The following is a 57,136-nucleotide window of genomic DNA, read 5'->3' on the forward strand; positions in this document are numbered from 1 at the left end:
CTGGCGCAGGCGAGCCAGGGTATTGCCGAAGAGGCCATTGGCCTGCGCCATGGCGTGTTCGCTGATCAACAGGAGCTGCGAAAGGGCTGGCGAGTATTTCTCTTTAGCTTCCGACGGAAGTGCCGATAACAGGTACTCAGTGGGACCCAGTCCGAGCCGGCTCAAGGCTACTTCCAGCGAAACCGCAGGATTCTCCCGGCCAAGCTGGCTTCGGTTGGACTCCCTTAGCAGCACCAGCGACAGGATCGGTGACTGAAGCGCCACCTCGGCAATTTCAGGAACGGTCTTGTTGCCATTGGCCAGAGCCCTGCGGACATCTTCCTTGACTTCCTGGGGTACGGATAAACGTACGCTTTCCAGCCTTTTCAGCCAGGCGTCGAGCGTATTTGGACGAGCGGTAGTAATGGACATAGAGAGCTCGCATGAATGGCTTACAGAAATACCTACAGTCTGGCGCAGATTATCCGATAACTAAATCAGCAGCCTCTTTGTGGGCCCTTGTTTAACTAGAAGTGTTTGAAAATCATGGTCAAGATCATCGGCATTATCGTTGTCATCGGTAGCATACTCGCAGGCTTTGTGCTGTCGGGCGGCAGTATCATGGCTCTCGTGCATCCTTACGAAGTGCTGACGATTGGTGGCGCTTCGTTGGGTGCCTTTTTACAGGCCAACTCGGGCAGCACCTTCAAGATCGTGTTTAAGAAGTCTTTGTCCATGTTTGGTCATCGCTTCACTCATGCGTACTACCTGGACGTGCTCAAGCTACTCTACGAAATCCTCAACAAGAGCCGTCGTGAGGGCATGATGTCCATTGAGGGCGATATTGAAGAGCCTAACGAAAGCCCGATCTTCAGCAAATACCCAGCCATCCTCAAAGATGCACGGATGACAGCCTTCATCACTGATTATCTGCGTCTGATGTCGTCTGGCAATATGGCTCCGCACGAGTTGGAAGGGTTATTCGACATGGAGCTGAATAGCACCAAGGCTGACCTTGAGCACCCTTCTCATGCCGTAGCCAAGATCGCCGACGGTATGCCAGCCATGGGTATTGTGGCAGCGGTACTGGGTATCGTAATTACCATGGGCCTGTTGGCCGAAGGGGACACCATCAAGATTGGTGCGAGCGTAGGTACCGCCCTGGTAGGTACTTTCCTGGGTATTCTGGCGTCCTACGGCTTCTTTGCACCCTTGGCGGCCTCGCTCGAGCATGACGCCAAAGAAGAACTGAACGTTCTCGAGTCCATCAAGGCCACCCTGGTTGCTTCCGCATCGGGCATGCCGCCAACCGTGGCTGTCGAGTTCGGTCGTAAAGTCCTGTATCCCGCCCATCGCCCAAGCTTCATCGAGCTTGAGCAAGCAATGCGCGGCGCGTGAGGTTAAGCCGTCATGGATAACAACCAGCCCATTATCATAAAGCGCGTCAAGAAAGTTGAAGGCGGGCACCATGGCGGCGCCTGGAAGATTGCCTTCGCCGACTTCATGACAGCCCTGATGGCGTTCTTCCTGGTGATGTGGCTGTTGATTTCGACCACTCCCGAGCAGCGGATCGCCATTTCAGGCTACTTTCAGGACCCGATCGGGTTTACGGAAAGCGGAAGTCCTTATGTGATCGACCTTGGCGGTACGCCAACACCGTCTCCCAATCAGACGCTGAACCCGACGATGGAAAATGACCCTAAGACGCCGGATTCACCTGATAGCACTGATGAGGAGCAGATCGACCAGACTACCAAGCCGAGTCCGGCTGATGCGGGCGGCATTGATGCTCAGCAGGCCGAGAACATCGCGGAGAAGATCGACAAGGAGCGCCTGCAACTGCTCCTGCAGGAATTGCAGAACAAGATCAACGAGAACCCGGATCTGCAGCGTTTCAAGGATCAGATCCTGCTCGAGATCACTCAGGACGGCCTGCGTATCCAGATCGTCGATGCGGAAAATCGGCCGATGTTCGACTCGGGCAGTGCTGAACTGAAGATGTACTTCGAGAATATCCTGCTGGCCATGGCGGATACGATCAAGGAAGTTCCAAACAAGATCAGCATCAGCGGTCACACCGATGCCAAGCCGTTCGTAGGGAAGGGATACTACGGCAACTGGGAACTGTCGGCTGCTCGTGCCAATGCGGCCCGTCGAGCGCTGGTGGCAGGTAGTTACCCAGAGAACCAGGTGGCCCGTGTAGTAGGGTATGCCTCGTCGGCACTGTTCGATCGCAAGGACCCGCTCGATCCGGTCAACCGTCGTATCGACATTGTTGTTCTGACCAAGAAGGCTCAGAAGGCCATCGAGGGTGACAATGGCGGCCAAGCCGATACCCCGCCGGCCGCGACTCCGGGCCAGGCTCCGGCAGGCAGCGACACGGGTGCCTCGACCGGTAGCCCCGGTAGCGTGAAGGCTACGAGTAATCTGGCCAACCCGCTCAAGGGCATCGACCTGAAGAAGGAAATCAATGCCTTCGACGACGGTGCGCTGCAAATGAGCCCGCCGCCTAAGCCCTAGCGGTAAAGAGGGTCTGCCCGGACCTAGTACTCAGGTTCGGGCAGGCTGGCGATAATGTGACGGTAACTGGCCATGCGTTGAGGGTGAATTCGTCCCTCTTCCTGCGCCGCTAGAAAAGCACAGCCCGGCTCCCGGTCGTGCTTACAGTCACGGAAGCGGCAATGCCCGATAAGGTCGGCGAACTCGATAAAGCCGGCTTCCACATCCTGACGGCTTACATGACCCAGGCCGAACTCGCGGATACCGGGTGAGTCGATCAGATCGCCACCGCCCGGGAAGTGGAACAGGCGGGCCGTGGTGGTCGTATGCGTTCCTTTGCCGGTTATCTCGGACAAAGCCCCGACACGCGTGTCCACGCCCGGCAGCAAGGCGTTTACCAGCGATGATTTGCCTACACCGGACTGCCCTACGAAAACACTGATGTGTCCATCGAGCGTCTCTTTCAGCTTGTCCAGGCTTAGGCCGTTCAACGCCGATACTTCGAGCAAGGGGTAGCCCAGGTTGTTGTAGATGCCCAGCAGGTTATCCATCCGCTCGGCATTACTTTCATCGATCAGATCAGCCTTGTTCAACAGTAGAATAGGCTGAATGCTGGCATGCTCGGCTGCGACCAGATAGCGGTCGATCAGGTTGCTGTGGGGCTCGGGAATCGGCGCAAATACAATGATCAATCGATCGACGTTGGCCGCAACTGGCTTCAGGACACCCCGCATGTCGGGACGGCACAGCTCCGAAATTCGAGGCAGTTGGGCAACGATAACGCCAATGCCCTGATTACCCGCCCGCCAGACTACCCGGTCTCCCGTCACCAGAGCTGGCAGGTTGGCGCGCAAGTGGCAGCGCTGGAGCTGGCCGTCTTCGCCCTCCACCTCTACCTGTACACCAAAGTGGGCAATGATCCGACCCGTCAACTCCGGGCCCAGGTCGCCACCCTCAAGCTCTTCGATCAACCGGGACTCCCGACGCTCGGCGCGAGCCGCACGTTCGGTCTGAATCTTTTCAATACGCCAGCTTTGCCGGCGAGTGAGGTGGCGTTTGGCCATTAAGTAGCTCGATAAACCTGAAGTAAAGATAAAGTCTAACAGGCGGTTCGTCTGCCGGGGCAGAGATCGTCCAGCGGTCGGATCTTGGCTAGACTGCACAGCATTATCCGCTGTTATGACTTGGCCATATGCTCGACACCTTACGCCGCCGATATCCCGCTATCCTTGCATTACTGGTGCAGGTGCTTGCACTGCTTGTTACCTGGATTGTTCTACAGGTTGGTCTGGTTACGCTCCATTACCGCGCACCGTTGATCGGTGCGGCGTGCCTGCAAGGGGTCCTGGCCGCAGCGCTTGGGCAGTGGATGGGCCTGCACCGTTGGTGGCTCTTCATCAATCTGGCTTTCGTACCAGCCCTGGTTGCCTTCGCCGGTTATGCCATTCCCGGTTGGGTCTTTCTCGCAGGATTTTTCGTTATTCTGCTCTTGAACTGGAACAGCCTGACCGAACGGGTTCCGCTCTATCTGACCGGGCATGAGACACAGCGAAAGCTCAGTGAGCTGATAGCTGAACGATCAGACAAGGAGTCTTTCATCGACCTGGGAAGCGGTCTGGCCGGAACGCTCGTCTATCTGTCGCGTTTACACCCTAAGAGCCATTTTACGGGCGTCGAGACCGCGCCGATGAGTTTTCTGCTCTCCTGGCTGCGCTGCCTACCGCGGCGTAACTGTCGGATTCGTTATCAGAGCCTCTGGAAAGTCGATCTGGCTGAATACGATGTCGTCTACTGTTTTCTCTCGCCCGCCCCTATGCCTGACCTATGGAAAAAAGCGCAGGCCGAAATGCGTCCGGGTGCGCTGTTTATCAGCAACACGTTCGAGATTCCGGGTGTACCTCCCCGGCAGGTCATCGAGCTGAATGACTGGCGGCAGTCGAAAATTCTCATCTGGCAACGCTGACGGCGTGGCGCAAGGCCAGCCGAGCTGTATTTATTCCGCTAAACTGCCTGCATTGCTTAAGGAGTATTGCCATGCAGAATGACCAGAACCTGATCTGGATCGACCTCGAAATGACCGGCCTGGATCCGGATAACGATGTGATCATAGAAATGGCCACCATCGTGACGGACAGTGAGCTGAACACCTTGGCCGAAGGTCCGGTCATCGCGATTCATCAGCCGGACGAGATTCTGAACGGCATGGACGAGTGGAACACACGTCAGCACGGCCAGTCAGGCCTGACCCAGCGGGTCCGCGAAAGCACCATCAGCATGGCGGAGGCCGAGCGCCAGACCCTGGCCTTCCTCGAGCAGTGGGTGCCGGCGCGCAAGTCGCCTATTTGCGGAAACAGCATTTGCCAGGACCGCCGCTTTCTTTATCGGCACATGCCGCAACTGGAAGCCTATTTCCACTATCGCAACCTGGATGTTTCAACTCTGAAAGAGCTGGCGGCGCGATGGGCTCCTCATGTCCGTGATGGCGTAAAGAAGACCGGCAGTCATCTGGCGCTGGACGATATCCGCGACTCCATTGAGGAGCTGCGCTACTACCGCAAGCACTTCATCAAGGTCTAGGCATAGCCGTGACGCCCCAGCGCCCACTCCACATGTTCGCGCACAAGTGGAGATGGGTGTTGCTGGTGCGCCTTCAATGCTTCGACCACCGGAATGCTGGTAGGCGCGTTGCCCAGCGCCACCGCCAGGTTGCGCAGCCAGCGCTCGTAGCCTGCCCGGCGCAAGGGCGAACCCTCCGTACGGCTTAGAAATTCGTCTTCCGTCCAACGAAATAGCGTCACCAGATCACTGTTGTCCAGGTTATGCCGTGGCTGGAAGTCCGGTTGCGCGGTGGGCTTGGCGAATCGGTTCCAGGGGCAGACAATCTGGCAGTCATCGCAGCCAAAGACCCGGTTGCCGATCAACGGGCGCAGTTCCTCGGGAATCGAGCCCTTGAACTCGATCGTCAGGTAGGAAATGCAGCGCCGCGCATCCAGTACATAGGGGGCAACGAACGCCTGTGTCGGACAGATATCCATGCAGGCGCTGCACCGGCCACAGTGATTGCTGGGATGAGGCTCATCGACAGGTAAGGGTAGGTCGGTAAAGAGTTCTCCCAGAAAGAAATAACTGCCTGCCTTGCGGTTGAGCACCAGCGTGTTCTTGCCGATCCAGCCCAGGCCGGCCTTTTCCGCCAGCGCTTTCTCAAGCACAGGGGCGCTGTCGACGAATGCACGGTAGCCGAACGGGCCAATCGTGGCTTGAATACGTTCGGCCAGCTGTTGCAGCCGTTTGCGGATCAGTTTGTGATAATCGCGGCCCAGGGCGTAGCGAGAGATATAGGCGTGTGCAGGGTCCGCCAGTCGCTTCGCCATGTCGGTATCGCCCGGCAGATAATCCATGCGAAGCGAAACGATCCGTAGCGTGCCTGGCACCAGTTCGTCCGGGCGCGAACGTTTTTGTCCGTGTGCGGCCATATAGTCCATCTCGCCGTGATAGCCCGCGGCCAGCCAGCGCTCGAGGTACGCTTCGTGGTCGCCCAGCGCTACACCGGTAATGCCGGTCTGCTGAAAACCCAGCTCGCGACCCCATTCCTTGATGGAGGCTGCTAGCGTATCGAGATCGAGTGCGTAAGAAGACATGACGTGTTTAAGTTACTGACGAGAACCTATTTTGCCAGACCTTGGAGCTTGGTATCGCATGCACGACGAACTGCCGCTTTCCCTCTATAGCGCTGCGCAGGTACGAGCGCTCGACGCGCGTCTGATCGAATCGGGTACTTCCGGTTTCGAACTTATGCACCGTGCCGCGCGAGCCGCCTGGCGGTCCCTGCGTCAACGCTGGCCCGATGCCGGTGCACTGACTGTTTTTGCCGGGGGCGGTAATAATGGCGCAGACGGTTATCTAATCGCCTCGCTTGCTCAGCGGAGTGGCTGGCCGGTAAACGTGTATTACCTGAGCGACCCTGAAAAGCTCGAAGGCGATGCGGCCAAGGCATATATGGAGGCCAAGGGTACCGGTATCAACCCGGAGCCTTGGCGAGCGGGCGTAAAGCTGACAGGCGTTGTAGTGGACGCCATGCTGGGTACCGGCTTTTCCGGCGAGGTACGTGAGCCGTATGCCAAGGCCATCGAGCAGATCAATAGCTGCGACCTTCCGGTCGTGGCCGTCGATATTCCCTCGGGGCTCAACGCTGATACAGGCTTTGTCAGGGATCAAGCCGTCAAAGCCAACCTTACCATTACCTTTATCGGTCTCAAGCTCGGCCTGTTGACAGGCAATGGGCCTGACTACTGCGGCAGTATCGAGTTTGCCGCCCTGGTTGAGGAACCCCAGAATCCTGCCGATGCCATGGCGCAACGCCTGGCGCCCCGTAATCTGCCCAAGCTTAAGCCGCGTAAGCGCAGCTCGCACAAGGGCAACTTCGGCCATGTGTTGGTCATCGGAGGGGACGAAGGCACTGGCGGCGCTGCGCTCATGACCTCCGAGGCAGCGCTCCGCTGCGGTGCAGGCATGATTTCCCTGGCTACGCGGCCTTCGAATGTAGCGCCTGTACTGGCACGTCGACCTGAAGTGATGGTGGCAGGTGTCGAGTCCGCGGGTAAAGTCATTGCCCTGGCAGAAAAAGCCGATGTCCTGGCCGTCGGGCCTGGTCTGGGGCAGGGCGCCTGGAGCCGCAGTGTGATCAGCGTGGCGGCGTCCCGAGAAGTACCTCAGGTATGGGATGCCGATGCGCTAAACCTGCTGGCCAGCCAGGCGGTCACCAAGCCCAGGGGCGAGTGGATCATGACCCCTCACCCAGGTGAGGCTGCGCGCCTGTTGCGCAGCGATATTGCCACGATTCAGAGTCGACGCCCGGCCGCAGCCCGAAAGCTGGCGGAGCACTATGGTGCAGTGGTGCTGCTCAAAGGCCTCGGGACCCTTATTGCTGCACCGGATGGCCGCATGGCGCTCTGCGGGCGTGGTCACCCGGCGATGTCTACCGGTGGCGCAGGCGATGTGCTCACAGGCATTATTGCCGCCTTACTGGCACAACACCTCTCAGCATTCGAGGCTGCCTGCCTGGGTGCCTGGCTACATGGCCGGGCGGGAGAGCTGCTGGGGCAGCATGGCCGAGGACTGGCTGCCAGTGATTTACCTGATACCGTTCGTCAGCTTTTAGAGAGTTACAATCCATGTCTGCAGTAACGCCTTCGTGCGAGACGATAACCCTGTTCGCGCCTGACGAGGACGCCATGACAGCCCTGGGCAACACGATAGCCCTGGCCAGCGGCGGCCGTGGAACGCTTTATCTTCACGGAGACCTCGGAGCCGGCAAGACGACCTTGTCACGCGGCATCGTGCGGGGTCTAGGCCATACAGGTGCGGTCAAGAGCCCTACCTTTACGCTGGTCGAGCCGTACGAGATCGGTGAGATCCGGGTCTACCATTTCGATCTGTATCGTCTGGCTGATCCGGAAGAACTCGAGTTCATGGGAATCCGGGATTACTTCACCGGTGATGCCCTTTGTCTGATCGAATGGCCTGAGCGGGGCATGGGGCTTTTGCCAAAGCCAGACCTGGACATTACCATTACGCCGCATACGGGCGGCCGTAACGTGCAGTTGGTTTTTCAAGGCTCACATGGTGATGCCTGGCGTGCCGCCCTATCCACAGGAGTTTGATGCAAATGGGGTGGGGGAAGCGTGTACGCCTGGGATGGGCAACGTTGGGAGTCATTTTGTGTTGTCTGGCCAGCCAGGTGTTGGCGGCGTCAGATATCAAGGATATGCGTGTCTGGCGTGCGCCGGACAATACGCGCCTGGTATTCGATTTGTCAGGGCCGGTCAAAGCCAATGTCTTTACTCTGACGTCGCCCAACCGGATCGTCATTGATGTCAGCGGAGCCAAACTGGCGACCAAGCTCAACGAGGCTCGCCTGAAGGGTACACCGATTACCGGACTGCGCTCGGCCCAACGCTCAGCCGACGAGCTGCGCATGGTGCTCGATGTGTCCCAGCAGGTTACGCCCAAGAGCTTTACGCTTGCGCCTAATCAGCAGTACGGAAATCGTCTGGTAGTCGATCTGTTCGATCAGGGCGCGGACCTGTCATCTGATATTCCCGCGACGCCTACGCCGGGTGAGCCATCTGCGCCGGTAACCCCTGCGCAGCCCAAGGTCACCGTGCCGGCTGGTCCCTCTGGCAAGCGCGACATCATTGTAGTGATCGACCCTGGTCATGGCGGTGAAGACCCTGGTGCAATTGCCAAGGGTGGCGGCCTTTATGAAAAGAACATCACGTTGGCCATCGGGCGAAAACTGCAAGCCCAGATCAACAGCATGAAGGGCTTCAAGGCCGAGCTGACCCGTACGGGTGACTATTACATCCCCTTGCGCAAGCGTACCGAGATAGCGCGTAAGAAAGGGGCTGATCTGTTTGTGTCCATTCATGCCGACGCAGCGCCCAACCGAACCGCCTCGGGTGTATCGGTATTTGCGCTTTCTCAGCGGGGCGCCACGTCTGAAACAGCGCGCTGGCTGGCAGATACTGAAAACAGCTCGGACCTTGTAGGCGGGGTGGGCAGTGCTCTGGACAACAAGGATCAGATGCTTGCCGGTGTTTTGCTGGATCTGTCCATGACCTCTACCATGTCCGCAAGTCTGGATGTCGGGCAGAAGGTTCTGGCCAACATCGGGCAACAGACCAAGCTCCTGCATAATCGCGTGGAGCAGGCTGCCTTCGTGGTGTTGAAATCGCCGGATATTCCTTCGATCCTGGTTGAAACCGGGTTCATCTCGAACCCGACCGAGTCCGTCAAGCTTGCAACGGCCTCACATCAGGAATTGCTGGCACGGCAGATCCGCAGCGGTATTTCCACGTACTTCCAGAAGAGTCCGCCGCCAGGTACATACCTGGCCTGGCTGCGTGACCAAAAAGCACAGCAAGTGGCAACCGGCTCGCGCTAAAATAGCGAGATGCCTACGCCATAGCGGTTCGAATCGGCCGGCTGCCACTGCCTCGGGCAGCGCGGCCGGTTTCGTTTTGGCACTGCTTTCCATTCGACTCTCAGACCAGCCTGGCTAATTCCATGACTGAACTTCGTCGTATTCAACTGCTCAGCCCACGTCTGGCCAACCAGATTGCCGCCGGCGAGGTGGTTGAGCGCCCGGCCTCGGTAGCCAAGGAACTGTTGGAAAACAGTCTGGATGCCGGGGCACGCCGTATCGACATCGATGTCGAGCAGGGCGGTGTCAAGCTGCTGCGAATCAGGGACGATGGTAGCGGTATTCCTTCTGACGACCTGCCTCTGGCGCTGGAGCGCCATGCGACCAGCAAGATTTATAACCTGGATGAACTTGAGCATGTCATTAGCCTGGGCTTTCGAGGAGAAGCGCTTGCCTCGATCAGCTCGGTCTCGCGCCTGACCCTTACATCACGCCACCAGGATGCCGATCAGGCGTGGCAGGTCGAGACCGAAGGGCGAGAAATGCACTCATCAGTCAAACCGGCCGCGCATCCGCAAGGCACCACGGTCGAAGTGCGCGACCTTTTCTTCAATACACCGGCGCGTCGTAAATTCTTGCGTTCGGAAAAAACCGAATTCGACCATCTGCAGGAGGTTATCAAGCGCCTGGCCCTGGCCCGCTTCGATGTAGGGTTCAATCTTCGCCACAACGGCAAGAGCATTCTAGCCCTGCGTGAGGCTACGGATGACCTTACCCAGGCCCGCCGTGTCGCGGCGGTCTGTGGACCGAATTTTCTGGAGCAGGCCCTGCCTATTCAGAATGAGCGCGGCGAGCTGCGCCTGTGGGGCTGGGTCGGCATGCCGACCTTCTCTCGCAGCCAGGCGGACCTGCAGTATTTCTACGTGAATGGTCGCATGGTGCGCGACAAGCTGGTTGCGCATGCTATCCGTCAGGCCTATCGCGATGTCCTCTATAACGGGCGGCACCCTGCATTCGTGTTGTTTCTCGAACTCGACCCAGGCGTGGTGGATGTGAACGTACATCCCACCAAGCATGAAGTTCGGTTCCGGGATACGCGGATGGTGCATGATTTCCTTTACGGCACCTTGCACCGTGCGCTGGCCGATGTGCGTCCGGACGATCAGGTGACGGCACCGGCATCGGCTGTTACCGTGCCGCCTCGCGCCACAGGCTCCGCTGCAGGAGAATTTGGTCCCCAAGGTGAGATGAGTCTGGCGGCGCATGCACTGGAAAGTAGCCAGCCTGCGCCTGCATCGTATCGCATCGAACCGGCCATGCCGGAAACATCGCCACGGCCAGTTGCTGGCGGTGGTTCTGGTGGAAGCTACGGCGGCTCCGGCAGCTATTCGGCCAAGCCGGCATACCCTACCCAGAGTGTGGCCGAGCTGCAGGGAGCCTACCAGACCTTTTTTGCTCCGTTGCCTTCTGCGGCCAGTAGTACAGGAGCTATGCCGGCTGCCTTGCCGGAAAGCCAGGGGGATATTCCTCCGTTGGGCTATGCCCTGGCTCAGCTCAAGGGCATTTATATCCTGGCGGAAAACGCTCACGGTCTAGTGCTGGTCGACATGCACGCTGCTCATGAGCGTATTACCTATGAGCGTCTGAAGGTTGCCATGGCCAGTGAAGGCTTGCGTGGGCAGCCACTTCTGGTGCCTGAGTCATTGGCGGTCAGCGAGCGAGAGGCCGATTGTGCAGAAGAACATGCCCAATGGTTTTCCAAGCTGGGTTTTGAGCTGCAGCGGCTAGGGCCGGAAACCCTGGCTATCCGACAAATACCTGCGCTGCTGAAACAAGCCGAAGCGGGTGATCTGGTTCGAGATGTTCTGGCAGATCTTCTGGAGTACGGCACGAGTGATCGTATCCAGGCGCATATCAACGAACTGCTGGGCACCATGGCCTGTCACGGCTCCGTCAGAGCCAACCGGCGTTTGACAGTGCCTGAAATGAACGCTTTGCTACGGGATATGGAGATCACCGAGCGAAGCGGCCAATGCAATCATGGTCGACCCACATGGACGCAGATGGGCCTTGATGATCTCGATAAATTATTCCTGCGTGGCAGGTAATCGAAGTTGCATGACGCGGCGTCGACTTTCATGAGAGTTTCCATGTCTTTTCCACCTGCCATTTTTCTGATGGGCCCTACAGCCTCCGGCAAGACCGATCTAGCCCTTGAGCTTGCCAAGGTTCTGCCATGCGACTTGATCAGTGTCGACTCGGCGCTGGTGTATCGTGAGATGGATATCGGTACGGCCAAGCCCTCGAAAGCACTTCTGGAGGCTTTTCCCCATCGTCTGATCGACATCCGCGAGCCCAGCGAGACCTATTCGGCAGCTGATTTCTGTGCCGATGCCCGTCAGGCAATGGCAGACATCACGGCGGCAGGGCGTATTCCTCTGCTGGTAGGCGGCACCATGCTGTATTTCAAGGCGCTCCTTGAGGGGTTAGCGGACATGCCCAGCGCCGATCCAACCATTCGTGCCGAAATCGAAACCGTTGCGGCAGAGCAGGGGTGGGGTGAGGTTCATCGGCAACTGGCAGAGGTCGATCCTGAGTCAGCGGCGCGCATCCATCCCAATGACCCCCAGCGCCTGACCCGTGCACTGGAAGTCCATCGCGTCAGTGGAATGACGATGACCGAGCATCGGGAGCGTCAAAGACAAGGAAATGCAGATTCCGACGCGCCGTTTGTCGCACATTTCCCGTATACTGCCGTTCATCTGGCTATTGCTCCTCAAGAGCGTGCGCTGTTGCATGCGCGAATAGCCCAGCGTTTCCGCCACATGCTGGAACAGGGCTTTGTCGATGAGGTCTCACGTCTACGGGCGAGAGGTGATTTGCAGCCTGAACTACCCTCCATGCGTGCCGTAGGCTACCGTCAAGTATGGGAGTATCTGGACGGCGGAATGAGTTACGACGAAATGACAGAGCGCGGCATTATCGCCACGCGTCAGCTGGCTAAACGGCAGCTTACCTGGCTACGCAGCTGGGGCCAGCTACAGTGGTTGGACAGTATGGCCCGTGACAATGTGTCGCGTGTCTTGAAAAGCCTTAAGGCGGTCTCCATATGCAGTTGAGTCTCAAGAAGAACCACGCCGGTGATGGCGAACCTTCTGACCTTGCAACAAACGAATCTTTTACCTTTGAGGAGAGCGGCACAATGTCAAAAGGGCATTCGCTACAAGACCCTTACCTGAATACTTTGCGTAAGGAACGCGTTCCAGTTTCCATTTACCTGGTCAATGGCATCAAGTTGCAAGGTCAGATCGAGTCCTTTGATCAGTTCGTCATCCTGCTGAAAAACACTGTCAGCCAGATGGTTTACAAGCACGCAATCTCAACGGTAGTTCCTAGTCGTCCTGTTCGTCTGCCTAGCAGTGATCAGCCGGCTGAACCCGGTAACATGTAAATAGGAGTCGCCTTTGTTCTTTGAACGCCCGGGTGGTGGTGAACGGGCCATTCTGGTCCATCTCGAAGGCCAAGATCCTGAATCCCGCGAGGATCCTCAGGAGTTCCAAGAACTTGCGCGCTCTGCTGGCGCTGACACGGTGGCGATGGTTACCGTGTCGCGACATCAGCCTTCTGCACGTTTTCTCATCGGTACCGGCAAGGTCGATGAACTCCATGACTTGGTGAAGGCCGATGAAGCCGAACTGGTCATCTTTAACCATACCCTTACGCCCAGTCAGGAGCGCAACCTCGAGCGCGCCCTGGAGTGCCGGGTGCTTGATCGTACTGGGTTGATTCTCGATATCTTTGCCCAGCGTGCTCGAACCCATGAAGGTAAGCTTCAGGTTGAGCTGGCACAGCTTGAGCACATGAGTACTCGTCTGGTGCGTGGCTGGACCCACCTTGAGCGACAAAAAGGTGGTATCGGTCTTCGAGGGCCGGGCGAAACACAGCTCGAGACGGACCGTCGCCTTTTGCGTGTTCGTATCCGCCAGATCAAACAGCGCCTTGAAAAGGTACGCAGTCAACGTGAGCAGGCCCGAAGAGGGCGGCGACGTGCCGAAGTTCCAGCGGTATCGCTTGTTGGCTATACCAACGCTGGCAAGTCTACGCTATTCAACACCCTGACCTCTTCCGAGGTCTATGCAGCGAATCAGTTGTTCGCGACGTTGGATCCTACATTGCGTCGTCTAGAACTGGCTGACCTGGGACCGGTGGTACTGGCTGATACCGTGGGTTTCATCCGACATCTGCCACACAAGCTGGTTGAGGCGTTTCGCGCCACGCTGGAAGAATCAAGCAACGCGGATCTGCTACTGCATGTGATCGACTCTCACGAAGAGGATCGCATGCTGCAAATCGAGCAGGTGAACGTCGTGCTGGAAGAGATCGGTGCTAACGAGATTCCCATGCTGGAGGTCTATAACAAGATCGACCTGCTTGAGAATGTCGAGCCGCACATCCAGCGCGACGAGGAAACTGGTCGTCCGATCAGAGTTTGGGCTTCTGCTCGGGAAAACCGGGGCTTGGAACTGATTCGTCAAGCTGTGGCCGAATTGTTGGGCGACGACCTGTTCGTAGGTAAATTGCGGCTGCCTCAGGCTATGGGACGTCTGCGTGCGCTATTGTTCAGTCAAGGTGCTGTACAGGAAGAATCGCATGACGAAGAAGGGTATACGGTGTTGTCAGTACGTTTACCTCGTGCAGAACTTAATCGTCTCGTCAGTCGTGAAGGTTTCAAGCCGGATGACTTCGTGGCGCAACATACTTTGCAATAAAGCCTTTATCGACGTTTTTGGTCCGGGTGCCCGGCATCCGGTAGCATTGGTCGGCGCGCCAACCGGCGCGTTTTCGCTTTAGTCAGTAGGGAGAGCGCTATGGCTTGGAACGAGCCGGGTGGCAACTCAAATAATCAAGACCCCTGGGGCGATCGCCGTGGCGGTGGTAATGGTAATGGTGGCGGCCGTCAAGGTCCACCGGACTTGGATGAAGCGCTTCGTAAGCTGCAGAACAAGCTGAATCGCTTGTTTGGCGGTAAAAAGCGCCCGGATTCCAGCGGAGGTAACCGTCAGGCGGGCAGCAGTGCGGGTCTGATTTTAATTGGCTTGGCCTTGCTGTTTGGCTTGTGGCTATACAACGCTATTTATGTCGTTGACGAGCAGGAGCAAGCAGTTGTGCTGCGCTTCGGCAAGTATTACGAAACGGTAGGTCCTGGCCTGAATATTTATTTCCCCCCAATGGATCGCAAGTTCCAGGAAAACGTGACGCGTGAACGTGCGTATAGCAAGCAGGGGCAAATGCTGACTCAGGACGAGAATATCGTCGAGGTACCGCTGACTGTTCAGTACAAGATTACCGATTTGGAGTCTTTTGTATTAAACGTGGATCAGCCGGAACTCAGTCTTCAGCATGCTACTGATAGTGCTCTGCGTCATGTGGCTGGCTCTTCGACCATGGATCAGCTGTTGACATCTGGCCGTGAGCAGGTCGCAGGTGAGGTGCGTGAGCGCTTACAGCGTTTCCTGGATACCTACAAAACAGGTATTACGGTAACTCAGGTAAACATCCAGAGTGCTGCTGCACCTCGCGAGGTGCAGGAAGCATTTGATGATGTTATTCGTGCACGTGAAGACGAGCAGCGTGAGCGTAACCAAGCCGAAGCTTATGCTAACGGCGTGATTCCCGAGGCGCGTGGTCAGGCTCAGCGTTTGATTGAAGATGCCAATGGTTACCGTGAGGAGGTCATTGCACGCGCTCAGGGTGAAGCGGATCGCTTTAATAACTTGGTAGCCGAGTATGAGAAAGCACCTCAGGTAACGCGCGAGCGTCTGTATCTTGAGGCTATGCAAGATATGCTTAGCCAATCGAGCAAGGTTCTGATCACAGCACAGGGCGGTCAGAATAATATGCTCTATCTGCCGCTAGATAAGATGGTGCAAAACCGTCCTGCCGAATCGAGTGATTCATCGACCTCGCCTTCTTCAGGCAATAACAGCTCGAATAATCCTTCGCCATCGGTAAGGGCTTTGCCGCAGCTGCCTGAAGTACGGACAAGGGAGAGCCGCTGATGAGTAACAAGTCTATCGCCGCTCTGGTTGTAGTGGTCATTCTAGGACTATTTGCCTGGAGCAGCCTGTTTATCGTTCAGCAGACCGAACGTGCAGTTATGTTGCAGTTTGGTCGTGTAGTAGATGCTGACCTTAAGCCTGGTTTGCACTTCAAGCTGCCCTTTGTAAATAAGGTGCGTAAGTTCGATGCCCGTCTTATGACGCTAGACTCTCCAACACAGCGGTTTTTGACCTTGGAAAAGAAAGCTGTGATGGTTGATGCCTATGCCAAATGGCGTGTCTTTAATGCTGAGCGTTTCTATACGGCAACCTCAGGTATGAAGCAGATTGCCGATGAGCGTCTGATGCGTCGTTTAGAAGCCGGACTGCGTGATCAGTTTGGTAAGCGTACTTTGCATGAAGTGGTTTCTGGCGAGCGTGATGCCATGGTGGCCGAGTTAACAGGTTCACTTAACAAAATGGCTAATGCAGAGCTGGGCATCGAAGTATTGGATGTCCGAGTCAAGGCTATTGATCTGCCGAAAGAGGTGAGCCGTAGCGTCTATGAGCGTATGGGCACTGAGCGTGAGCGTGAAGCGCGTGAGCACCGTGCCAAGGGGCGTGAGCTGGCTGAAGGTATTCGTGCAGATGCGGATCGTCAGCGTCGCGTCATTCTGGCGGAAGCCTATCGCGAGGCAGAAGAAACACGAGGCGATGGTGATGCTCGTGCTGCTGCGATCTATGCCCAGGCTTATACAAAAAACCCTGAGTTCTACTCTTTTACGCGTAGCTTGCAGGCTTATCGCAACAGTTTCTCTAATAAGAGCGACATCTTAGTGATGGATCCGAAGAACGAGTTCTTCAAATACTTGGGTGATCCAACCCCGTAAAAAGGTTGGCGGGCGCTCGTCGCCCGCCGCTGACCTTTTTGTATTTCGTGGTATCATGAGTCAGCCGGGAACATCCCGGCTTTTTTGCGTCTGCATGAACCATTGCATGGCGGCGAGGTTGTATCACGGGGATGGCTTAGGCGATCTACCGTCGCTGCGCGCTTTGCTCGCTACTGTACCGTGCTCTGTGCGGCAGGTTTTGCCTGCGCGTGCATAAGGTCTTCATGACAGGCTGCTGCTCGCATGATGGAGAAAGGCTAAATGGCAACGGTAGACCGCTGGCTGCTGCCTGACGGAATTGAAGAAATCCTGCCTCCCGAGGCTGCCAGCATCGAGATCGCGCGTCGACGGGTGTTGGAGTTGTTTCAACAGTGGGGATACGAATTTGTCGTAACGCCCCATGTCGAGTTTCTGGAGTCGTTGCTGACGGCGGCGGGCCAGGATCTGGAGCTGCGCACCTTCAAGGTAACCGATCCGCTGTCGGGGCGCCTGATGGGATTCCGCGCCGATATCACACCCCAGGTCGCTCGAATGGATGCCCATGCGTTGCATAGGGAAGGCCCGAGTCGCCTGTGCTATGCCGGCAGTGTCCTGCATTCCCGTCCGCGCGCGCTGTCTACGTCGCGCAGTCCGATTCAGATCGGGGCTGAGTTATATGGTGCCAAGGACACGGCCGGTGATCTTGAAATCATCAGCCTGATGCTGGGTGTGCTTGAACTGGCTCAAATCCCGGATGTGCACATGGACCTTGGACATGTCGGAATCTATCGTGGTTTGTGCGAAGCGGCGGGCCTATCCGGCGCAGCAGAAGAGGCGCTTTTTGATGCGCTGCAGCGCAAGGCGGTAGATGAAGTTATTACCCTGACTCAAGAGCTTTCTGCGCCTTATGGCGATATGTTGCGTAGCCTGGTTGAGCTGTGCGGTGGGCGTCAGGCCCTGGAGGCTGCGCGTCAGCGCCTGGCGGAAGCGCCGCCTGCCGTTGTCTCTGCCCTGGAGGCGCTGTGCTCTCTTGCTGATACGTTAGCTCAACGGTTTCCAGATGTTCCGCTGTATTTTGATCTGGGCGAGCTGCGTGGGTATCACTATCACACCGGCGTTGTTTTCGCGGCGTTTGTCCCAGGTAGCGGTCAGGCTATTGCTCAAGGGGGGCGCTACGACAATATCGGCGCGAATTTTGGCCGGGCACGCCCGGCAACAGGCTTTTCTACCGATCTGAAAACATTGGTTATGCTGGGTCAGGCGGAAATGACCGAGCCGCTAACAGGTATCTGGGCACCTCATGGCGAGGATGCTCAGCTATGGAATGCGATTCGCCAGTTACGTTCAGGCGGTGAGCGCGTGGTGCAGGCGTTGCCTGGCCAGGCGGATTCGGATGCGCGCGAGTCGGGCTGTGACCGACAGCTGACGTGGCAGGATGGAAGTTGGCAGGTGGCGCCCCTGGCGTCGTGAGAGTTCGCCGGGTTAGCCGGCTCCAGAGATTCCTATAGGGGAAAGGTTATGGGTAAGAATGTCGTCGTCCTGGGCACCCAATGGGGTGATGAGGGCAAAGGCAAAATTGTCGATCTGTTGACTGATCAGGCGGCAGCGGTTGTTCGTTACCAAGGTGGCCACAATGCTGGGCATACATTGGTTATCGATGGTGAAAAAACCATTCTGCGATTGATTCCGTCCGGTATTTTGCGTGCCGACACGCAGTGCCTGATCGGTAACGGCGTGGTGCTGGCGCCGGACGCCTTGTTCAAGGAAGTTGCCGAGCTTGAGGCGAGAGGCGTTCCGGTTCGTGAGCGACTGCGTATCAGTTCGGCCTGCCAATTGATTCTGCCTTATCACGTGGCGCTTGATCAGGCGCGCGAAAAGGCCCGAGGTGATGCCAAGATCGGAACGACCGGTCGTGGAATCGGCCCGGCTTATGAAGACAAGATTGCCCGTCGCGGCTTGCGCGTAGGTGATCTGTTCCATCCTGAGCGCTTCGCTCAAAAGCTGCGTGAAGTGCTGGAGTATCATAACTTTGTGCTGCAGAACTTCTTCAACGAGCAGCCTGTTGATTTCCAGAAGACCTATGATGATGCAATGGAGCACGCCAAGGTGCTCAAGCCGCTGATGTTGGATGTAGTGTCGCGTTTGCACGAGCTGCGTAGAGCCGGCGAGAACATCATGTTCGAAGGGGCTCAGGGTACGCTGCTGGATATCGATCACGGTACTTATCCATTTGTTACCAGTTCTAACACCACGGCAGGCGGTGTAGCGACGGGTTCTGGCGTAGGGCCTTTGTATCTGGATTACATCCTTGGAATCACCAAGGCCTATACCACGCGTGTAGGTTCCGGTCCGTTCCCAACGGAACTGTTTGACGAGACTGGCGCTTATCTGGCCAAGAAAGGTCATGAGTTTGGTTCGGTAACAGGTCGTCCGCGTCGTTGTGGTTGGTTCGATGCAGTCATCCTGCGTCGCTCTATCGAGGTAAACAGCATTTCTGGTCTATGCCTGACCAAGCTGGACGTTCTCGATGGTCTGGAAACCGTGCGTATCTGTGTAGGTTATCGCAATGCTGAAGGTGAGCTGACCGAAGCGCCGACCGATGCTGACAGCTATATCGGTTTGGAGCCTATCTATGAGGAAATGCCAGGCTGGTCCGAGTCTACCGTAGGCGCTCGCAGCATGGATGAGCTGCCTGCAAATGCGCGTGCTTATATTGCGCGTATTCAAGAGCTGGTTGGTGCGCCTATCGATATTATCTCGACAGGCCCTGACCGCAACGAAACGATTACGCTTCGTCATCCGTTTGCCTGATCTGATCGGGTAGATAGAAGGGAGGGTCGCTTAGGCGGCCCTTTTTTATAGGCGCCAGTAAAAGCAACTGAGAAAGGGGAGGGAATTAAAAAGCATAACCCCAGAAACGACAAAACCGAGCTATTTAGCTCGGTTGTCTGTAAAGTGGTGCCCAGGAGAAGACTCGAACTTCCACGGTGTTGCCACCGCTAGGACCTGAACCTAGTGCGTCTACCAATTCCGCCACCTGGGCACTCTGCGATATGCGATGATCTCATCGTATTTCGCGTTAGCAACGTTGTTGCCGTTGCTGTGGCGCGAACTATACGAGGCTTTTTTAAACCTGTAAACCCTTGAAGTGGAAAATTTTTATTATTTTTCGAAGACTAACCTTTAAGGCATTTTCGAGCTTCAATATATAGAGAGCTCTTAACCAGACAAAAGGTAACTCTAAACTGATGGCCGATTGGCAATCCCTCGATCCCGAGGCCGCTAGAGAAGCGGAAAAATATGAAAACCCTGTTCCAAGTCGCGAGCTTATTCTGGCGCATCTGGCGCAGCGGGGCGGTCCTGCCTCGCGCACGCAGCTGATAGAAGAGTTCGGTTTGACGGAAGAGGATCAGTTTGAAGCATTGCGCCGTCGCCTTCGTGCCATGGAGCGGGATGGGCAGCTTCTTTATACGCGTCGCGGTGCTTACGCCCCTGTTGATAAGCTCGATCTTGTCTGTGGGCGAATCAGCGGTCACCGTGACGGCTTTGGCTTTCTTATCCCTGACGACGGCAGTGATGACCTTTTCCTGAGCCCTGCGCAAATGCGACTCGTGTTCGATGGTGACAAGGCGCTGGCACGTGTATCCGGTCTGGATCGTCGAGGCCGCCGTGAAGGTGCTCTGGTCGAAGTCGTACACCGTGCCCATGAGAGCGTGGTCGGCCGGTTCTTTGAAGAGAGCGGCATCGCGTATGTAGTGGCGGACAGCCCCCGGATCCAACAGCAGGTGCTGGTCCCCGCCGGCAAGCATGGCGGAGCGCAGCATGGGCAGTTTGTTCAGGTTCATATCACCGACTGGCCTACTGTTCATCGCCAGGCCCAGGGCGAGGTAGTTGAGGTGCTGGGTGATTACCTCGCGCCAGGGATGGAAATCGAAGTGGCATTGCGCAGCTACGATATTCCCCATGAGTGGCCGGCCGATGTAGAGAAAGAGGCTGCCAAGCTCAAGCCTGAAGTCTCTGAGAAAGATAAGGAAAAGCGGGTCGATCTGCGCAACGTACCGTTCGTGACAATTGACGGTGAAGATGCGCGTGACTTTGATGACGCGGTCTATGCCGAGAAGAAGAAGTCCGGAGGCTGGCGGCTCTTCGTCGCGATTGCAGACGTGTCTCATTATGTGAAGGTTGGCTCTGCGCTAGACACCGAGGCCGCACGCCGGGGCAACTCGGTATATTTCCCGGGGCGCGTAGTGCCCATGCTGCCTGAAATCCTGTCCAATGGGCTGTGCTCCCTGAACCCCTTGGTGGATCGCCTGGCCATGGTATGCGAGATGACCATCTCGGCGACAGGCAAGCTCACGGGCTATCAGTTCTACGAGGCGGTGATCCATTCCCATGCGCGCCTGACCTATACCCGGGTCAGTCAGTTACTGGAAACGCCGGAAAGCACTGAGGCGCAGCAGTTCCGTGAGCAGCTGCCGCAACTGGTGCCGCATATCCAGGAACTGTATGCCTTATATAAGGTGCTCGTGATTACCCGGCAGGAGCGGGGTGCTATCGATTTCGAGACACAGGAGACGCGAATCGTCTTTGGTGCCGACAAGAAGATTTCGGAAATCCGGCCTACTCAGCGTAACGACGCCCACAAGCTGATCGAAGAATGCATGCTGTGCGCGAACGTAGCGACAGCCAAGTTTCTCGAGAAGCACAGCATTCCAGCCCTGTACCGGGTTCACGATGCGCCGCCGCTTGAGAAACAGACCAAGTTGCGGCAGTTCCTGGGTGAGATCGGCCTGACTTTGACGAAGGGCAAGGCTACACCGACGCCCAAGGACTACCAGGCGCTACTCAAAGCCGTTCATGACCGTCCCGATTACCGTCTGATCCAGACGGTAATGCTGCGCTCACTGAGCCAAGCGGTTTACAGCCCGGACAATGAGGGCCATTTTGGTCTCAATTACGAAGCCTATACACACTTCACATCGCCTATTCGGCGTTATCCGGACCTATTGGTTCACCGCGCAATTCGCAGCGTCATTCGTTCCAAGCTTGAAACACGGCATGTGAAGCGTGCCGGCGCCGCTGCCATGCCCAAGTCGCGTATCTATCCGTATGATGAGGCGCAGCTGGATCAGCTGGGTGAGCAGTGCTCCATGACCGAACGCCGTGCCGACGAAGCTACACGAGACGTTGCGAACTGGCTCAAGTGCGAGTACATGCGTGATCGGGTCGGCGAGACGTACCCGGGTGTCATCACCGCTGTGACGGGATTTGGCCTGTTTGTCGAGCTGAGCGATATCTACGTCGAGGGGCTTGTTCACGTCACGGCGCTGCCAAGCGACTATTATCATTTCGATGCCGTACACCATCGGCTTTCAGGTGAGCGTAGCGGGCGCAGTTATCGGCTGGGTGACTTGGTCGAAATCGTGGTGGCGCGTGTGGATCTGGATGAGCGCAAGATCGACTTCGAGCTGTCCGAGACGGCACAATCGGCTCCGGCAGGTCGTCGCCAGCGAGGCGATGCCAAGTCCTCAAGAGACAAGTCTCGAAAGCGCGAGAAAAACCAGGTACCTGCCCAGAATTCAGCAGTAGGGATCGAGGTCTCGCCTGAATTGCTCAAGCAGGCAGAAGTGTTGCTGGGCAATACGGACGTCAAGCGCAGTCGTGCAGTCAAGCGCGCCCTGTTGGATGAGGCCAAGACCGGTGGAGAAAAGCCCGCAAGGGCGCAACCTGCCAGACAGGAGGCCGCCCCGGCGCGCACGCCAGCAAAGAAAGGTAAAAAGGCAGACAGCGCTAAACCCGGCAAGCCAGCTAAATCGGCCAAGGCAACGAAGCCGGGCAAACATCGCAAGGGGCCTTCCAAGGCCAAGGCACAGGCGGCTTCTGGTGAAGTCCGTAAACGTAAGGTCAAGTCATGAGTCAGTGGGAAATGGTCTATGGCATCCATGCCGTAGAAGCGTTGTTGCGTCATCATCCAAAGCGGGTGAAGCAACTATGGATAGCCGAAGGTCGTCAGGAACCGCGCATACAGGCAGTGGTCACATTGGCCGATGCTGCACGTGTGCCGGTGCAGACCCATAGCCGTCAATCGCTCGACGAGCAGGTGGACGGTGTGCATCAGGGGATCGTGGCGCATGTAAGTCCGAGCCAGATCTGGGGCGAGGCGATGCTTGAAGAACTTTTGGATAGGGCCGAAGGCCCGCCACTGCTTCTGATGCTGGATGGGGTGACGGATCCGCATAATCTGGGGGCCTGCCTGCGTACAGCCGACGCGGCAGGTGTTCAGGCGGTCATCATACCCAAGGACAAGTCAGCCAGTCTGAATGCTACGGTTCGTAAGGTAGCGTGTGGTGCCGCTGAGGTTATTCCATTGGTCGCGGTTACCAATCTGGCGCGTACGCTGGAAAAGCTCAAGAAGCGAGGGCTGTGGGTTGTGGGCGCAGCAGGAGAAGCAGAGCAGGATGTCTATGATGTAGACATGACCGGGCCGACCGTTCTCGTCATGGGTGCAGAGGGCAAGGGAATGCGCCGATTGACACGTGAGCTGTGCGATTTTCTGGTGCGTTTGCCTATGTCCGGCAGTGTCAGCAGTTTGAACGTCTCCGTAGCGACAGGGGTTTGCCTGTTCGAAGCCGTTCGTCAACGTCGTTCTCGCTAGAGGGATCGGCTCGCCCGCTGAAAGTAGTTAGGTTACATGCTCGATTTTGAAAGCATTTTCAGGGCTTCGCCGAATTCGTATGTTCTGCTGAACAGCGCTTTGACCGTCGTGGACGCCAACGAGGCGTACCTGAGGGCCGTGGGGCGGCAGCGTCAGGAGTTGCTTGGGGTCCATTTGTTCGAGGCCTTTCCTGTCGATCCGTTGCAGGGCAACGTGCCATCACAGCAGGCCCTGAAAGCCTCCATCGAGCGAGCTGTTACGCTCAGGCAGGAAGATGCCCTCCCTGTCATTCGTTACGCGATACCGCGTAGCAGTGCCAGGGGGGTAGTGTTTGAAGACCATGTCTGGAGTGTTACGCATACGCCACTCTTCGATGCTGAAGGTCGATTGCAGCATATCCTCCAGCACGCTACGGATATCAGTGAACTCCAGGCCATGCGTGCCGATGTAGTTCGTTCTCCCAGCCTGACATCGACGAACATTCAACTGGGGCAGCGACTGATCAATCGAGCGAAAGCCTTGCAGGATGAAGGGGCCCAGCTGAGACGGCTGTTTCAGCAGGCGCCGGGTTTCATCTGTGTCTTGAGCGGGCCTGACCATGTGTTTGAGCTGGCTAATGATGCGTTTCTGCACCTTGTAGCGCGAGGAGACGTTGTCGGTCATCCTCTTCGTACTGTCTTTCCCGAATTGGTAGAGCAAGGTGCTCTCAGGTTATTTGATGAGGCGCTAGTCTCTCTCAAAACGTTTTCCGGACGCGGCGTTCGCCTGGATATTCAACGTACCGCCTTGGGGCCTTCTAACGAAATCTATGTAGATTTCATCCTGCAGCCGATTATTGATAACGGGCAGGTGGCAGGGCTTTTTATCCAGGGTAACGATGTCACCCAGCAGAAGCGGGCGGAAACCGAGCTGGCCAATTACCGGCTGCACCTTGAAGATCTGGTGCAGGAGCGGACGCGCGAGCTCAAACGCAGTGAAGATGAGCGACAGGCCGCTATGGTTCAGGCGCAAAAGCTGGAAGCCGTTGCCAAACTGACGGGGGGCGTTGCCCATGATTTCAATAACGTCCTACAGATCATCGGAGGTAACCTGCAGTTGCTGAAAACCCGACTGGCAGGCGATGAGGTTGGCCAGCGTCGGCTACAGGCGGCCAATACAGCCGTAGAGCGGGGTGCAAGCCTTGCTTCTCAGCTCTTGTCCTTTGCGCGGCGGCAGCCCCTGCAGCCAATGTCAGTCGATACGAAGAGTCTCCTGGATGGCATGAGTGATTTGCTGCATCAGGCGTTGGGCGAGTCCATCACGCTGACTGTGCTTGCTGACCCTGATGTCTGGTCGATATTTGTCGATGCAGGTCAGCTGGAAAACGTGCTAGTCAGTCTGTTACTCAATGCCCGTGAGGCAATGGCTAATGAAGGGCATGTCACTGTTGAGCTACATAACGTGTTGCTTTCCCAGGACCAGTGGCAGGCCGCTGACGAGTTGATTCCAGGCGAGTACGTGCAGCTGATCATCACGGATACCGGGCGCGGAATGTCCGAAGAGATCAAGGCGCAAGCCTTCGAGCCCTTTTTCTCGACCAAGCGTGAAGAGCATGGCACCGGGCTTGGCCTGTCCATGGTCTATGGTTTCGTGAAGCAGAGTGGCGGACATATCTTGATCAACAGTACCTTGGGCAAGGGAACATCGATCATTCTTTATCTGCCACGCTCGCTACCGAATACCGATACAGCCGATAGCTCTATGGTCTTGCCGTCGGTTGAGAAAGGTGGAAGCGAATGTATCCTTGTAGTGGAAGACGACCCCGATGTTCGTCACATCGTGGTGGATATGCTGAGTGAGCTAGGCTATGACGTGCTGGAAGCCGGTGATGGGCAGGCTGCCCTGACGATGCTTGAGCAGGGGGCGCCTGTAGATTTATTGTTTACAGACATTGTGATGCCAGGCCCGGTACGCAGCACCGAGCTGGCACGCAGAGCAGGGGCGCTCAGGCCTTCCTTGAAGGTACTGTTTACCTCGGGCTATACACAGGACGCTGTAATACAGGGCGGACGGCTCGAGGCAGGAGGTAACCTGCTCAGTAAACCCTATCGTCGGGATGAGTTAGCCCAAAAGGTGCGTATGATGCTCGGTATGCACAGACAGCACACCCCTACTACAGCTGTAACAGAAGAGGACATGGCGTTGGAGGAAACTGCAAGTAACAAGGTATTGAATATTCTGCTGGTCGAGGATGACCTGACGCTACGTAGCCTGACTAGCGAGGTGATGGAAGAGCTGGGCTATCAGGTTACGGCCGTGGCTTCTGCCGAAGAGGCACTGGACGCGCTGCAGAGCAGTACCTTTGATGTCCTTTTCACAGATATCGGGCTTGGAGGCATGTCAGGGCTGGACCTGAGCCGTCAGGCGCTCAAGCGTTATCCCGGATTGCATGTCGTAGTGGCTTCCGGTTATGCCTTTGACAAGGACGACGAACTCAAACACGTAAAGGCGCTGCTCAAGCCATACGATCTTTTCAAGATCCGGCAGCTGCTCGATGACCTGTCCGTCAGATAGTTGTACCGGCGAGCCGGTTGGCTCGTGATCTTCCTTGCGCCACCCGGTGCCCTTCTCTAGAATACCGCCCCTTGCCTGTAGCGGGCCTCCGCTTGCAGGCAAGTCAAAACGAAACATTCACTCCTTGTCTGACCGCATCATGTGGCAGGCTATAACCCGTAAGGAGCATTTATGCGTCATTACGAAGTTGTGTTTCTGGTTCATCCTGACCAGAGCGAACAGGTGGGCGGCATGGTTGAGCGCTACACCAAAGCGATTGAAGAAGACGGTGGCAAGGTTCATCGTCTGGAAGACTGGGGCCGTCGTCAGCTGGCTTACGCTATCGACAACGTGCACAAGGCTCACTATGTTCTGATGAACATTGAGTGCAGCGCCAAAGCACTGGCTGAACTGGAAGACAACTTCCGTTACAACGACGCCGTGATCCGTAACATGATCCTCCGTCGCGATGAAGCCGTTACCGGCCAGTCTGAAATGCTCAAGGCCGAAGAGAACCGTAGCGAGCGCCGTGAGCGTCGCGAGCGTCCTGCCGAGTCCGAGTCCGCCGATGGCAGCGACAATGCTGATGTCGATGGCGACGATAGCGCCGAGTAAGCCTGGATTATTGAGGAATCATTGTTATGGCACGTTTCTTCCGTCGTCGTAAATTCTGCCGTTTCACCGCTGAAGGCGTGAAAGAGATCGATTACAAAGATCTGAACACCCTGAAAGCCTACGTCTCCGAAACCGGCAAGATCGTTCCGAGCCGTATCACTGGCACCAAGGCCAAGTACCAGCGTCAGCTGGGTACTGCCATCAAGCGTGCTCGTTATCTGGCCCTGTTGCCCTACACCGACAGCCACGGCCGTTGAGACCGGGCATCGACACGAACTAACGGATAATTCGCATGCGAGCCCTTGCTGATTTCATCATGCGCGGTCGCATGCAAGCCACCCTTACGGTGGTGATTGCAGCGGTTGTGCCATTTCTGTACTGGCTCAGCGCTGCAGCAGGGAGTCTGGTCGTCCTGCGCCGTGGCGCAAGTGACGCTGCAGGTGTAGTGGTCTGGGCATTGCTGCCGGCCGCGTTCTGGTGGTATCTGGGGGATCCGAGCATTGCGCTCGTATTCGTCGGTACCCTGGCGCTGGCGCTGGTTTTACGCAGCAGTGTTTCCTGGCCGCGTGTCCTGCTCGCCAGCATCCTGGTCGGTCTGGCGTTTGCTGTGACCATTGGTCATGCCTACGCAGAGCCCATTAACCTCTTGGCAGAGGAAATTCAAAAGCTTCTGCCTCAGATGGCGGGTCAGTCACCGGATGCTTTGCCGGAAGCCAAGCAGGCCCAGCTGCATGAGATGCTGGTACCTGTGTTGACCGGTCTGATGGCGAGTCTTTTCCAGATTGTCTGTCTGCTGTGCCTGATGTTGGGACGTTATTGGCAAGCTGCGCTGTATAACCCAGGCGGTTTCGCGCGTGAGTTTCATGCGCTGAGATTGTCGCCCGCCCTGGCACTGGGAATGCTGTTGGTCATGCTACTGGCACCCAACATCAACCTGGGACTTGGGATGTTGACACCGCTGTGCAGTGTACCCCTGGCGATAGCTGGCGTTGCCCTGATTCACGGACTGGTAAGACAGAAGCATATGGCCACGTTCTGGCTGGTGGGGTTGTACGTGACACTGCTGATCTTTGGGCAGTTGATCTATCCGTTGTTGGTGATCGTAGCCGTTGTCGACAGTCTGTTTGATTTTCGTGGGCGCCTGGGCAATACGCCCAAGGACTCCACGAACGGTGAAGGTTAAAAGTTAAGAGGTAAGACTCAAATGGAAGTCATCCTGCTGGAAAAGATCGCCAACCTGGGCAACCTGGGCGATAAAGTGAACGTCAAGGGCGGTTACGCTCGTAACTTCCTGCTGCCGCAGGGCAAGGCAACTGCCGCTACTGCTGACAACGTTGCTGCGTTCGAAGCACGTCGTGCAGAGCTCGAGAAGCAGGCTGCCGATAAGAAGGCTTCTGCTGAAGCTCGTGCTGCCAAGCTGAACGAACTGACCGTTACCATCGCTGCCAACTCTGGCGACGAAGGCAAGCTGTTCGGCTCTATCGGTACTCGCGACATCGCCGAGGCTGTTTCTGCTGCTGGCGTTGAGCTGGACAAGAGCGAAGTTCGTCTGCCCAACGGCGCTCTGCGTAACGTTGGCGAGTTCGACGTAGATGTGCAGCTGCACACCGACGTTGAAACTACCGTCAAGGTGGTCGTGGTTGCTGAATAAGCGGTCATGACAACTGACTGGCGGGCTTGCACGAACATGCAAGCCTGCCGACAATCGGGCACGTCATTCTCGTAATGACGTGCCCGTTTTTTTTCAGGCCATGAAGGCCTGTCTTCTCTGATCGAACTTTCGGTGCCAATCGCTACGCCATGAATGAGATCGCCATCGCTGAACAATACGATTTGCAAACTGCCGCGCTGAAGGTGCCACCGCACTCCATCGAGGCCGAGCAGGCCGTGCTGGGTGGCTTGATGCTGGATAACAATGCGTGGGAACGCGTCTCGGACCAGGTATCGGACGGCGACTTCTATCGCCATGACCATCGCCTGATCTTTCGTGCCATTGCTCGTCTGGCTGAAAGCAACCAGCCTTTCGATGTGGTTACGTTATCCGAGCAGCTCGACAAGGAAGGACAACTACCCCAGGTAGGGGGGCTGGCTTACCTGGGTGAGCTGGCAAAAAACACCCCCTCTGTTGCAAACATCAAGGCCTATGGCCAGATTGTGCGCGAGCGCGCCACGCTGCGCCAGCTGATCGGCATTAGCAATGACATTGCCGACAGTGCCTATAACCCTGAAGGTCGGGGCGCCAATGAGCTTCTTGATGAGGCGGAGCGCAAGATTTTCGAAATCGCCGAGGCCCGTCCTAAAACAGGAGGTCCGATTGGCGTTAATGACATCCTGACCAAGGCCATTGATCGAATCGATACCCTGTTCAACTCGGATAATGCCATTACGGGTGTTTCCACAGGATTCGTGGATCTGGATGATAAAACCAGCGGCCTTCAACCGTCGGACCTGGTTATCGTGGCGGGACGTCCCTCGATGGGTAAGACGACCTTTGCCATGAACCTGGTCGAAAATGCGGTACTGCGTACTGACAAGGCCGTGCTTGTATTTTCACTGGAAATGCCAGCTGATTCGATCGTGATGCGTATGTTGTCGTCCCTTGGGCGAATCGATCAGACCAAGGTCCGCTCGGGTAAGCTGGAGGACGATGACTGGCCAAGGCTGACCTCAGCAGTTAACCTCCTGAATGACCGCAAGCTGTTTATCGACGACACGGCAGGTATCAGCCCGTCGGAAATGCGTGCACGTACGCGGCGTCTGGTGCGTGAACACGGTGACTTGGCGCTGATCATGGTCGACTACCTGCAATTGATGCGGATTGGCGGGGCAGCCAGCGAAAACCGGACCAATGAGATTTCCGAAATTTCGCGCTCGCTCAAAGCGCTGGCCAAAGAGTTCAACTGTCCGGTGGTCGCGTTGTCCCAGCTTAACCGCTCGCTGGAACAGCGGCCGAACAAGCGCCCGGTGAACTCCGACTTGCGTGAATCCGGAGCGATCGAGCAGGACGCCGACGTAATCATGTTTGTGTACCGGGATGAGGTGTATCACCCTGAAACCGAGTACAAGGGTGTAGCCGAAATCATTATCGGTAAACAGCGTAACGGTCCTATCGGTACGGTGCGACTCGCCTTTATCGGCAAATACACCCGTTTCGAGAACTTGGCGCCCGGCAGTTATAACTTCGACGACGACTAAGTTGTCGAGAGCGCAAAAAAGCCGCGCACCTGTGCGGCTTTTTATAAGCGCCTTGGCCTTGCATGTGGTAATCCAGGCGTGGATGCGCGCGTTCGGCAAGCTCAGCAGTCCAGTAACCATGCGGCTGTCAGGCGACGGATAGCGGTTCGCCTCTCTTAACTGGCTATTTTTTGTGCTATTCTTGCACCTCCTCCCGCACCACTTTTAATCCCCGGAAGCCTTCATGCTCGCTGCCAAGCCGTTGTTCGACTATCCCAAATATTGGGCTGAGTGTTTTGGACCTGCGCCTTTCCTGCCGATGAGCAGGGAGGAGATGGATCTGCTCGGCTGGGACAGTTGCGACATCATTGTCGTGACAGGCGATGCCTATGTGGATCATCCATCCTTTGGCATGGCCATCATTGGACGTCTTCTGGAAGCGCAAGGCTTTCGGGTAGGTATTATCTCTCAGCCAGACTGGCAGTCCAAAGACGACTTCATGAAGCTTGGCAAGCCGAACCTGTTTTTTGGCGTGGCGGCAGGCAACATGGATTCGATGATCAACCGCTATACAGCCGATCGCAAGATTCGCTCCGATGACGCCTATACACCAGGCGGTTTGGCCGGCAAGCGTCCCGATCGTGCCAGCATGGTCTACAGCCAGCGTTGCCGTGAAGCCTATAAGGGGGTGCCGATTGTCCTGGGCGGTATCGAGGCATCACTGCGCCGGATTGCTCACTACGACTACTGGCAGGACAAGGTACGCCATTCCATCCTGATGGATGCAAAGGCGGATATTCTGCTATATGGCAATGCCGAACGTGCAGTCGTGGAGATTGCTCACCGCTTGGCTGCGGGTGAACCCATCCAGGCGATTACCGATATTCGCGGCACTGCGTTTATCCGCAAGGACACGCCGGAAGGTTGGTTCGAGCTGGACTCGACGCGTATTGACCGTCCGGGGAAGGTCGACAAGATCATCAACCCCTACGTCAATACACAGGATTTACAGGCGTGTGCCATTGAGCAGTCCAAGGGGCCGCAGGAAGATCCTGAGGAAGCGAAGGTTGTTCAGCTACTGCCCAGCCCGAAGCTTACCCGTGACAAGACGGTCATTCGGCTGCCGTCGTTCGAGAAAGTAAAGGGCGATCCGGTCCTGTATGCCCACGCCAACCGCGTGCTGCACCTGGAGACCAACCCGGGCAATGCCCGCGCGCTGGTTCAGCGTCATGGCGATCAGGACGTATGGCTCAATGCGCCGCCGATTCCGCTGACCACTGAAGAGATGGACTACGTCTTCGGGCTGACCTATGCCCGTGTTCCGCATCCTGCTTATAAAGGCGAGCGGATTCCTGCGTACGAGATGATCCGGTTCTCGGTCAACATCATGCGCGGCTGTTTTGGCGGCTGCACTTTCTGCTCCATTACCGAGCACGAAGGCCGCATTATCCAGAACCGTTCGGAAGAGTCCATTATTCGAGAAATCGAGGAAATTCGCGACAAAGTGCCAGGGTTTACCGGGGTTATTTCCGACTTGGGTGGCCCGACGGCCAACATGTACCGGATTGCGTGCAAGGACCCGGAAATCGAGAAGCATTGCCGCAAGCCGTCCTGCGTGTGGCCGGGTATCTGCGAAAACTTGAATACCGACCACTCGGCGCTGATCCAGTTGTATCGCTCTGCGCGTGCGCTGCCCGGTGTGAAGAAGATCCTCATTGCGTCGGGCTTGCGGTATGACTTGGCGGTAGAGTCGCCGGAGTACGTAAAGGAGCTGGTAACCCATCACGTGGGGGGTTACCTGAAGATTGCGCCGGAGCACACCGAGGAAGGTCCGCTTTCCAAGATGATGAAACCGGGCATCGGCAGTTACGATCGCTTCAAGCAGATGTTCGAGAAGTATACGAAGGAAGCCGGTAAGGAACAGTACCTGATTCCTTACTTCATCGCTGCGCATCCGGGTACGACTGATGAAGACATGATGAACCTGGCGCTCTGGCTCAAGCGTAACGGCTTCCGGGCGGATCAGGTACAGGCGTTCTATCCGTCGCCAATGGCAACCGCGACTGCGATGTACCATTCGGGCAAGAATCCGCTGCGCAAGGTAACTTACAAGAGCGATGGCGTACCGATCGTGAAGGGGGAGCGTCAGCGCCGCCTGCACAAGGCGTTCCTGCGCTATCACGACCCAAACAACTGGCCGATGCTGCGTGAAGCGCTCAAGGATATGGGGCGTGCCGACTTGATCGGTAACGGCAAGCATCACCTGATTCCCACGTTCCAGCCCGCTGTGGATGGTACTTATCAAAGTGCACGTCGTAAGAATTCGACGCCGCTGGGTAGCAAAAAAGCAGGCAAGCCGTTGCTGACTCAGCATACCGGCTTACCGCCGCGGGCGGCGGATGGCAGCAAGGGATGGGACAAGAAGCAGGAAGGTCAGGCGGTGGCGTTTGCCAAAGGCAAGAAAAAGCCCCGGCGAGAACCCAATATTCCGCGTTGATGAAACGGCGAGCCTCGGGCTCGCCGTTTTGCTATCAGCGGATCGTCAACGCGCCGGTAAGATCGCCCAAGGGGGCGAGACCGTGGGTGACGCGTGCGATGTCGCGCTCCACCAGACCCTTGAGCGGCGGCAAGCCGTGGAGCCGGGTGATCAGGCGCAGGATTGAGGTGGTGTCGTACAGGTCGTGATCGACATGTCCTTTGCGTGCGAAAGGTGACACGACAAGGGCCGGAATACGTGTGCCTGGACCCCAGCGATCACCCTTGGGCGGTGCTACGTGATCCCACCAGCCGCCGTTCTCATCGAACGTAATGACGACTACGGTGTTTTCCCATTGCGGGCCTTTCTGCAGATGTTCGATAACCTTGGCAATGTGCTGATCGCCTGAAGCGACATCGGCATAACCGGCATGCAGGTTGAGGCTGCCCTGGGGCTTATAGAAGGTTACAGGCGGCAGGCGACCGGCATCAATGTCTGCCAGAAAGCGGTTGGTACTCGGATCATCGCCAATCCCGCCGTCGCGGATGTGCTGCTCGCGTGCTGCCGTGCCCGGAGCGAAGCGCTTGAAGTAGTTGAATGGCTGGTGGTGCGCCTGGAACCGGGTATCGGCGCCATTGCCCTCCAGCGCTGCCTGCCAGCCACCCGAGTACCAAGCCCAGTCCACGCCCTTGGCTGACAGCAGGTCGCCAATGGTGGCATGGGTCTGTGGTGGTAGTACGCTCGGGTTGGTCGGATCAGACAGGGCCGGGTCGCCTCCTGCCGGCGGCGGAATCTGGCTGGGCTGATAGGGCGGCAGCATGGTGTTGATGGCATAGCCGTCAGGGCTAAGCGCGCCCGGATTGACGAACATCGGGCGTCCGTCCAGGGCCGAGGCAGGAGAGTTATTCGCCAGAGCCAACTCATAGCCCAGCGGATTCTTCCCTTTAAGCACCGCCACCTTGTCTTTTGCCGGGCTGGTGGTGTGGTTGGGGTAGAACGGCGCGCGACCCGAGATCAGGAACTGATGGTTCAGGAAAGAGCCACCAAAAGCAGCCATGAAGAAGTTGTCGCAGAGGGTGAATTCCTGGGCCAGTTTCCACAAGCGCAACTTCTCGGGCTGGCTGTAGTAACCCATGACCAGTGCGCCGGAGTCACCCCAGGCGACAAAGCCGTCATTGCGTCCGCCGTTGATCTGCATCTGGTTCTGGTAGAACGCATGTACGAGATCACGAGTGATCAAGCCCGGGTTAAGCGGCTTGCCTTGAGCATCCTTCAGAGGAAAGGGTGCATTGGAAAGCCCACTGATCTGATCTTCAGTAATCAGGTATTGCTGACCGTCAATGGTCTGAGCCATAGGCACCAGGCCACCCCAGATCTTGGGTAAGTGCGGTAGCGGCTGTCCGTTACGGTCCTTCTGCTGGAAATGCTTGGCGTTGACCGCAGACAGTGGCTTCGAGACGCCAGGAAAATTGCCAAACAGGTTATTGAAGCTGCGGTTTTCCGCGTAGATCACAACGACATTTTTGATTTGCCGTTTCAGTGAATGGTCGAATGCCTTGCGCTCGGCAGCTTCAGCCATTCCCATGCGGTCAAGACCGGGCAAACCTAGCCCTAACCCGACGACACCTGCTCCGATCAGGAAGCGGCGTCTTGATTTCTCGAGGATGGAATCGGGCTTATTACGGTCGTCATCTTTCATCGGAGGAAACCTCAGTAACGGAGCTGGCCTCTACAGTAGTAACAAAATATTTCAGATTTTCGAGCGATACGTTCTTATTAAGTCAGTTATTTGTATGCCTAGCTAACTTTTTTGCAGGCGCTGGCTGATCAGTTTTATCACTGAGAGCATGCGAGCCAGTAAGGGCAGACGGACTACCGCTGCAGTCCGTAGATGAAGCGCCATGTTACATAGCATGGCGCTAAGAAGGGTCATATCAGCCACGCTTACAAGCGTTGAATACGTCCGGCAGGTTTAGCTTGGCCGGCCGGCTTGCCGGACGTGTCCCGTTCAACGAGATAGTGTTCAAGCGCATCGACATCAAGAATGCCGGTCTCCTGTACGTGGCGGGCGTGCTTGAGGATCTCAAGTCCATCCCCTCCCTGGGCCATGAAGTTGTTCACTGTAATGCGGTAATTCTGGTCGAGCCGGATCGGCTGTCCATTCAGCTTCATGCTTCCGGAAACCACTTTCTGGCCCGGTTTGCCTGCCGGATTCCAGCGGTAGCTGAAGCCTTCCGAAACCTGCATCAGACTGGCGCTGTCGTCACTGCTCCATTGCTCCTCCATGAGCTGATAGAGCTGGGCACCGCTCAAGGTCAGCAAGGTCAAGGTATTGCCGAATGGCTGATTAGCGGCCAGTTGGGCGTAGGTCAACTTGGATTGGCCAGGCTCCAGAGTCAGATTGCTGCGGATGCCGCCTGCGTTCATGAAGGCAATTTGGGCGCCCAGCTTGCGTGTCGCCTGAAGTTGGGCGTCGGCAATGAGATCGCCTAGCGTCGATTCGCCATTCGCATCGGTCATGCGGGTGATCTGGGGGACAGCAATACGTGCGATAGGCCGCTGAAGCACATGCTGGCTACGCTTTTCAACTTCCTGACGCAGCGCGGCGAGCGCTGGATCGGGGGTGTAGCGATGGGCGTCCACGGTCAGGTTTTCGCTACTGGCCGAGACGATGTCGTGGGTCTTGGGGTTAATGCCGAGCCGTACATGGCTGACGAACTGCCCGTAGGAGCCGCCCTGAAAGACAAGGCGATTGTCCACGTGACAGGTATAAGACTGATGCGTGTGGGCACTGGCAACGACATCGACTGCCGGATCAAGGCGCTTGGTAATCTCGACGATAGGGCCGCGCAGGCGGGTGCAGTCTGGCGCGTTGTAGGATTCATTCGTGCCTCCGCCCTGGTGAATCACTGCGATGATGGCCTCTACACCCTGGGCCTTGAGGGCAGGGATCTGGGCGTTGATGGCATCGGCTTCGTCCTGAACGCTCAGTCCGTTCATGCCAGCCGGCGAGACGATCCGGGCTACGTCTTTCAGCACGGCACCCACGAATGCGATTTTTTGTCCGTGGGCTTCCAGGATCTGGTAGGCCGGAAACACGGGTTTACCCGTCTGGTTATCGATCAGGTTTGCAGCCAGGTAGGTAAAGTGCGCCCCCTGATAGTTTTTGTGCAGCTGGCAGGCTTTCTGGGGTCGGTTGGAAGCGCAGCCGCCATTGATGATACGCAGCAGTTCATCCTTTCCGTTGTCCAGCTCATGATTACCGACCGCCGAGAGTTGCAGCCCCAATAGGTTCATGGCTTCGATGGTGGGCTCGTCCGCCCAGAGCGATGAGATGGGTGGGCTGCCACCGATGAGGTCACCGCTGGCAACGACCAGTAGCTCTGGATCCTGTTGACGCAGATAGTTGATAACGCCACCCAGCACCTCTATACCACCCGCTTCGATTGTGCGTTTGCCGTCGGGTGCGGTGGAGTCAGGGTAGGTCAGTCTGGCGGGTTGCAGGTAGCCGTGAAAGTCATTGAATACGGCCAGGTTGATCTCTAACGGTTGGGTCGGGGCCGAAGAGCAGGCCGTCAGCAGGAGGGACAAGGCCACAGGGCCCAGGGCAGCATAAGAGCGAACAGGCATCATCTAGCGCTTCCAGGTGCAGAGGGATATGCATGCCAGAGAGGCATACCAAGCGGATCGCTTCATCCTTTAAGCAATAGCATGCTTTCAACGAAACGGTAGGCGCAGTATGAAGCGGAGAGATGACAGAACAGCGTAAGAAGCCGGCTGGGCCGTTAGACAGCCCAGCCGTGATCGATCAGAGCACGGGCGAGCCGCCAGTGACAGGCACCATGGCACCGGAGACGTAGCTGGATTCATCCGAGGCCAGCATTACATAGACTGGCGCCAGTTCGACAGGCTGGCCAGGACGACCCAGCGGCGCCATCTTGCCGAAGCTTTCCACCTGTTCGGCTGGCATGGTGCAGGGGATCAGCGGCGTCCAGATCGGTCCGGGTGCCACGCTGTTTGCGCGAATACCTTTTTCGGCCAGAAGTTGCGCCAGACCTGCCGTGAAGTTGGCGATTGCTCCTTTGGTGGCGGAGTAAGCCAGCAGTGAAGGCGGCGCGATGTCCGCATTGATCGAGGAGGTATTGATAATGGAGCCGCCCTTGGGCATGTGCTTCACAGCCGCCTGGGTAATGCGGAACATGGCGGTGATGTTCACATCGAACGTGTGCACCCACTCTTCATCCGGAATTTCTTCCAGCGACTGGCGGGTCATCTGGAATGCGGCGTTGTTGACCAGCACATCGATACGGCCAAACGCTTCAACAGTTTTCTGCACGACGGCCAGGCAGTTTTCGCGCTGGCTCAAGTCACCTGGAATCAGGATTGCCTTGCGGCCTGCTTCGGTAACGAGCCGTGCCGTTTCACGGGCGTCTTCGTCTTCGCTCAGGTAGGAGATGGCAACGTCCGCACCTTCGCGAGCAAAGGCCAGGGCCACCGCGCGGCCGATACCGCTGTCACCGCCGGTAATGAGTGCGGCCTTGCCTTTCAGGCGGCCGGAGCCTTTGTAGCTCTGTTCGCCAAAGTCCGGACGCGGATTCATCTGGCTTTCATAGCCCGGATAGGGTTGGGTTTCGGCTGGCATGGGTGGCGTTGGATAGTCGGACATAAAGACCTCCTTTCAAGTGGTTAGAAAAACGGGTTAATGCGTGGCGCCCAGCACTGCAAAGGCTTGATCAACGTAGCCTGCAGCGCGCAAGGGCGTCCGAATGTCTTGCTCAAGGTCAGGTACGTAGCCGAACAGGACGTCAGCCGGTCCGGCTAACTGAATTTCTCCTAGCGCGGCAGGCAGCAGAAGGGTTTCGGCAGCGCCCAAGACGCCAGACCAGTTACCGGCCTGAATGCGGATGGGTGTGCCGACGTTGCTGAGCAGCGTGGCCTTGTTGAAACGGTAGGTAAGGGGCTTGGCGCCCGCACCGGCTACACGCCAGCGCTCCAAGGCAAAGTAAGGGCTAGCAGTACAGATTAAGCGATCAATGTCATCGCCTTGGGGCAGCCGGAAGCCGGGTGTGAATTCGGGTTGGGGTTCGAGATAGCACTCTTCGAGCAGCTGATCGATACCGGCAATCCAGTCCTGATGGCTGAGCGGCGAGCCGTCGGACATCTGCCAGGGCATTGCCTGTTGCTGGATATCCGAAGTCTGCTCGATCTCATAGATCAGCGTACCGGGGCCAAAGCTGTGCAGCGTGCCTCCAGGCACATAGATGGTTTCACCTGCACGGACCGGCAGACGGCGCATGACGGCGTCGTAATCCTGGGCAATCAGGGCGCTGCGCAAGGTATCGCGATCAATCCCCGGCTTGATTCCGACCAGTGCGGTGGCACCGGGCTCGGCCCAAAGGATATGCCAGGCTTCGGTCTTGCCGTTGGGCTGACATTCGAGACGGCGGGCGGTTTCGTCATCAGCATGCAAATGCACCGGCAACATGCCGCAGCCATCGATAAACTTGCTGAGCAGGGGGAAATAGGGACCGTCAAACCCCGGGCCCACCAGCTCGGTGGGATAACGCTTCACCAGATCACGAAGCGATTGACCGGCAAGCGAGCCCTCGGTGACATTTGCAATGCTGCCTTCGACATCGCTGACTTCCCATGTCTCGGCAATACGGCCAGCAGGCAGCCCGCGGCGACCCAGTATTTCAGCAATGGCGTGACCGCCAAACATGTGGCTACGGATAGGGGTAGATAACCGAAGAGGGTACCAGTCCATGTGTGCTCCTTAGTACAGATGAGGAACAGGCAGGCAAAACAATCCCGTACGCTCACAAGGGCGCATGAGTCATTAAGAGCATGTAGATGTTTGGTCTGGCCACGGTCGGCCGGTTTGTAGCCGACCATGGCGCAGTAGGTCTTACAGAATCGGCTTGCCGCCAGTGACCGCAACGCGAGCGCCAGACACATAGCTGGCTTCATCAGAGGCCAGCATGACGTATACAGGCGCAAGCTCGGCCGGTTGACCTGCTCGTCCCAGCGGAACCTGGCTACCGAATTGCGAGGCCTGTTCAGGCGGCATGGTGGACGGAATCAGCGGTGTCCAGATCGGGCCGGGTGCCACGCTGTTCGCACGGATGCCTTTTTCGGCCAGGAGCTGAGCCAGACCTGCCGTGAAGTTGGCAATCGCTCCCTTCGTGGTGGCATAGGGCAGCAGAGTGGCCTTGGGCATGTCCGAATTCACAGAGGTGGTATTGATGATCGAACCACCTTTGCCCATGTGTTTGACGGCTGCCTGGGTGATACGAAACATGGCCGTGATGTTCGTATCGAACGTGTACACCCATTCTTCGTCCGGAATCTCTTCCAGCGACTCGTGGGACATCTGGAATGCGGCGTTATTGACGAGTACATCAATGCGGCCGAACTCAGATACGGTCTTCTGAACGATATCCAGGCATTGCTGGCGCTTGCTGATATCGCCTGGCAGTAGCAGAACCTTGCGTCCGGCTTCTTTCACGTAGCGCGCAGTATCCTCGGCATCTTCATGTTCGTTCAGGTAGGAAATGGCAACATCGGCACCTTCCCGAGCGAAGGCTATGGCCACTGCACGACCGATGCCGCTGTCTCCCCCGGTGATGAGCGCAACCTTACCAGCCAGACGACCAGATCCCTTGTAGCTCTGCTCGCCACAGTCCGGAACGGGTGTCATTTTGGATTGAAGTGCTGGCGGCTCTTGGGGTTGTTCGGGGAAAGGCGGGCGTGGGTAATCGGTCATGATGAATTCCTCCAAACGTGTTAGGGCGATGTAAAAATGCGACATGCCATACGTTGAGCGGGTTCACCAAAAGAGATGAATGGTGCTGAAACGATAAAACGAGGCCATACGCCTCGCTTTATCGACTGAAGTGATCTACTTGGGCGCGTTGGCGTGCCAGCGAGGCGCTACGGTGGGCGTCCATTGTTCAAGCGCATTGAGCAGTTCATCCGGCGACTGGCTGACCTGAAGCATCTCGCGATGAGGGCCAGCCACAAAGCCCTGACTCACTGCATGATCCAGGAACTGTGCAAGGGGCGCGTAGAAGTTATTTACTTCCAGAAGGCCCAGCGGCTTGGCGTGATAGCCGAGCTGACCCCAGGTCCAGACTTCAAATAGCTCTTCCAGTGTGCCCAATCCCCCCGGCAGGGCTACAAACGCATCGGCCAGTTCTGACATCCGTGCCTTACGGGCATGCATGCCATCGACTACTTCAAGACGGTTCAGTCCCTTGTGGCCGACTTCGGCATCCTGGAGGCTTTTGGGGATGATGCCTATCACCTCGCCTCCGGCTGCGAGGGTCGCGTCGGCTACGATGCCCATCAGGCCCACGGCACCGCCACCATAGACGAGCGTCAGACCGCGCTTGGCCAGGGCGCGACCCAAAGCTTCGGCAGCTTCACGGTAGATTGGGTCGGCGCCTGTCTTGGCGCCACAAAATACACAAACGGCTTTCAACGACATTGCTGATCCTTGGCTGGTAGGAGGCGTAAGCGTAATCCTCACGCCAAGGTTAACCAAGCCTTGTCATGATCAGTGCCGTAGTGCATGCAGGAGAGGTGGCCATGAAGCAATCGGCTGATCGCAGGTGCGCGCGTGCCGATTACTTCAGGCTGGAGGGAGCATCAGGCAGAGACCTGTTCAGGACAGGTGCCGCTGGCACCCAGAGCGTAGGCGATGAAAAGCTGGTTGATGTAGTCCGGGAATTTCATGGTGGGTACTCCTCAAGACGGCAAGTGACAGGGGCATCCTCTCAATATCAGGCTGGCCTTGCCGCTCAAAAGTTTCGATGGCAGCCATAGCCGTTTCGTTGCAAACCATGTTCCAGACGTTTTAGCGATTGGAACTCGCTTTCAAACATGCCAGTCTTCACTAAGTGAACACATGCGTTAGGAGATTTCATGAAACGTTCGCTTTTCGCTGTCTCTTTGCTTGCTCTGGCCAGCTCATCCGTATGGGCAGCCGACCAGTGCTCGGTCGATATTCAGGGAACTGATCAGATGACCTTCAGCACGGACAAAATCAAGGTCAATGAGGACTGCAAGCAATTCACGGTCAACCTGATCCATCCCGGCACGCTTCCCAAGAATGTGATGGGGCATAACTGGGTCTTGACCACAAAGGATGATGTCCAGGGCGTCGCCACTGACGGTATCGCGGCAGGTATGGACAAGGATTACCTCAAGGAAAACGATTCCCGCGTGATCGCCCATACCAAGGTGATTGGGGGTGGCGAAAAGACGTCCGTGACGTTTGATACCTCCAAATTGAAGAAGGGAGAGGACTATGAATATTTCTGCTCCTTCCCCGGTCATGCGGCCATCATGAAGGGCACGCTCACGATCGACGACTGAATGTCGAAAGACCGATAGAAAGCCCGGCATTGACCGGGCTTTTGCATTTCAGGCTAACGGGGCTTCAAACCCTCCAGAATCAGTGCCTGTACACTGCTCAGCACCTCTTCGAAAAACACAGGGTCATCGAGGGTCTTGCCCAGGATGGCCTGAACCTGGACACGAAAATCGGCGTAGTGCTGGGTGGTTGCCCAGAGCGTAAAGATCAGGTGATGCGGGTCGACCGGAGCCAGTTGACCGGCGTCGATCCAGGCGCGGATTACTGCAGCTTTGGCCTCGACCGTCTCCCGCAGGGGCACTTCCAGCTCGCTCAGGAGCAGCGGCGCGCCTTGCAGGATTTCTATGCAGAACAGGCGGGATTCGGCTGGGTAGTCACGAGAGATTTCCAGCTTGTGCCTGATGTAGCCCTTGATGGCGTCGATCGGGTCCTGCTCTGTGCTAAAGGTCTTCAAGGGGGCCAGCCAGATCACCAACAGCTGGCGTAGCACGTTGAGGTAGAGGTCTTCCTTGCTGCCAAAGTAATACAGCAGATTGGTCTTGGAAACCTCTGCCTGGGCGGCTATCTGGTCAAGACTGGTGCCATGCAGGCCGTACCGGGAAAACAAGTCCAGCGCTGCCTCAAGGATGATGCCGCGCTTTTCCTCGATCTGCCGTCGGCGGCGCTCCAATGTCGCAGCACTGGGCTTGCGAGTGGGCTTGCTGGGTGTGGATGAACGGTCCTGACTCACAACGACTCCTGCCTCTACAGCACGAACTGCACTTTACCGCGAGCGGCCTTGAGTGAGTACCGTCAGTCGAATTTCATGCTCGCCAGAGTAGCAGGTCGCCTGCGGTTTTCGCCCCATCATCGTGCGGGCTGCACAAACCAGGTGCTCTTGTTTGGACCAAATGGTCCACGCTAAGAAGCAGGTTTTGACCTAACTCCTTGTTTGCCCAGCAGAAACCTAAAGCTGGCAGAGTTTGTGCTCTGTCCTTGGTATTCCTGGCTTGCGGTACGGGCGGGAAATCACTTCGACCCACGAGCGAATCCGAGGCTGAGCATGACTCTAGACATTGGCGTATTCATCCCGATCGGCAACAACGGCTGGCTCCTCTCCGAGAACGCACCGCAGTACAAACCTACCTTTGAGCTGAATAAGAACATTGTGCAGCGCGCCGAGCACTATGGCTTCGACTTTGCCCTGTCGATGATCAAGTTGCGTGGTTTTGGTGGCAAGACCGAGTTCTGGGATCACAACCTGGAATCCTTCACCCTGATGGCAGGCCTTGCCGCCGTTACATCCCGCATCAAGCTATTTGCTACTGCCGCTACATTGACCCTGCCGCCTGCCATCGTGGCGCGGATGGCCTCTACCATTGACTCTATTTCCGGTGGCCGCTTCGGCGTGAACCTTGTGACCGGTTGGCAAAAGCCTGAATACAGCCAGATGGGCCTTTGGCCGGGCGATGAGTTCTTTGCTACCCGCTACAACTACCTGGGTGAGTACGCCCAGATCCTGCGCGACTTGTGGGGAACCGGTCGCTCCGACTTCAAGGGCGAACATTTCCAGATGGAAGACTGCCGTGTCAGCCCGCAACCGCAAGCTGATATGCAGATCGTGTGTGCTGGCTCCAGCGACGCCGGCATGGCCTTCTCGGCACGGTACGCCGATTACAATTTTGTCTTTGGCAAAGGTGTGAACACGCCCAAGGCTTTTGCGCCGACCTCCGAGCGTCTTATGGCCGCCACCGCCAAGACAGGCCGCGACGTAAGCTCCATCGTGCTGTTCATGGTGATTGCCGGCGAAACCGATGAAGCGGCACGTGCCAAGTGGGAACACTACAAGGCCGGCGCCGACGAAGAGGCCATCAAATGGCTGGGGGCTCAGGCGGCAGCTGATACCAAGTCAGGCGGCGATACGAATGTACGACAGATGTCGGACCCGACGTCCGCGGTCAACATCAACATGGGTACGCTGGTGGGCTCCTACGCCAATGTCGCCCGCATGCTGGATGAGATCGCCGAGGTACCTGGGGCCAGTGGCGTGTTGCTGACCTTTGACGACTTCATGCAGGGCGTTACCGAATTTGGTGAAAAGATCCAGCCCTTGATGCAGAGCCGCCGTCATGTCACTCGGCTGCAGGAGAGTGCCTGATGAACGCGCTTGAATCCGTGGCAGGGCATGCCGTGCCGACAGGCAGCCAGGACGCGGTCACGCTACCTGCACGCCCTGAGCCCCTGCGGCTGAAGGCCAGCGAGACGGCAGTCATAGTCGTCGATATGCAGAACGCCTATGCAAGCAAGGGCGGCTATCTGGACCTTGCTGGCTTTGATGTAGACGCAACCGGCCCGGTAATCGAAAACATTGCCGGGGTGGTGGAAACCGCGCGTGCGACCGGTATCCAGGTTGTCTGGTTTCAGAATGGCTGGGATCCAGAGTATCAGGAAGCTGGTGGACCTGGTTCGCCCAACTGGCACAAGTCCAACGCGCTCAAGACCATGCGTAAACGCCCGGACTTGCAAGGCAAGCTGCTTGCCAAAGGCGGTTGGGATTATGCGCTGGTGGATCAGCTTCAGCCGCGGGAGGGGGATCTGGTCGTACCCAAAACCCGCTACAGCGGTTTCTACAATACGCCTCTCGATAGCCTCCTGCGTGCCCGCGGCATTCGTAACCTCGTGTTCGTAGGGATCGCCACCAACGTCTGCGTGGAGTCCACGCTGCGAGACGGGTTCTTTCTCGAATACTTTGGCGTCTGCCTGGGCGATGCCTGCCATCAGGCCGGGCCGCGCTCGGCGCACGAGGCGGCGCTATTCAATATCGAGACGTTTTTTGGCTGGGTTTCAACCGTTGCCGATTTCCACGCCACCTTCAAAAAGGACTGACCATGCCCAAGCACAGCGTGATTCCCGCCGGAAGCGGAAAACCCCTTGCGCCCTTTGTTCCAGGCTCACTGGCTGATGGAGTTCTGTATGTTTCCGGCACCCTGCCATTCGACAAGGACAACAACGTTGTACACGTGGGCGATGCCGCTGCACAGGCGCGGCATGTGCTGGAAACCATCAAGGGGGTCGTGGAGGAGGCCGGCGGAACGATGGATGACGTGACCTTCAACATGATCATGATCACCGACTGGGCGAACTACGGGGCGATCAACGCGGTGTACGCCGAGTATTTTCCAGGCGAGAAGCCCGCGCGTTATTGCATCCAGTGCAGCCTGGTAAAGCCGGATGCGTTGATCGAGATCGCCAGTATCGCCCATGTGGGAACGTAAGTGAGCAAGTGAAGTGATGGTATCGCTTCGCTCAACCCATCTTATGAGTCTGTAGGTTGGGTCGAGCCGTCAGGCGATATCTGCTACCAGGGGATTTCCCGTCACGCACCTCATGAAACAACCCATGCGCGTTATCCAACGGTATACAGGGGAGCCTTGCATGCACTACGAGATCCATGGCCGGCAGGATGCCGAGGCCGATACCATCGTACTGTCATCCGGTCTTGGCGGTGCGGGGGCATTCTGGGCACCACAGCTCGCGGCGCTGGGCGAGCACTTCCGCGTGGTGACTTACGACCAGACCGGCACAGGCAAGAGCCCGGCGGTTATCCCTGAGGGCTATACCATCGAGGCCATGGCGCAGGATGTACTGGATATGGTCGATGCGCTGGGTATCACGCGTTGCCATTTCATGGGGCACGCCCTGGGCGGTCTTGTAGGGCTTCAGATCGCCCTGATGCGGCCTGAACTCTTGATCAGCCAGATTCTGGTCAACGCCTGGAGCAAGCCTAATCCGCACAGCGCCCGCTGTTTTGCTGTACGACTCGCGCTGTTGAACGATACAGGCCCGGCCGCCTACGTACAGGCCCAGCCCCTGTTTTTGTATCCCGCCGACTGGATGCTGCAAAACACCAAACGCCTCGAGGCCGACGAAGCCCATGCCCTGGCGCATTTTCCCGATAGCGAGAATGTGCGCCGACGTATCGCCGCATTGCAGGCATTCGATGTGGATACCCAGCTGGCGCAGATCAGAACACCCACCCTGATCGTCGCCAACCAGGACGATCTGCTAGTGCCGTGGGTGTGTTCCGAGCATCTGGCCAAACACCTGCCCGATGCGCAGTTCGAGCTACTCAGCTACGGCGGGCATGCCTCCAGCGTGACGGACCCCGATACCTTTAACGCTTTAATGCTCGACTACCTGACCTGAATCCGATGACAGGAGCGTCGCTCCTGCAGTGAGGCTATGCCATGTCACTTGCCAACCTGAATATCGTTTCGCCCGTACAACCTCTGCGTGTACCCAAGCAGGACTATCGCGATGCCATGGCCCGGCTGGGCGCGGCGGTCAATATCGTGACGACTGATGGTCCCCAAGGCCGTGCCGGCTTCACGGCAACAGCCGTGTGCAGCGTGACCGACGAGCCGCCTACCTTGCTGGTCTGCCTGAACCGTTCAGCCTCGGTCTATCCGATTTTCAAGGCCAACGGCACTTTGTGCGTGAATACCTTGAGCAGTGAGCACAAGGCACTCTCCAATCTGTTTGGCGGTAAAACCGATGTGGAGGAGCGGTTTGCCGCGGCGTGCTGGAATACCCTGATCACCGGCTCGCCAGCGCTGGAAGGGGCAGTGGTCTCATTTGATTGTCGAATCGTTTCGATCAATACCGTAGGCACTCACGACGTACTCTTGTGCGAAGTGGTCGCTATCGAGCGCCAGGACGATGTAGACGGGCTGGTCTACTTCAACCGGAGTTATCAGGACCTGCTGACATCCGCTCCCTGCGGATAACGATGGTAGGGATGTGCTGAGCCGCTTATTCCTCGTAGAGTATGGGCTGACACATGGGTCGATAGGCTGTGTCGGTTCGTACAAGAAAGGGTCGAGGATAAGAGTCCATGAGAGGTATCGTTTCTGTGCTGCAGTGCTGTGGCGCGGCACTGTTGCTGGCTGCCGGTTCGGCCATGGCAGAGCCGGAGCTGCTGCAGGGCACTGTCGGGCAGGCCAAGGTGCTGGTTGAACTGGATCTGGCTAAACCCGACGAGGTGACCGGGCGCTATTTCTACCAGAAGTACCATACCGATATTGCGCTCGACGGAGCGTTGGACAAGCAGCGTACCCTGCGTCTGAGTGAGAATCGTCCTTTTTTCAGCACAAAAAGCGTGCCCATGCAGTGGACGCTCAAACAGGGCGCCAATGGTCGCTGGACCGGCCGCTGGGCCAGCAAAGGCAAGACGCTCGATATCAGTCTTTCCCCTGTAGCGCTGCCGCCAGCACGTCCTGATGATTTACCCGCCCTGGACGAGCTGCGGCGTACATCACCCTATGAGTATCTGCGCCTGAAAGGGCTGAGCCTGAAGAAAGACAGGCAAGACACCTTTATGGGATATGGCTTGCAGTGGTGGGTGGAGCCTGTTTCCCGCATTCGCCTATTCCAGCTGGTTTCATCCCCTACGGCGATGGATCTGAGCGCTGCCAACAGGACGTTGCAGAATCGGCAGTGGCAGGAGGTGAACAGCTACTTTGGGTGTCTGTCCGGGGCACGTGATCGTGAGACAGAGTTCGATCAGACGGTCAAACCGGTATTTATCAATGACTCTGTACTGAGCGTCAGCCTGTTCACCAGCTACGACTGCGGCGGTGCGCATCCAGACTTTGGTGATGCGCCGCTCAACATGGAGTTGGCCACCGGCAAGATTCTAGAGTTGGAAGACGTGTTCTGGCTGGGCAAGGGGCCGTCCATCCATTACGAGCGGGGCATGGATAATCTGGAGGCGTACTCCAACTACCGCGAGCAGTTGTTTGCCCCGTGGGTGGTTGACCAGTTCAAGCGTCTGTATCCCGAGCTGATGAACGACGACCCGAACGAATGCAATTACCAGGACCCTTCTGTCTGGCAGTTTTCGGTGTGGTATTTCGAGCCTCGTGGAATTTACCTGGGGCCTACTTTTGCCCGGGCCGCCAGAAGCTGCGATGAGCCAGGCGATACGGTGATTCCCTACAAGACCATCAAGGCGCATCCGGGGCCGGTCAAGGTCACGCTACCGGAGTGATTGGATCAGACTAGAGGCAGCCGGAGCGGCCTCTAGTCTACTCACTCAATGAGCCTGTGAAGGTGCGCCCACGGTACGAACAGGGGCAGACAGTTTGAGCAGAAGCACCGTAGCCGCCGCCAATACAAACACCACGGCGTAGCCCTGATACAGCTGAGCCGGACCCCACTGCAGGTCAATCAGCCCACCGGCCACCAGTGGCGAGAGAATAGCCCCGAAGCGGCCAATGCCAATACCCCAGCCCATACCCGTTGCGCGTACCGAGGCGTCATATGCCATGGAGGCCAATGCATACAACCCGGCAATGCAGCCGTTACTGAAGAGGCCAATGAGCAGACCCAGGGCAAAGGCCGTGGTCAGTGAGGAGGTGGAGGAAACGAACAGGCTGAGCAGCACGGCTGTGCAGGCCATGAAAACGGCCAGCAGGTGGCTGATCTTAAAGCGTGCAGCGAGCATACCGATCAAGGCTGCACCAAAGATGCCGCCAATGCTCAGCAATACTCCACCCGTCACGCCCTGCTGTGCAGAAAGACCGGCCGACACCAGCAGCTTGGGCGTCCAGCTCATGATGAAGTAGAAACCGAACATCGTCAGGAAGAATGAGCCCCAGATCAACAGGGTGGTGCGTAGCAGCGCGGGTGAAAATAGCTGTTTGAAGCTGCTGCCCTTGTGCGCTTCGCGCAGGGGCTGCGGAGGCAACTCGGTAAGCGGTGCATAGCCCAATTTCTGGGCCAGGCGATTGACCCGCACCAGGGCATTATCCGGGCGCTTGGCCAGCAGAAAATCCAACGATTCGGGCAGACGCCACAGTACGAAGGGAATGATAGCGAACGTCACCAGGCCACCAAAGACGAAGACCGAGCGCCAGCCCCAGGCAGACAGCAATGCCACGGCAATAAGCCCGCCAATGGTGGCCCCGAGGGCATAGCCGGTGGATTGCAGGGTCACTGCAAGCCCACGCCACCGCTTGGATGAGTACTCGCTGGCAATCACATTACTGCTGGCCAGGATGCCACCGATACCAAGCCCAGTAATGGCCCGCAATACAGCCAGCTGAGTAGCTGACTGACTAAATGCAGATAGCAACATGCCAAGGCCTGCAACGGTTACGCACGCCAGAATGAGCGGGCGACGGCCAAAGCGATCCGCCCAGGGAGCAATAAATAGCGAGCCCGCAGCCATGCCAAACAGTCCTGCGCTGAGCAGTACGCCCAGCTGAGCGCCAGAGAGCTTCCATTCAGCGGAAACGGACGCGGCGGTAAAGGCCATGACCAGCACGTCGAAGCCGTCGATCATGTTTAACGCGATACAAATGATAATGGCGGTCCATTGAAAGCCGTTCATGCGGCCTTCATCGACAGCCCGGCGAAGGTCGTTATGCATGTTCAGCCTCCCGAATAGTGGTGGCGCGCAAGTGACGTGCATAACAGAGCAGAGGTAGCGGTGTCATGAGCATGGGGGGTGCCTCTTGTTATTGTTGTAGTGCTGGAAGTCTGCTCGAAGCGTTCAAGCCTTGATCGCGATATTCGAGGCAGACCGGATGCAGTACTTATACGACACCGCGGCCCTCCCGACGTAGAAGAGTGGCCGCTTAACGAACAGCTTTTGATGGCGATCTGATGACCTGACGGGCGTTCATCAGGCCTATCAGATATCCAGGACCAGCACAGCGCTCTTGGCGCGTGAGCAACAGGGCGTGAATTGATCGTTCGCAGCCTGTTCATCCTCTGTCATGAACATGTCCCGGTGTTCTGGCGTACCGTCCAGCACGCGGGTCAGACAGGTGCCGCAGATACCTTGCTCACAGGACATCGGAATGTCGAACCCTGCCTCCAGCAGAACGTCGAGTGCGGTACGTTCAGCGGGAACATGCAGGGTCTGTCCGGTGCTGGCAATCCTGAGGTCGAAGCTGCCATCGTTGGAGGTATCGGTGGGTGCTGCCGCAAAATATTCACGATGCAGTTGCTCCTCCGGCCAACCGTTGGCTTTGGCTGTGCTGAGAACGTACTCCATGAAGCCTGTCGGGCCGCACACGTACACGTGTACATCCGGCTCCGGCTGGCCCAGCACTTGAGTGGCGTCCAGCTTCTGCTGCGCGGGGCCATCGTCATGGTGAAAATGTACCTGACCGGCAAACGGTGAGGTGCTGATTCGCTCGACGAATGCCGTGCGATCGGCGGAGCGGGTGCAGTAATGCATCTCGAAGTCTGCGGCCATATTCGACAGACGCTCGGCCATGCACAGAATGGGCGTCACGCCGATACCGCCAGCAAACAGCAGGCTGCGTTTGGCGCCATGTGCCAGGGGAAACAGATTGCGCGGCTCGCTGATAGTGAGGTGTGTACCTTCCTTGAGCTGATGAACACCGAGCGAGCCGCCACGGGAGGCGGGGTCCTTGAGAACGGCAATCTGATAGCGATGGCGCTCGCTTGGCGGGTTGCAGAGCGAATATTGCCGAACGATGCCATCCGGCAAGTGCACATCGATATGCGAGCCGGCACTGAATTCCGGCAAGGGTGAGCCATCGACACTGGCCAGCTCGAGGCTGCAGATGTCCGTGGCTTCGGTTTTCTTCGAAACGATCAGAACGTCGATCACGATAAAGTCCTCGGCTGAGTGGCCTGCCATGCAAGCCACCTCAATAGCAGGCGCCTCTGTACGAAGGAGGCGCCAGGGGCATCAGGCGGTAGCAATCATGCCCAGCGGGGCAGCTGCGCTACGCTCGCTTTCGATGAGGCGATCCAGAATCCGGCGCGACTGTACGCCGCCCGCGTCGATGTTCAGCTTCAGCAGTTGCCGTTCGGGATAGGCCAGCAGGTTCTGTTGCTGACGTTCCAGCATTTCCAGGTCTTCGGAGAAGATCTTGCCCTGGCCTTCACGGATGGTCGCCGTCAGCGCCTCGTCTTCAGGTCTGAAATTGCGCGCCATGCCCCAGAAGTACCAGATAGAGGTCTCGGTCTCCGGTGTAATGAAATCGACCACAATGCTGGAGGCCTTGTATTTGGGATCGGCCTCGTAACCGCCATGCCCGGCATGGGCCACACCCACTTCAATCAGAACATGGCTTGGTGGCGTGAAGCGGCAGATCTGCCAGCGATCCACGGGGACGTCATCCGCCAGGTTGTTGCCGCGCAAGGCCATGCGCCAGAAGGGCGGGGCCATGATGTTTTCCATATGGCGGCTAGTGATGACGGTATCGCCTTCCACTTTCGTGATGGGTGCGGCTTCATCGATCTCCTTCTGCCCGATGCTGCTGGCATGGACATAGGTCTCATGGGTCAGGTCCATGAGGTTGTCGATCATCAGGCGATAGTCACAGTTGATGTGATACAGGCCGCCGCCATATGCCCACTCGGGGTTGTCGGCCCATTCCAGATGATGAATCAGGGCAGGATCGGCTTTTTCGGCCTCGCCGGTCCAGACCCAGATGAAGCCGTAGCGCTCTTCGACCGGATATTGACGGATACAGGGGAAACCACGAACGCGCTGGCCTGGCATGGCAACGGTCTTGCCATCGCAGCCCATCTCCAGGCCGTGATAGCCGCATACAAGGACACCGTCACGTACAAAGCCCAGCGAGAGCGGGGCGCCACGGTGAGGGCAGAAATCCTCCAGGGCCGCGACCTTGCCTTCCGGACCACGGTAGAAAACGATCTTTTCACCACAAATCTGACGACCGAGCGGTTTATCGGCGATCTCGTCAGGCGTACAGGCTACATACCACGTATTTTTCGGGAACATGGTGGGCTCCTCGCAGGGCTGTTTTGTTTTTATTGGATCCAATACTTCGCGCTATACAGATCCTGAGTCAATCTATAAGTCACTATTGGATCCATTTTTAGTGCGATTAACGGCCATTGGGTTCGACGAACGCCGGGTTGCTCCCTGACGATAGCTGCCGCAGGTGTCGTGCCCAGCCGGAAGCTGCCTGCGCTAAGATGAATTGATTACAGCGCCGAGAGGACCTCATGAGCAAGCCAGGACAACGGGTGTTGGTCACATTACGGAAAATGATCGTGTCCGGTGAATTACCGGCCGGTGAGCGGCTGGTGGAAATTCCTACTGCCGAGCGGCTGGGGGTTTCGCGCATGCCGGTGCGTATGGCCTTTCGGACGCTGGAGCAGGAAGGATTGCTGTCCAAGAACGAAGGCCGTGGCTATACCGTGCGGACGGTGACTGGCGAAGAGATCGCGGGTGCGGTGGAAGTCCGGGGTGTATTGGAGGGGCTGGCGGCGCGACAGGCGGCAGAACGCGGTTTGGATCCAACGACTCAGGAAGCCTTGCAGCAGTGCCTTGCCACGGGAGATGTCCTGTTTGCCAAAGGTTATGTCACCGAGGAAGACATGGAGGTTTACCATGATTTCAACCGGCGCTTTCATCAGGTCATCATTGAGGCCAGCGGTAATCCTGCGATCAGTCATGCCTTGGCGCGTAACGATCACTTGCCGTTTGCCTCGGTCAGCTCGCTGGCAGTGGATCGCAACGACATGGCCCGAGAATATCGGCGCTTCAACTTTGCGCACATGCAGCACCATGCCATCGTCGATGCCCTGGTAAACAGACAGGGCGCGCGTGCAGAAGCTCTCATGCGCGAGCATGCCAACGCGACGATGCGCTATGCCGACCTGTTTGGCTCCCCGCACACCGATCACAAGGGGCTCAAGGTCATTCGCGATATGTAACAGCACCTGTCCTATTCGCCTTGCCGCTCGCACCCTCACCAATTCCTGCCTAAGCTGAGCGGACTTTCCGAATAAGAGAGGCCTCCATGAGCAAGATTATTCTGATTACCGGCGCCAGCCGGGGTATCGGTCGTGAAGCAGCGCGACTGGCCGGTGCACGCGGCTGGCGTGTGGGTGTGAACTACACGGCTGACGAGACGGCGGCTAATGAATGTGTGGCGCTGGTAGAGCAGGCTGGTGGCGAGGCGATTGCCATTCGCGGCGATGTGTCCGTCGAGGCGGACGTTCTGGCCATGTTCGATACCATTCAACACAAGTTTGGCGGGCTGGACGGGTTGGTCAACAACGCCGGTATTACGGGGCAGTCCCTGCAGCTCGCCGATATGCCCATCGACCGTATGCGGCGCATGTTCGAGGTGAACATCCTGGGCGCCTTCCTGTGCGCGCGTGAGGCTGCACGGCGCATGTCTACCGAGCGAGGCGGCCGAGGCGGGGTGATCGTAAATGTGTCTTCGGTTGCCTCGCGGCTGGGTTCACCCAATGAATACGTCGATTATGCTGCGTCCAAAGGCGCAATCGACACCATGACGCTAGGGCTTTCCAAAGAGCTGGGACCGCAGGGCGTGCGCGTCAACGCGGTACGTCCTGGTCTGACCCTGACCGAGATTCATGCCAGTGGCGGCGATCCTGACCGCGGTTTGCGGCTTGGTGTCACGACGCCCATGGGCCGGGCAGGTGAGCCGCAAGAGATTGCCGCCGGAATCATCTGGTTGCTGTCGGATGAGGCCTCTTATGCCAGCGGTGCGATACTCGACATTTCTGGAGGTCGCTGAGCAAGCGGTTGAACCACTGCCGTTCGTCGTTGACGTAGTAGGTACATGGCATAACGTCGTGACCTTCTGATGGCTGGCGAAACGGAGAAAAGGCGTGACACGGACCCGGAAAATCATCGTCTGGACGCTAGGCATCCTGGTGGCGTTAATCGTCGTGATGATCGTCTTCGTCTCGACGTTCGACTGGAACCGGCTCAAGCCTACCCTCAATGACAAGGCGTCAGCCGCACTCAACCGTTCGTTCGCCATCAACGGCAATCTGGGTGTGGACTGGCGCCGCGAAACAGATCAAGGCGGCTGGCGGGCCTGGGTCCCGTGGCCGCACATCTCGGCGGAAAACATCGAGATCGGCAACCCCTCCTGGGCAAGCAATCCACGCTTCGTGCACCTGGACCGGGTACAGTTGCGGATCTCGCCTCTGGCGCTTTTGAGCAAGCAGGTCTATATCCCACGTATCGACGTGACCAAGCCGGAAGCCAACCTGCAACGCCTGGTCGATGGCCGTAATACCTGGACCTTTGACCAAGGCGACAAACAGGAAAAGAATCCAAACGAAGCATCCTCAGCCTGGACCGTAGACATCGGCACCATTGGCTTTGACGCCGGCCGCGTTGCTTATGACGATGACATCGTTCAGGCCCATGTCAAAACCACTATCACTTCACTGGATGCGCCGATTGCCTATGCCGACATCGTTGGGCAGGCCGGGACTCAGCGGCAGCGGGCCAATGTCAAGCAGACCCAGGCACTGCAATTTGGCTGGACCGTAAAGGGCCGGTACAAAGAACAACCCGTGGAGGGCAGCGGCAAGATCGGTGGGCTGCTGGCATTGCATGATCCGGACGCACCCTTTCCCATTCAGGCCGATGTCCGCGCGGGTGCCACGCACCTGAATGTCTTCGGAACGCTGACCGAACCGCTCAAGCTGGGGGCTCTGGATCTGCGGCTCAAACTGTCCGGACAGAGCCTGGGGCAGCTCTATCGCCTGACGGGCGTAACGCTCCCGGAAACGGCGCCGTACTCGACTGATGGACACCTTACCATTGTCCTCAACGACCCGGCCGGGCCACGTTTCCAATACGAGGACTTTTCTGGAAAGGTAGGGCAGAGCGATCTTCATGGAGATCTGCAATATACAGGGGGCAAGCCACGGCCAAAACTGACCGGCGAACTGACCTCAAATCAGCTGCTTTTTGCTGATCTGGCGCCTCTTATCGGCGCCGACTCTGCCGAGCAGAAGCAGGCCCGCGGTGAAGAGAACAAGCAGCCTGCGGAAAAGGCGCTACCTGTCTCCGAGTTTCGTACCGAACGGTGGCGCGCCATGGATGCCGACGTGAAGTTTACCGGCCAGCGCATCGTTCAGAATGCCTCATTGCCGCTGTCTGATCTGTATTTGCATCTGAAGCTGACCGATGGCGTCCTGCTCATCGATCCACTGCGCTTTGGCGCCGCAGGCGGTGCGCTGAATAGCACGGTTCGGCTGGAAGGAGACAAGAGCCCCATGCCCGCCCGGATGGATCTGCACATACGGGGCGTCAAACTCAAGCAGCTGTTCCCTACGGTTGAAGCTATGCGTGACAGCTTTGGCGAACTCAACGGTGATGCCACCCTGACGGGAACGGGTAACTCGGTCGCAGCACTGCTGGGCAGCAGCAATGGTGAACTCAAGGTGCTGATGAATGATGGCTCCATCAGTCGTAGTCTGATGGAAATCGCTGGCCTCAATGTGGGCAACTATCTGGTCAGCCGCCTGTTTGGTGACGATGAGGTGGCGATCAATTGCGCTGCGTCGGATCTGCAGGTCACGAATGGACTGATGAAGACGCGTGTCTTCGTATTCGATACGGAAAACGCTTTGATCAACATCGACGGCACCGTCAACTTTGCTAACGAGCAGATTGACCTGTCCATTGAGCCGCACAGCAAGGGCTATCGCATCTTCTCGCTCCGCTCGCCTTTGTATGTGCGGGGAACATTGAAGAATCCTTCGCCAGGCGTCAAACCCTTGCCCTTGGCTGCACGGGGCGCCGCTGCCGCACTGCTTGCCACATTTGCCGCCCCGGCTGCGGGCCTGCTGGCACTTGTGGCCCCGAGCAATAACAGTCAGGACAACCAGTGCAAGGCCCTGCTTCAACAGATGAAAAGAGGGAACTAATCAGGCTTTACCGTTTATCTGCCAAGCCGCAACGAAGCGACCGTTCAGCGGGCGTGACAGAACAAGTGAAGGGTTATACCTCTCAAAACAGGTGTATCTCACTCAGGGAGACCGAAGCCATGAGCGATATGGGCCAGGAGTATGAAATTCACTACAAACTGCTGGGCGAGCCCCACACCGACCGCATTGCCGACCTGAATGTACCGGTCACCGATGTGGTTCGTGAGCTGGCCGTCAAGCATCTGATTGCCGTCAACGATGCACAGTACCTGCTGTTCGATCTCGAACCGGGCTTGCCTATCGTGGGCATCAGTGATGTTTCGATCCACCGACTGGATGATGGAGTAGCGCAATGATTCGCGCATTCAGGGAAAACCTGACACAGAGTTTTGCGGGTGTATTACTGCTGCTGAGCGCTGTTGTTTTGGGCGGTTGTTCCACCGCCACGGTTGTGACCCTGCAGGATGGTACCGAGTACATCACCCAGGACAAACCCAACACTAAAACTGCCGATGGTTTCTATGAATTCAAAGACGTTTCCGGCCGCCAGATTCGCGTCCGGGCTGATGACGTAGCAACGATCAAAGCCGAAGACTGATCCGTCTGAACAGGAGGCACCTATGCCACGCGGCGACAAGTCAACCTACAGCGATAAACAAAAGCGCAAGGCCGAGCACATTGAGGAAAGCTACGAAGCCAAGGGCATGTCGGAAGATCAGGCGGAGGCGCGTGCCTGGGCTACCGTCAACAAGCAGTCTGGTGGCGGCAACAAGAGTGGCTCCGGCAAACAGAAAAGCGAGACGGCCAAGCGCGCCGATCGTAAGGACTCTGCTCGCCGTGCGGTCGCAACCAAGCATGGGCATTCGCCGAATTCAGGACGCTCACCCAGTCGTAGCGCGTCGACGCGCGGACGTCGCGGCAGTACATCGCTGAGTGACATGACACGTGATGAACTAATGAAGAAAGCCGCAGAGCAAGGCGTTACCGGTCGCTCGCGCATGAAGAAAGACGAGTTGATCAAGGCCCTGAGCTGACTAACCCGATTTCGAGTTACACAGACCTCTTCTGCATACCGTAGGTATGTGGTCTGTGCGGGAGCAGCTGGCGCATTAGGTGACCCTGCCCCACTTTGAGCGTATAAAAAGCCCCAGCGCCTAATAGACGCTGGGGCTTTTCGTCAGGGCAGGATCAATCCTGTGCCTGATTGGCTTCCGGACGGAACATGCTGCCCGTCACCAGATAGCGTTCATGCCAGGAGAGGGCTTCCGGCAACAGGTGAGGCGTGTGTTTGCCGTAGCTGCCACTGTTGGCCCGATCGATGTAGTCCGCCAGCATGTCGCGATAGCTGGGGTGAACGCATTTTTCCAGGATGACCTTGGCACGCTGCTTAGGACTGAGCATGCGCAGATCAGCCAGACCCTGATCGGTCACGATGACACTGACATCGTGCTCGGTGTGATCGACATGACTCACCATCGGCACAATCGTGGAGATCAGGCCATTTTTTGCCGTGCTCGGCGCCATAAAGACTGACAGGTAGGCATTACGGGCAAAGTCGCCTGAGCCACCGATGCCGTTCATCATCTGTGTGCCCATGAGGTGCGTGGAGTTCACGTTGCCGTAAATGTCGGCCTCGATCATTCCGTTGAGTGCGATACAGCCCAGGCGACGCACCAGCTCGGGGTGGTTGCTCACGCCTTGCTGGCGCAGGATGATTTTCTTGCGCAGCATTTCCGAGTGTTCGAGGAAACGCTCGATACCGGCCGGGCTCAGGGAGAACGAGGTAGCAGCAGCCAGGTCCATCTTGCCGCTGATCAGGAGTTCGAGCATGCCGTCCTGGATCACTTCGGTAAAGGCGGTCAGGCCCGCGAATTCGCTTTCGCCCAGCCCCTGCATGAAGGCATTGGCGATGTTGCCGACCCCGGACTGGATCGGTAGCAGGTTGGCCGGAATACGACCCTGACGCACTTCGAAGCGCAGGAAATCGATCATATGCTCGGCAATGGCCTTGGAGGCAGCATCCGGTGCCTTGAACGGGCTGTTGCGGTCTGGCGCGTCGGTCTCGACCACGGCCACTACTTTCTCCAACGGCACCTGCAAATAAGGCTCACCTACACGCTCACCCGGATGGGTCAGTGGGATAGGGGTACGGTTGGGCGGCAAGGCGGTGTCATAGAAGATGTCGTGCATACCGTCGAGCGCATCCGGCTGCCAGCGGTTCACCTCCAGAATCACGGCATCGGCCATGTCCAGCCAGGTCTTGTTGTTGCCGACCGAGGAGGAGGGTACCAGGCTGCCGTCTTCACGAATGGCGGTTACTTCCACCACGGCAATGTCAACCTTGCCGAAAAAGCCGTAGCGAACCTTTTCAGCCAGTTGCCCCAGATGAATATCCATGTAATCCAGCTGGCCGGCATTGATGCGGCTGCGCAGCTCGGGGTCGGACTGGAACGGTACACGCAACTCGATACCGTCGACGCGGGCCAGCGCACCGTCCAGTTCAGGCGCAGTGGATGCGCCCGTCAGGACACGAATACGAAACGGCTCGCCTCGGCCATGGGCTTCGGTGATGTGCTGGGCCAAGGCACCAGGAACGGCCTTGGGGTAACCTGCGCCGGTAAAACCGCTCATGCCAACGGTCATGCCATGGCGAATATGGCGAGCTGCCTGCTCGGCAGACATGCGTAGGGCAGCGAACGCGGGGTGGCGGATGCGATCACTCATCAGTGGAACCTCACAGCAAGGATAGAAGCATGCCCGCTTTCCAGTCTTATCATTGTCATGACGGGGCGGAGCTGCGGGCACCGTAGACCAAAACTAACGTTAGCGCCCTAATCAATAGGTCGTATTCTGCCCCATTGATAAGCGCGCTAGAGCGGCCAATTGTCGCAGATTAGTCGATCAGTTGCCGCTGATAATCTTCCCTGAACTGCATTAGTGAGCTACGCACGACTGTTACTGCGCCGTCGATCAAGCCGCAGCGCCCGCTGCCGGGCAGTAACTCGCACAAGCTTTCCAGGGCACGCAGATCACTGTGCAGACCGCCACCGGTATCGATCCGTCGTAGCAGGCGAGACAGCTGATAAGTGCCTGTTTTACAAGGTGGACATTGCCCGCAGGAACCTGCAGCAAAGAAGTCCACATACTCGGCCACCTTGCGTACGATGCTGGTGCCTTCGGAGATCACAATCATGGCCCCGGTCCCCAGGCTGGATCCGCGTGCCTTCACAGAATCGAAATCCAGCGCTACATCAAGGTGCTGTTCGGTTAACAGTGTATTAGATGGACCGCCGGTAAAGACG

At 57.3% G+C, this 57,136-nt stretch carries 53 protein-coding genes and 1 tRNA gene (2 of these 54 only partly in view); 38 read left to right on the plus strand and 16 right to left on the minus strand.

Annotation, left to right across the window (positions count from 1 at the left end; genetic code table 11):
• A protein-coding gene (locus tag AC4LF3_RS02805) for an HDOD domain-containing protein (protein WP_491834730.1) crosses the window boundary here: on the minus strand, nt 1-411 show its start. It extends 1,140 nt beyond the left edge of the window; only the first 411 of its 1,551 coding nucleotides appear in the window; its start codon is at nt 409-411; the stop codon falls past the left edge of the window.
• A 114-nt stretch (nt 412-525) separates the two neighbouring features.
• Between AC4LF3_RS02805 and motA the strand changes: the two genes are divergently transcribed.
• A complete protein-coding gene (gene motA, locus AC4LF3_RS02810) occupies nt 526-1,377 on the plus strand; it encodes a flagellar motor stator protein MotA (protein WP_010796910.1) in 852 nt (283 codons plus the stop codon).
• Between the two features lie 12 nt (nt 1,378-1,389).
• Nucleotides 1,390-2,499, plus strand: a complete 1,110-nt coding sequence (gene motB / locus AC4LF3_RS02815) for a flagellar motor protein MotB (protein WP_434135542.1) — start codon at nt 1,390-1,392, stop codon at nt 2,497-2,499.
• Nucleotides 2,500-2,522: 23 nt separating this feature from the next.
• Here the strand turns inward: motB and rsgA are convergent, their stop codons facing one another.
• A complete protein-coding gene (rsgA, locus tag AC4LF3_RS02820; RefSeq protein WP_073449592.1) occupies nt 2,523-3,542 on the minus strand; it encodes a small ribosomal subunit biogenesis GTPase RsgA in 1,020 nt (339 codons plus the stop codon).
• 128 nt (nt 3,543-3,670) lie between these two features.
• Here rsgA and AC4LF3_RS02825 point away from each other — a divergent pair, with 128 nt between their 5' ends.
• Nucleotides 3,671-4,441, plus strand: coding sequence for a class I SAM-dependent methyltransferase (locus AC4LF3_RS02825; RefSeq protein WP_491834731.1), 771 nt, complete (start codon nt 3,671-3,673; stop codon nt 4,439-4,441).
• A 71-nt stretch (nt 4,442-4,512) separates the two neighbouring features.
• Nucleotides 4,513-5,055: an oligoribonuclease gene (gene orn / locus AC4LF3_RS02830; protein WP_010796914.1), complete on the plus strand. Its 543-nt coding sequence runs from the start codon at nt 4,513-4,515 to the stop codon at nt 5,053-5,055.
• On the opposite strand, the gene queG is transcribed toward orn, so the two are convergent.
• Entirely contained in the window at nt 5,052-6,116 is a 1,065-nt protein-coding gene (gene queG, locus AC4LF3_RS02835; protein WP_197872094.1) for a tRNA epoxyqueuosine(34) reductase QueG, read from the minus strand. The two genes, orn and queG, sit on opposite strands and share 4 nt — an antisense overlap.
• A gap of 58 nt (nt 6,117-6,174) precedes the next feature.
• Between queG and AC4LF3_RS02840 the strand changes: the two genes are divergently transcribed.
• From AC4LF3_RS02840 to AC4LF3_RS02890, 11 genes are all read left to right on the plus strand, one after another.
• Complete coding sequence (locus AC4LF3_RS02840) at nt 6,175-7,662, plus strand: NAD(P)H-hydrate dehydratase (RefSeq protein ID WP_407362800.1); 1,488 nt, start codon at nt 6,175-6,177, stop codon at nt 7,660-7,662.
• Complete coding sequence (gene tsaE / locus AC4LF3_RS02845; protein ID WP_491834732.1) at nt 7,650-8,138, plus strand: tRNA (adenosine(37)-N6)-threonylcarbamoyltransferase complex ATPase subunit type 1 TsaE; 489 nt, start codon at nt 7,650-7,652, stop codon at nt 8,136-8,138. The genes AC4LF3_RS02840 and tsaE overlap by 13 nt, the downstream gene beginning before the upstream one ends.
• 5 nt (nt 8,139-8,143) lie before the next feature.
• Nucleotides 8,144-9,421, plus strand: coding sequence for an N-acetylmuramoyl-L-alanine amidase (locus tag AC4LF3_RS02850; RefSeq protein WP_010796918.1), 1,278 nt, complete (start codon nt 8,144-8,146; stop codon nt 9,419-9,421).
• Between the two features lie 122 nt (nt 9,422-9,543).
• Nucleotides 9,544-11,508: a DNA mismatch repair endonuclease MutL gene (gene mutL, locus AC4LF3_RS02855; RefSeq protein ID WP_491834733.1), complete on the plus strand. Its 1,965-nt coding sequence runs from the start codon at nt 9,544-9,546 to the stop codon at nt 11,506-11,508.
• Nucleotides 11,509-11,550: 42 nt separating this feature from the next.
• Nucleotides 11,551-12,519: a tRNA (adenosine(37)-N6)-dimethylallyltransferase MiaA gene (gene miaA / locus AC4LF3_RS02860; protein ID WP_407362802.1), complete on the plus strand. Its 969-nt coding sequence runs from the start codon at nt 11,551-11,553 to the stop codon at nt 12,517-12,519.
• A gap of 83 nt (nt 12,520-12,602) precedes the next feature.
• Nucleotides 12,603-12,851 (plus strand): RNA chaperone Hfq, encoded by a 249-nt coding sequence (gene hfq, locus AC4LF3_RS02865; protein ID WP_026003896.1) that lies wholly within the window; start codon nt 12,603-12,605, stop codon nt 12,849-12,851.
• Between the two features lie 13 nt (nt 12,852-12,864).
• Entirely contained in the window at nt 12,865-14,169 is a 1,305-nt protein-coding gene (hflX, locus tag AC4LF3_RS02870) for a ribosome rescue GTPase HflX (protein ID WP_122043569.1), read from the plus strand.
• A gap of 99 nt (nt 14,170-14,268) precedes the next feature.
• Nucleotides 14,269-15,459 carry an FtsH protease activity modulator HflK gene (gene hflK, locus AC4LF3_RS02875; protein ID WP_010796923.1) on the plus strand — a complete coding sequence of 397 codons (1,191 nt, stop codon included), beginning with the start codon at nt 14,269-14,271 and terminating at the stop codon, nt 15,457-15,459.
• Nucleotides 15,459-16,328, plus strand: coding sequence for a protease modulator HflC (gene hflC / locus AC4LF3_RS02880; protein WP_010796924.1), 870 nt, complete (start codon nt 15,459-15,461; stop codon nt 16,326-16,328). The genes hflK and hflC overlap by 1 nt, the downstream gene beginning before the upstream one ends.
• A gap of 261 nt (nt 16,329-16,589) precedes the next feature.
• Nucleotides 16,590-17,777 (plus strand): ATP phosphoribosyltransferase regulatory subunit, encoded by a 1,188-nt coding sequence (locus tag AC4LF3_RS02885; RefSeq protein WP_312270580.1) that lies wholly within the window; start codon nt 16,590-16,592, stop codon nt 17,775-17,777.
• 48 nt (nt 17,778-17,825) lie between these two features.
• Nucleotides 17,826-19,118 carry an adenylosuccinate synthase gene (locus AC4LF3_RS02890; protein WP_010796926.1) on the plus strand — a complete coding sequence of 431 codons (1,293 nt, stop codon included), beginning with the start codon at nt 17,826-17,828 and terminating at the stop codon, nt 19,116-19,118.
• A gap of 145 nt (nt 19,119-19,263) precedes the next feature.
• Here the strand turns inward: AC4LF3_RS02890 and AC4LF3_RS02895 are convergent.
• Nucleotides 19,264-19,350, minus strand: a tRNA-Leu gene (locus tag AC4LF3_RS02895).
• Between the two features lie 205 nt (nt 19,351-19,555).
• Between AC4LF3_RS02895 and rnr the strand changes: the two genes are divergently transcribed.
• The 9 genes from rnr to AC4LF3_RS02940 all read left to right on the plus strand — a co-directional run bounded on the left by rnr (nt 19,556) and on the right by AC4LF3_RS02940 (nt 31,780).
• A complete protein-coding gene (gene rnr, locus AC4LF3_RS02900; RefSeq protein ID WP_491834734.1) occupies nt 19,556-22,222 on the plus strand; it encodes a ribonuclease R in 2,667 nt (888 codons plus the stop codon).
• Complete coding sequence (gene rlmB, locus AC4LF3_RS02905; RefSeq protein ID WP_491834735.1) at nt 22,219-22,962, plus strand: 23S rRNA (guanosine(2251)-2'-O)-methyltransferase RlmB; 744 nt, start codon at nt 22,219-22,221, stop codon at nt 22,960-22,962. The genes rnr and rlmB overlap by 4 nt, the downstream gene beginning before the upstream one ends.
• A gap of 36 nt (nt 22,963-22,998) precedes the next feature.
• Nucleotides 22,999-25,515 (plus strand): response regulator, encoded by a 2,517-nt coding sequence (locus AC4LF3_RS02910; protein WP_491834736.1) that lies wholly within the window; start codon nt 22,999-23,001, stop codon nt 25,513-25,515.
• A gap of 171 nt (nt 25,516-25,686) precedes the next feature.
• Entirely contained in the window at nt 25,687-26,109 is a 423-nt protein-coding gene (gene rpsF / locus AC4LF3_RS02915) for a 30S ribosomal protein S6 (RefSeq protein WP_010796930.1), read from the plus strand.
• A 26-nt stretch (nt 26,110-26,135) separates the two neighbouring features.
• Complete coding sequence (gene rpsR, locus AC4LF3_RS02920) at nt 26,136-26,366, plus strand: 30S ribosomal protein S18 (protein ID WP_007161145.1); 231 nt, start codon at nt 26,136-26,138, stop codon at nt 26,364-26,366.
• A gap of 35 nt (nt 26,367-26,401) precedes the next feature.
• Nucleotides 26,402-27,292: a hypothetical protein gene (locus AC4LF3_RS02925; RefSeq protein WP_491834737.1), complete on the plus strand. Its 891-nt coding sequence runs from the start codon at nt 26,402-26,404 to the stop codon at nt 27,290-27,292.
• A 21-nt stretch (nt 27,293-27,313) separates the two neighbouring features.
• Complete coding sequence (gene rplI / locus AC4LF3_RS02930; RefSeq protein ID WP_010796932.1) at nt 27,314-27,760, plus strand: 50S ribosomal protein L9; 447 nt, start codon at nt 27,314-27,316, stop codon at nt 27,758-27,760.
• Between the two features lie 149 nt (nt 27,761-27,909).
• Nucleotides 27,910-29,304, plus strand: a complete 1,395-nt coding sequence (dnaB, locus tag AC4LF3_RS02935) for a replicative DNA helicase (protein ID WP_010796933.1) — start codon at nt 27,910-27,912, stop codon at nt 29,302-29,304.
• A 223-nt stretch (nt 29,305-29,527) separates the two neighbouring features.
• On the plus strand, nt 29,528-31,780 hold the full coding sequence (locus AC4LF3_RS02940) for a YgiQ family radical SAM protein (RefSeq protein WP_010796934.1): 2,253 nt from the start codon (nt 29,528-29,530) through the stop codon (nt 31,778-31,780).
• A gap of 34 nt (nt 31,781-31,814) precedes the next feature.
• Here AC4LF3_RS02940 and AC4LF3_RS02945 read toward each other — a convergent pair whose 3' ends face one another.
• The 6 genes from AC4LF3_RS02945 to AC4LF3_RS02970 form a co-directional block, all read right to left on the minus strand.
• Complete coding sequence (locus AC4LF3_RS02945; RefSeq protein WP_491834738.1) at nt 31,815-33,458, minus strand: acid phosphatase; 1,644 nt, start codon at nt 33,456-33,458, stop codon at nt 31,815-31,817.
• 245 nt (nt 33,459-33,703) lie between these two features.
• Nucleotides 33,704-35,392 carry a bifunctional metallophosphatase/5'-nucleotidase gene (locus AC4LF3_RS02950; RefSeq protein WP_491834739.1) on the minus strand — a complete coding sequence of 563 codons (1,689 nt, stop codon included), beginning with the start codon at nt 35,390-35,392 and terminating at the stop codon, nt 33,704-33,706.
• 175 nt (nt 35,393-35,567) lie between these two features.
• Nucleotides 35,568-36,425, minus strand: coding sequence for a glucose 1-dehydrogenase (locus AC4LF3_RS02955; protein WP_010796937.1), 858 nt, complete (start codon nt 36,423-36,425; stop codon nt 35,568-35,570).
• A gap of 33 nt (nt 36,426-36,458) precedes the next feature.
• Nucleotides 36,459-37,526 (minus strand): class I mannose-6-phosphate isomerase, encoded by a 1,068-nt coding sequence (locus tag AC4LF3_RS02960; protein WP_491834740.1) that lies wholly within the window; start codon nt 37,524-37,526, stop codon nt 36,459-36,461.
• 141 nt (nt 37,527-37,667) lie between these two features.
• Nucleotides 37,668-38,528: an SDR family oxidoreductase gene (locus tag AC4LF3_RS02965; protein ID WP_112297618.1), complete on the minus strand. Its 861-nt coding sequence runs from the start codon at nt 38,526-38,528 to the stop codon at nt 37,668-37,670.
• A 132-nt stretch (nt 38,529-38,660) separates the two neighbouring features.
• Nucleotides 38,661-39,248, minus strand: a complete 588-nt coding sequence (locus tag AC4LF3_RS02970) for a cytokinin riboside 5'-monophosphate phosphoribohydrolase (protein WP_239382037.1) — start codon at nt 39,246-39,248, stop codon at nt 38,661-38,663.
• A gap of 101 nt (nt 39,249-39,349) precedes the next feature.
• On the opposite strand from AC4LF3_RS02970, the gene AC4LF3_RS02975 reads away from it, so the two are divergent.
• Together AC4LF3_RS02975 and azu are read left to right on the plus strand one after the other, a co-directional pair.
• Entirely contained in the window at nt 39,350-39,586 is a 237-nt protein-coding gene (locus AC4LF3_RS02975) for a hypothetical protein (protein WP_010796941.1), read from the plus strand.
• 99 nt (nt 39,587-39,685) lie between these two features.
• A complete protein-coding gene (azu, locus tag AC4LF3_RS02980; protein WP_074823296.1) occupies nt 39,686-40,138 on the plus strand; it encodes an azurin in 453 nt (150 codons plus the stop codon).
• 53 nt (nt 40,139-40,191) lie between these two features.
• On the opposite strand, the gene rutR is transcribed toward azu, so the two are convergent.
• Nucleotides 40,192-40,866, minus strand: a complete 675-nt coding sequence (gene rutR / locus AC4LF3_RS02985) for an HTH-type transcriptional regulator RutR (protein WP_491834741.1) — start codon at nt 40,864-40,866, stop codon at nt 40,192-40,194.
• Between the two features lie 312 nt (nt 40,867-41,178).
• Between rutR and rutA the strand changes: the two genes are divergently transcribed.
• The 6 genes from rutA (at nt 41,179) to AC4LF3_RS03015 (ending at nt 46,164) form a co-directional block, all read left to right on the plus strand.
• A complete protein-coding gene (gene rutA / locus AC4LF3_RS02990; RefSeq protein WP_122043548.1) occupies nt 41,179-42,273 on the plus strand; it encodes a pyrimidine utilization protein A in 1,095 nt (364 codons plus the stop codon).
• Nucleotides 42,273-43,001, plus strand: a complete 729-nt coding sequence (gene rutB, locus AC4LF3_RS02995) for a pyrimidine utilization protein B (protein WP_491834743.1) — start codon at nt 42,273-42,275, stop codon at nt 42,999-43,001. The genes rutA and rutB overlap by 1 nt, the downstream gene beginning before the upstream one ends.
• A gap of 2 nt (nt 43,002-43,003) precedes the next feature.
• Nucleotides 43,004-43,390: a pyrimidine utilization protein C gene (gene rutC / locus AC4LF3_RS03000; protein ID WP_491834744.1), complete on the plus strand. Its 387-nt coding sequence runs from the start codon at nt 43,004-43,006 to the stop codon at nt 43,388-43,390.
• A 160-nt stretch (nt 43,391-43,550) separates the two neighbouring features.
• A complete protein-coding gene (gene rutD, locus AC4LF3_RS03005) occupies nt 43,551-44,321 on the plus strand; it encodes a pyrimidine utilization protein D (protein ID WP_074823281.1) in 771 nt (256 codons plus the stop codon).
• Nucleotides 44,322-44,362: 41 nt separating this feature from the next.
• Nucleotides 44,363-44,902: an NADH-dependent FMN reductase RutF gene (rutF, locus tag AC4LF3_RS03010; RefSeq protein WP_074823279.1), complete on the plus strand. Its 540-nt coding sequence runs from the start codon at nt 44,363-44,365 to the stop codon at nt 44,900-44,902.
• A 107-nt stretch (nt 44,903-45,009) separates the two neighbouring features.
• Nucleotides 45,010-46,164 (plus strand): hypothetical protein, encoded by a 1,155-nt coding sequence (locus tag AC4LF3_RS03015; RefSeq protein ID WP_122043542.1) that lies wholly within the window; start codon nt 45,010-45,012, stop codon nt 46,162-46,164.
• A gap of 45 nt (nt 46,165-46,209) precedes the next feature.
• Here AC4LF3_RS03015 and AC4LF3_RS03020 read toward each other — a convergent pair whose 3' ends face one another.
• The 3 genes from AC4LF3_RS03020 to AC4LF3_RS03030 all read right to left on the minus strand — a co-directional run bounded on the left by AC4LF3_RS03020 (nt 46,210) and on the right by AC4LF3_RS03030 (nt 49,905).
• On the minus strand, nt 46,210-47,547 hold the full coding sequence (locus AC4LF3_RS03020) for an MFS transporter (RefSeq protein WP_074823275.1): 1,338 nt from the start codon (nt 47,545-47,547) through the stop codon (nt 46,210-46,212).
• A gap of 264 nt (nt 47,548-47,811) precedes the next feature.
• Nucleotides 47,812-48,762 (minus strand): PDR/VanB family oxidoreductase, encoded by a 951-nt coding sequence (locus AC4LF3_RS03025; RefSeq protein WP_037030731.1) that lies wholly within the window; start codon nt 48,760-48,762, stop codon nt 47,812-47,814.
• Between the two features lie 81 nt (nt 48,763-48,843).
• The gene (locus AC4LF3_RS03030) at nt 48,844-49,905 is read right to left on the minus strand and encodes an aromatic ring-hydroxylating dioxygenase subunit alpha (protein ID WP_122043540.1); all 1,062 of its coding nucleotides are present in this window, start codon (nt 49,903-49,905) and stop codon (nt 48,844-48,846) included.
• 227 nt (nt 49,906-50,132) lie between these two features.
• Here AC4LF3_RS03030 and AC4LF3_RS03035 point away from each other — a divergent pair, with 227 nt between their 5' ends.
• The 6 genes from AC4LF3_RS03035 to AC4LF3_RS03060 all read left to right on the plus strand — a co-directional run bounded on the left by AC4LF3_RS03035 (nt 50,133) and on the right by AC4LF3_RS03060 (nt 54,868).
• Nucleotides 50,133-50,846, plus strand: a complete 714-nt coding sequence (locus tag AC4LF3_RS03035) for a GntR family transcriptional regulator (RefSeq protein WP_312270571.1) — start codon at nt 50,133-50,135, stop codon at nt 50,844-50,846.
• A gap of 86 nt (nt 50,847-50,932) precedes the next feature.
• Nucleotides 50,933-51,679, plus strand: coding sequence for an SDR family oxidoreductase (locus tag AC4LF3_RS03040; RefSeq protein WP_312270570.1), 747 nt, complete (start codon nt 50,933-50,935; stop codon nt 51,677-51,679).
• Nucleotides 51,680-51,773: 94 nt separating this feature from the next.
• A complete protein-coding gene (locus AC4LF3_RS03045) occupies nt 51,774-53,834 on the plus strand; it encodes an AsmA family protein (RefSeq protein WP_491834745.1) in 2,061 nt (686 codons plus the stop codon).
• A 119-nt stretch (nt 53,835-53,953) separates the two neighbouring features.
• The gene (locus tag AC4LF3_RS03050; RefSeq protein WP_010796957.1) at nt 53,954-54,190 is read left to right on the plus strand and encodes a hypothetical protein; all 237 of its coding nucleotides are present in this window, start codon (nt 53,954-53,956) and stop codon (nt 54,188-54,190) included.
• On the plus strand, nt 54,187-54,432 hold the full coding sequence (locus tag AC4LF3_RS03055) for a YgdI/YgdR family lipoprotein (RefSeq protein ID WP_122043537.1): 246 nt from the start codon (nt 54,187-54,189) through the stop codon (nt 54,430-54,432). Before AC4LF3_RS03050 ends, AC4LF3_RS03055 begins: the two co-directional genes overlap by 4 nt.
• Before the next feature lie 22 nt (nt 54,433-54,454).
• Nucleotides 54,455-54,868 (plus strand): Rho termination factor N-terminal domain-containing protein, encoded by a 414-nt coding sequence (locus tag AC4LF3_RS03060; protein WP_010796959.1) that lies wholly within the window; start codon nt 54,455-54,457, stop codon nt 54,866-54,868.
• A 154-nt stretch (nt 54,869-55,022) separates the two neighbouring features.
• On the opposite strand, the gene scpC is transcribed toward AC4LF3_RS03060, so the two are convergent.
• Nucleotides 55,023-56,558 (minus strand): succinyl-CoA:acetate CoA-transferase ScpC, encoded by a 1,536-nt coding sequence (gene scpC / locus AC4LF3_RS03065; protein ID WP_491834746.1) that lies wholly within the window; start codon nt 56,556-56,558, stop codon nt 55,023-55,025.
• A gap of 169 nt (nt 56,559-56,727) precedes the next feature.
• A protein-coding gene (locus AC4LF3_RS03070) for a complex I 51 kDa subunit family protein (RefSeq protein ID WP_491834747.1) crosses the window boundary here: on the minus strand, nt 56,728-57,136 show its final stretch. It continues 836 nt past the right edge of the window; only the last 409 of its 1,245 coding nucleotides appear in the window; the start codon falls outside the window, past its right edge — the gene reads right to left on this strand; the stop codon is at nt 56,728-56,730.

This window comes from Pseudomonas sp. C2.3V (assembly GCF_058536325.1).

What these genes read in the sequence shown, in the direction of transcription:
- motA (WP_010796910.1), top strand. Translation starts at nt 526, where the DNA reads ATGGTCAAGATCATCGGCATTATCGTTGTCATCGGTAGCATACTCGCA.
- motB (WP_434135542.1), top strand. Translation starts at nt 1,390, where the DNA reads ATGGATAACAACCAGCCCATTATCATAAAGCGCGTCAAGAAAGTTGAA.
- rsgA (WP_073449592.1), bottom strand. Translation starts at nt 3,542, where the DNA reads ATGGCCAAACGCCACCTCACTCGCCGGCAAAGCTGGCGTATTGAAAAG.
- AC4LF3_RS02825 (WP_491834731.1), top strand. Translation starts at nt 3,671, where the DNA reads ATGCTCGACACCTTACGCCGCCGATATCCCGCTATCCTTGCATTACTG.
- orn (WP_010796914.1), top strand. Translation starts at nt 4,513, where the DNA reads ATGCAGAATGACCAGAACCTGATCTGGATCGACCTCGAAATGACCGGC.
- queG (WP_197872094.1), bottom strand. Translation starts at nt 6,116, where the DNA reads ATGTCTTCTTACGCACTCGATCTCGATACGCTAGCAGCCTCCATCAAG.
- AC4LF3_RS02840 (WP_407362800.1), top strand. Translation starts at nt 6,175, where the DNA reads ATGCACGACGAACTGCCGCTTTCCCTCTATAGCGCTGCGCAGGTACGA.
- tsaE (WP_491834732.1), top strand. Translation starts at nt 7,650, where the DNA reads ATGTCTGCAGTAACGCCTTCGTGCGAGACGATAACCCTGTTCGCGCCT.
- AC4LF3_RS02850 (WP_010796918.1), top strand. Translation starts at nt 8,144, where the DNA reads ATGGGGTGGGGGAAGCGTGTACGCCTGGGATGGGCAACGTTGGGAGTC.
- mutL (WP_491834733.1), top strand. Translation starts at nt 9,544, where the DNA reads ATGACTGAACTTCGTCGTATTCAACTGCTCAGCCCACGTCTGGCCAAC.
- miaA (WP_407362802.1), top strand. Translation starts at nt 11,551, where the DNA reads ATGTCTTTTCCACCTGCCATTTTTCTGATGGGCCCTACAGCCTCCGGC.
- hfq (WP_026003896.1), top strand. Translation starts at nt 12,603, where the DNA reads ATGTCAAAAGGGCATTCGCTACAAGACCCTTACCTGAATACTTTGCGT.
- hflK (WP_010796923.1), top strand. Translation starts at nt 14,269, where the DNA reads ATGGCTTGGAACGAGCCGGGTGGCAACTCAAATAATCAAGACCCCTGG.
- hflC (WP_010796924.1), top strand. Translation starts at nt 15,459, where the DNA reads ATGAGTAACAAGTCTATCGCCGCTCTGGTTGTAGTGGTCATTCTAGGA.
- AC4LF3_RS02885 (WP_312270580.1), top strand. Translation starts at nt 16,590, where the DNA reads ATGGCAACGGTAGACCGCTGGCTGCTGCCTGACGGAATTGAAGAAATC.
- AC4LF3_RS02890 (WP_010796926.1), top strand. Translation starts at nt 17,826, where the DNA reads ATGGGTAAGAATGTCGTCGTCCTGGGCACCCAATGGGGTGATGAGGGC.
- rnr (WP_491834734.1), top strand. Translation starts at nt 19,556, where the DNA reads ATGGCCGATTGGCAATCCCTCGATCCCGAGGCCGCTAGAGAAGCGGAA.
- rlmB (WP_491834735.1), top strand. Translation starts at nt 22,219, where the DNA reads ATGAGTCAGTGGGAAATGGTCTATGGCATCCATGCCGTAGAAGCGTTG.
- AC4LF3_RS02910 (WP_491834736.1), top strand. Translation starts at nt 22,999, where the DNA reads ATGCTCGATTTTGAAAGCATTTTCAGGGCTTCGCCGAATTCGTATGTT.
- rpsF (WP_010796930.1), top strand. Translation starts at nt 25,687, where the DNA reads ATGCGTCATTACGAAGTTGTGTTTCTGGTTCATCCTGACCAGAGCGAA.
- rpsR (WP_007161145.1), top strand. Translation starts at nt 26,136, where the DNA reads ATGGCACGTTTCTTCCGTCGTCGTAAATTCTGCCGTTTCACCGCTGAA.
- AC4LF3_RS02925 (WP_491834737.1), top strand. Translation starts at nt 26,402, where the DNA reads ATGCGAGCCCTTGCTGATTTCATCATGCGCGGTCGCATGCAAGCCACC.
- rplI (WP_010796932.1), top strand. Translation starts at nt 27,314, where the DNA reads ATGGAAGTCATCCTGCTGGAAAAGATCGCCAACCTGGGCAACCTGGGC.
- dnaB (WP_010796933.1), top strand. Translation starts at nt 27,910, where the DNA reads ATGAATGAGATCGCCATCGCTGAACAATACGATTTGCAAACTGCCGCG.
- AC4LF3_RS02940 (WP_010796934.1), top strand. Translation starts at nt 29,528, where the DNA reads ATGCTCGCTGCCAAGCCGTTGTTCGACTATCCCAAATATTGGGCTGAG.
- AC4LF3_RS02945 (WP_491834738.1), bottom strand. Translation starts at nt 33,458, where the DNA reads ATGAAAGATGACGACCGTAATAAGCCCGATTCCATCCTCGAGAAATCA.
- AC4LF3_RS02950 (WP_491834739.1), bottom strand. Translation starts at nt 35,392, where the DNA reads ATGATGCCTGTTCGCTCTTATGCTGCCCTGGGCCCTGTGGCCTTGTCC.
- AC4LF3_RS02955 (WP_010796937.1), bottom strand. Translation starts at nt 36,425, where the DNA reads ATGTCCGACTATCCAACGCCACCCATGCCAGCCGAAACCCAACCCTAT.
- AC4LF3_RS02960 (WP_491834740.1), bottom strand. Translation starts at nt 37,526, where the DNA reads ATGGACTGGTACCCTCTTCGGTTATCTACCCCTATCCGTAGCCACATG.
- AC4LF3_RS02970 (WP_239382037.1), bottom strand. Translation starts at nt 39,248, where the DNA reads ATGTCGTTGAAAGCCGTTTGTGTATTTTGTGGCGCCAAGACAGGCGCC.
- AC4LF3_RS02975 (WP_010796941.1), top strand. Translation starts at nt 39,350, where the DNA reads ATGAAGCAATCGGCTGATCGCAGGTGCGCGCGTGCCGATTACTTCAGG.
- azu (WP_074823296.1), top strand. Translation starts at nt 39,686, where the DNA reads ATGAAACGTTCGCTTTTCGCTGTCTCTTTGCTTGCTCTGGCCAGCTCA.
- rutA (WP_122043548.1), top strand. Translation starts at nt 41,179, where the DNA reads ATGACTCTAGACATTGGCGTATTCATCCCGATCGGCAACAACGGCTGG.
- rutB (WP_491834743.1), top strand. Translation starts at nt 42,273, where the DNA reads ATGAACGCGCTTGAATCCGTGGCAGGGCATGCCGTGCCGACAGGCAGC.
- rutC (WP_491834744.1), top strand. Translation starts at nt 43,004, where the DNA reads ATGCCCAAGCACAGCGTGATTCCCGCCGGAAGCGGAAAACCCCTTGCG.
- rutD (WP_074823281.1), top strand. Translation starts at nt 43,551, where the DNA reads ATGCACTACGAGATCCATGGCCGGCAGGATGCCGAGGCCGATACCATC.
- rutF (WP_074823279.1), top strand. Translation starts at nt 44,363, where the DNA reads ATGTCACTTGCCAACCTGAATATCGTTTCGCCCGTACAACCTCTGCGT.
- AC4LF3_RS03015 (WP_122043542.1), top strand. Translation starts at nt 45,010, where the DNA reads ATGAGAGGTATCGTTTCTGTGCTGCAGTGCTGTGGCGCGGCACTGTTG.
- AC4LF3_RS03020 (WP_074823275.1), bottom strand. Translation starts at nt 47,547, where the DNA reads ATGCATAACGACCTTCGCCGGGCTGTCGATGAAGGCCGCATGAACGGC.
- AC4LF3_RS03030 (WP_122043540.1), bottom strand. Translation starts at nt 49,905, where the DNA reads ATGTTCCCGAAAAATACGTGGTATGTAGCCTGTACGCCTGACGAGATC.
- AC4LF3_RS03035 (WP_312270571.1), top strand. Translation starts at nt 50,133, where the DNA reads ATGAGCAAGCCAGGACAACGGGTGTTGGTCACATTACGGAAAATGATC.
- AC4LF3_RS03040 (WP_312270570.1), top strand. Translation starts at nt 50,933, where the DNA reads ATGAGCAAGATTATTCTGATTACCGGCGCCAGCCGGGGTATCGGTCGT.
- AC4LF3_RS03050 (WP_010796957.1), top strand. Translation starts at nt 53,954, where the DNA reads ATGAGCGATATGGGCCAGGAGTATGAAATTCACTACAAACTGCTGGGC.
- AC4LF3_RS03055 (WP_122043537.1), top strand. Translation starts at nt 54,187, where the DNA reads ATGATTCGCGCATTCAGGGAAAACCTGACACAGAGTTTTGCGGGTGTA.
- AC4LF3_RS03060 (WP_010796959.1), top strand. Translation starts at nt 54,455, where the DNA reads ATGCCACGCGGCGACAAGTCAACCTACAGCGATAAACAAAAGCGCAAG.
- scpC (WP_491834746.1), bottom strand. Translation starts at nt 56,558, where the DNA reads ATGAGTGATCGCATCCGCCACCCCGCGTTCGCTGCCCTACGCATGTCT.